Below are 57,492 nucleotides of genomic sequence, written 5' to 3'. Positions count from 1 at the left end.
GTCACGCAACAGCGGCGCCAGTTTGAAAGCACCCGCACTGCAACCCGCGAACAGCTCGGGATGGAGTACGGAAATGCCACTGAAGGTCAGGTTATCGGCACCAGGAGCGGCATCATGAAGTGCACCGTCCTTTATGTAGAAGTCACCGCCGGACGGGTGATGGGGCGGGTTGTCGACCATTACCAGGTGGGCCAGGCCATTCAACGGCTGTTTCAGGCTGGCAAAGTCGTAATCGGTCCAGATGTCGCCATTGACCACCAGGAACGGTTCGTCCCCCAGCAGCGGCAAGGCCTTGAAAATCCCGCCGCCGGTTTCCAGCGGCTCGCCTTCGGCCGAGTACTGGATACGTACGCCGTACTGCGCGCCGTCTCCCAGGTAGCCTTCGATCTGCTGGCCGAGCCACGCATGGTTGATGACGATATCGGTGAAGCCCGCTTTCGCCAGCGCCTCGAGGTGGTACTCGATCAGGCGCTTGCCACCGGCCTGGATCAGCGGCTTGGGCGTGTGCAGGGTGAGCGGGCGCATCCGCTCACCTTTGCCGGCGGCCAGGATCATGGCCTTCATACCACCGCCTCGGCGCGCAGGCTCGCCAGCAACTCACCCAGGTCGCTCAACTCTGGCCGGTCCGCGAGCACCGCCTCTATATAAGCAAAGAAGCGCGGCACGTCGGCCAGGTAGCGTGGTTTGCCATCGCGATGGCAGATGCGCGCGAAGATGCCGATCACCTTCAGGTGACGCTGCACGCCCATCAGGTCGCTGGCTCGCAGAAACGCTTCAAAGTCCGACTGCACCGGAATACCCAGCGCGCCGGCGCGCTGCCAATAACCGCGCTGCCATTCCCGCACGCGGGCTTTCGGCCAACTGAGGAACGCATCCTTGAACAGGCACGTGATGTCGTAGGTCACCGGGCCGTAGACCGCGTCCTGGAAATCCAGCACGCCGGGGTTAGGCTCGCTGATCATCAGGTTGCGCGGCATGTAGTCGCGGTGCACCAGTACCTTGGGCTGGGCCAGGGCGCTGTCGATCAGGTGTTGGCTGACGCGCTGCCACAGGGCAAGTTGCCCCGCGTCAAACTCGATGCCCAACTCCCGGCGAACGTACCATTCAGGAAACAATTCCAGCTCCCGACGTAACAGCGCGACGTCATAGCTGGGCAATGGCGCCTCCATCGGCAATTGCTGGAAAGCCAGCAACGCATCGATGGCATCGGCGAACAATTGATCGGCGTTTTGCTCGTCAATCACGTCCAGATAGGTTTTTTTCCCCAGGTCGTTAAGCAAAAGAAAGCCGCGAATCAGATCTTGCGCATAAATTTTCGGAACATTTATTCCCGATTGACCGAGAAAATGAGCGATATCGACGAAAGGTTTGCAGTTTTCCTGGGGGGGTGGAGCGTCCATTACGACAAAACTGCGACCTCCTCCTTCCCATCGGAAGTAACGCCTGAAACTCGCGTCACTGCTGGCCGCAGTCAACGTGGCCGGGGGTACGACACCCCAGCCCTGGGCGGTAAAAAGGCTGGGCAATTGCTCATCAAGCCAGACTTTCAGCTGTTGCAAACGTAGATCTTGGTCGGGCATTACAAGGGTCTCCGACGGCGCTAGCCGTCAAGCGGGTCATGCTTTATTATCACGCATCTTTTTCAGACCATCGAGAGGCGTGCGGCCCACACCGCGGGCAGATGGCACGCAGGAAGCCCGGACTAATAAGATGGCATTGAAATCCCCCGCGTTTCGTAGAAAATTTCCGTTGCTGGTAACCGGCAGTCTGCTGGCCATGCAACCTTTCGCCACCTCATTCGTGGTCGCCGCGGAACAGTATGACTGCTCAGTCTCTGCTTCGGGTGCCTGGGATTGTGCGCCGAAGACGGCCGCAGCCCCGCTGCCACCGCGCCCGGTGCATGACGGCAGTGCCGTCAGCTCCGCCAATGGCACGCCGCAAGGCGAGTCCGGCGGCAGTGCCGAGGCCGTGCCGCAGACCACATTGGTCACCGAAGCCAAGGGCCGCGGCCTGCGTTCGCGCAGCGCCGACTACAGCCATCTGGACTGGGTCCCTCGCGAGAAACTCACCGCCGCGCAACTGGCCGAAACCGGCCCGTACTGCTCCGGCGCGTACATCGAGCCGATTCGTCCTGGCATGAACGACAAGACGAACAAGAGCGACGCACCGACTTTCATCGGCGCCAAGGTCTCTCGTTACGAGCAGGAACAGCAAGTTGCCTCCCTGGCCGGTGACGTCGTCATGCGCCAGGGCAGCATGCAGGTCGAGGCCGACGAGGCCAACCTCTACCAGGCCGAGAACCGTGGCGAGCTGAACGGCAACGTCCGTCTGCGCGACAACGGCGCCCTGCTGGTGGGCGACCACGCTGAAGTCCAACTGGACACCGGCGCCGCCAAGGTCGACAACGCCGAATACGTGATGCACAAATCGCGCATCCGCGGCAACGCGCTCTACGCCAAGCGTGCCGAGAACGCGATCATCCGTCTCAAGGACGGTACGTACACCACCTGTGAGCCGAACAGCAACGCCTGGCAGCTCAAGGGCAACAACATCACGCTCAACCCGGCCACCGGTTTCGGTACGGCGACCAACGTGACGTTGCGGGTCAAGGACATTCCGATCCTTTACACCCCGTACATCTACTTCCCGATCGACAACCGTCGTCAATCCGGCTTCCTGCCGCCGAGCTTCAGCACCGGCAGCGAGACTGGCTTCACGTTGGTTACGCCGTACTACTTCAACCTGGCGCCGAACTACGATGCCACGTTGTACCCGCAATACATGACCAAGCGCGGCATGCTGATGGAAGGCGAATTCCGCTACCTCACCAAGTCCAGCGAAGGTCAGTTTGGTGGCGCGTACCTGAACGACGACAGCGACGAGCGCAAGCTGCAGACCGACTACGAAAAAACTCGTTATATGCTCAACTGGCAGCATAAGGGCGGGTTGGATTCGCGTGTAATGACTCAGGTCGATTACACCAATATCAGCGATCCTTATTACTTCCAGGATCTGAAGTCCTATCAAGAAGGGATCAAGACCCAAGACTATGTGAACCAGCAGGGTTCGGTGACCTATCGTGGTGATAGCTACCAGGCACGACTGAACCTGCAGGCTTACCAGCTGGCGACGATTTCCCAGATCACTCCGTATGACCGTCTGCCGCAGATCACCTTCAACGGTGCGCTGCCGTACCATCCGGGTGGGTTGAACTTCACTTACGAGACCGAAGCAGTACGCTTTGATCGAGATCTTGAGAACGGAACCTTCACCGATGAAAACGGCGCAGTATCGCGTCGTCTGGACACGTATGTAACAGGCCTGACCCGTGCAAACGGTACTCGCCTGAACGTCGCGCCAGCGGTCGAATACCCGATGAATACGACCTACGGTTTTATTACGCCGAAGCTGAAGTATGTCTACACCAAGTACGATCTTGACCTTGATAGCACGGGTAAGAATGACATCCTCGTTGCGCAAGCAGCTGCAACCCCTGCTAATCCTTATGCTGGCGGCACCTTTAAAAGCTCCCAAGACCGTGCAATACCGGTCGCCAGCGTAGACAGCGGCCTGTACTTTGATCGCAATACCAACTGGTTTGGCAAAGACTACCGACAGACTCTTGAGCCTCGTGCGTACTACCTGTATGTACCGAATAAAGACCAAAGTGATATCCCTGTATTCGACAGCGGTGAGTACTCGTTCAGCTACGCGTCATTGTTCCGCGACAACCGTTTCAGCGGCACTGACCGTATCGGCGACGAGAACAAGCTGTCCCTCGGCTTGACCAGCCGCTGGATCGAAGAGAACGGTTTCGAACGTCAACGCGTTGCAATCGGCCAAGCCATCTACTTCAAGGATCGTGAAGTACAACTGCCTGGCATCCTCGCCAGCCAGCGTGCTGACGCGCAATCCAACGTCTCTCCGGTTGCCCTGGACTACGAGTTCCGCTTCAACCGCGACTGGCGCGCCACTGCAGACTATAACTGGGACACTGAAACGCACAGCCCACGCTCCGGCAGTGCGATGTTCCACTATCAGCCGGAAGACAACCCGAACAAGGTCATTAACGTCGGCTACCGCTACCGTAACGACCAGGTTGTCTACAACCAGCTGACCGGCAAATACCAGTTTGGTGGCGACTACGGCAGCCCATCGGACCCGTCGACCTTCATCAAGGATTACTACAAAATCCAGCAACACGACTTCTCGATGATGTGGCCGATCATTCCTCAGTGGAACCTGATCACCCGCTGGCAGTATGACTATGCCCGCAACCGTACCCTGGAAGCCTTCGGTGGTTTCGAGTACGACAACTGCTGCTGGAAACTGCGCGTCATCAACCGTTACTGGGTTTCCAACGACGAATACAGCCAGATCGCCCCGCTGAACGAAAAGGGTGACCACGGGCTCTTCTTCCAGATCGTCCTTAAAGGACTCGGCGGCCTGACCGGCGCCAAGGTAGAGAGCTTCCTCGACAAAGGCATTGAAGGTTATCGTGAACGTGAAGACCAAGCTTTCTGATTGTCTGCGCCCGCTGATGCTGGGCGCGCTGTTCCTGGGTACTGCCGCAGCCCACGCTGCGGTTCAACCGCTGGACAAGGTAGTGGCCATCGTCGATAACGACGTGATCATGCAGAGCCAACTGGACCAACGGGTCAAGGAAGTTCAGCAAACCATCGCCAAGCGCGGTGGCGGCGTACCGCCGACCAGCGTGCTGGACCAGCAGGTGCTTGAGCGCCTGATCGTTGAAAACCTGCAATTGCAGATCGGCGATCGCTCCGGCATCCGTATCAGTGACGAAGAATTGAACCAGGCTGTCGGCACCATCGCCCAGCGCAACAACATGAGCATTGATCAGTTCCGCGCTGCCCTGGCTCACGACGGTCTGTCCTATGAGGACGCCCGTGACCAGATTCGCCGTGAAATGATCATCAGCCGTGTGCGTCAGCGCCGTGTGGCGGAGCGGATTCAGGTGTCCGAGCAGGAAGTGAAGAACTTCCTGGCCTCTGACCTTGGCAAGATGCAGCTTTCCGAAGAACTGCACCTGGCCAACATCCTGGTTCCTACCCCAGACAGTGCCAACGCTGAACAGCTCAACGCTGCCGCGGCGAAAACCCAAGCTATTTATGACCGGCTCAAGCAAGGCGCTGACTTTGCTCAGATGGCCATTGCCCAGTCCGGCAGCGACAACGCCCTCGAAGGCGGTGACATGGGCTGGCGTAAAGCCGCTCAACTGCCACCACCGTTCGACCGCGAGCTGAGCACCATGGAAGTGGGTGGCATCACCCAGCCTGCGCGCACGCCAGGCGGTTTCATCATCCTCAAGTTGCTCGGCAAGCGCGGCGGCGAAGAAGCCCAGATGAAGGACGAAGTTCACGTTCGTCACATCCTGGTCAAGCCAAGCGAGATCCGTACCGAAGCCCAAACCAAGGAACTGGCCCAGAAGATCTATGACCGCATCGAAAGCGGCGAAGACTTTGCCACCCTGGCCAAAAGCTTCTCGGAAGACCCAGGCTCAGCCCTCAACGGCGGCGATCTGAACTGGATCGATCCGAAAGCACTGGTTCCAGAGTTCCAGGACGTCATGGCCAAGACTCCGCAAGGCGTACTGTCCAAACCGTTCAAGACCCAATACGGCTGGCATGTGCTGGAAGTCCTTGGCCGTCGCGCCACTGACAACACCGCCCAGGCCCGCGAGCAACAAGCCCTGACCGTACTGCGTAACCGCAAATACGACGAAGAGCTGCAAACCTGGTTGCGTCAGATCCGTGACGAAGCCTACGTAGAGAACAAGCTTCCTGGCGCCGACCAAACAGGCACCGACCAGGCAGCCCAGTGAAACCCAAGCGTTTCGCATTGACACCCGGCGAGCCGGCCGGCATTGGTCCTGACCTGTGCCTGCTGCTCGCCTCGCACACCCAGCCACACCCCCTGATTGCCATTACCAGCCGCGACTTGCTCCTTGAGCGGGCCGCGCAGCTGGGCGTGGCCGTCGATCTGCTATCGGTGGGCCCAGGTAACTGGCCTGACCTTCCGGCACCGGCCAACAGCCTGTACGTGTGGGATACCCCGTTGGCGGCCAAGGTCGTCGCCGGGCAACTGGACAAGGCCAACGCTGCCTTCGTCCTGGAAACCCTGACCCGGGCCGGCCAAGGCTGCATCGAAGGCGATTTCGCCGGAATGATCACCGCGCCCGTGCACAAGGGCGTGATCAATGAATCGGGGATCGCCTTTTCCGGCCATACCGAATTCCTCGCTGAACTGACCCAGACCGAACAAGTGGTGATGATGCTGGCAACGGGCGACCTGCGGGTGGCCCTGGTGACCACTCACCTTCCCCTGCGGGAGATTGCCGACGCCATTACCCCCGAGCGCCTGGAGCGTGTCACACGCATCCTGCACGCCGACCTGCGACAGAAATTCGGCATCGCCCAACCACGCATCCTGGTCTGCGGGCTCAACCCCCACGCCGGTGAAGGTGGCCACCTGGGCCATGAAGAAATCGACATCATCGAACCAACCCTGGAGCGTCTGCGCCTTGAGGGCATGGACCTGCGCGGCCCATTGCCTGCCGACACTCTGTTTACCCCCAAATATCTGGAGCACTGCGACGCAGTGCTGGCGATGTACCATGACCAGGGGCTGCCCGTGCTGAAGTACAAAGGCTTCGGCGCCGCCGTCAACGTGACACTGGGCCTGCCGATCATCCGCACCTCCGTCGACCATGGCACCGCCCTGGACCTCGCCGGCAGCGGCAAGATCGATACCGGCAGCCTGCACGTGGCCCTGGAAACCGCCTATCAGATGGCCGAGACCCGTATATGACTGAGCATTACCAACACCGGGCGCGCAAGCGCTTCGGGCAAAACTTCCTGCACGACGCTGGCGTGATTGACCGCATCCTGCGCTCCATCCACGCCAAGCCCGAAGACCGCCTGCTGGAAATCGGCCCGGGCCAGGGCGCCCTGACCCAAGGCCTGCTCAAGAGCGGCGGCCAGTTGGACGTGGTTGAGTTGGACAAGGACCTGATCCCGATCCTCAACCAGCAGTTCGCCGGCATGCCCAACTTCAACCTGCACCAGGGCGACGCGCTGAAGTTCGACTTCACCAGCCTCAATGCAGCGCCCAACAGCCTGCGGGTGGTCGGCAACCTGCCATACAACATCTCCACCCCGCTGATTTTCCACCTGCTGAACAACGCCGGCATCATCCGCGACATGCACTTCATGCTGCAAAAGGAAGTGGTCGAGCGTTTGGCGGCGGGCCCTGGTGGTGGTGATTGGGGTCGTCTGTCGATCATGGTTCAGTACCATTGCCGCGTAGAGCACCTGTTCAACGTCGGCCCGGGCGCGTTCAACCCGCCACCGAAGGTCGACTCCGCCATCGTGCGCCTGGTGCCTCATGCGGTGCTGCCGCACCCGGCTAAAGACCACAAATTGCTGGAGCGCGTGGTACGCGAGGCGTTTAACCAACGCCGCAAGACCTTGCGCAATACGCTGAAGGCTTTGCTCAGCAACGCTGAAATCGAAGCCGCCGGCGTCGACGGCAGCCTGCGTCCTGAGCAGCTGGACCTGGCCGCCTTCGTGCGCCTGGCTGACCAGCTCGCCATTCAGCCTGCGCCAGCGGCTGAATAAAGTAGAGTCGGGCACGGCCAGACAGCATGTCTGGCCTAGTGCCCACCACTTGGCCTAGACTGATCGGCATCCGCTGTTCCCCCGCTTTTGCTTTTAAGGCCTCTTGCATGTCCGATCCTCGTTATCAGATCGACGTCAGCGTCGTCACCCGCTTTCTGGCGGAACAATCGCAACCCGAGCAGAACCGTTTTGCGTTCGCCTACACCATTACCGTGCAAAACAACGGCGAGCTGCCTGCCAAGCTGCTGTCGCGCCATTGGGTCATCACCGACGGTGACGGCCAGGTCGAGGAAGTCCGCGGCGCCGGCGTGGTCGGCCAACAACCGCTGATCGCCCCCGGCAAGAGCCACACCTACAGCAGCGGCACCGTCATGACCTCCCGCGTCGGCAACATGCAAGGCAGCTACCAGATGCTCGCCGACGACGGTAAACACTTCGACGCCATCATCGCCCCGTTCCGCCTCGCGGTACCTGGAGCCCTGCACTGATGGCGACGTATGCCGTCGGTGACCTGCAAGGCTGCCTGGAACCGCTCAAGTGCCTGCTCGACCGTGTGGCCTTCGATCCAGCCAAGGATCGCCTGTGGCTGGTAGGCGACTTGGTCAACCGTGGCCCGCAATCCCTGGAAACCCTGCGCTTTCTTTATGGCATGCGCGACTCCCTGGTGTGTGTGCTGGGCAACCATGACCTGCACCTGCTGGCCGCAGGCAATAACATCGAGCGCCTGAAAAAGGGCGATACCCTGCGGGAAATCCTCGAAGCGCCAGACCGCGCCCAGTTGCTTGACTGGCTGCGCCGGCAAAAGATCATGCACTACGACGAGAGTCGTGACATGGCCTTGGTGCATGCCGGCATTCCTCCGCAGTGGACGCTGAAGAAAGCCCTCAAGTGTGCAGGCGAAGTCGAAGCCGCCCTGGCCGATGACAACCTGTACACGGCTTACCTGGATGGCATGTACGGCAACGATCCCGTGAAGTGGGACAACGATCTGACCGGCGTCGCCCGCCTGCGGGTGATCACCAACTACTTCACCCGCATGCGTTTCTGCACCGCCGAAGGCAAGCTGGACCTGAAGAGCAAGGAAGGCGCCGACACCGCCCTCCCCGGCTACAAGCCCTGGTTCGCCCACAAGGAGCGCAAGACCCGTGAAACGAAGATCATCTTCGGCCACTGGGCAGCCCTGGAAGGCAAATGCGATGAACCCGGTGTATTCGCCCTCGACACCGGCTGTGTGTGGGGCGGCGCCATGACCCTGATGAATGTCGACACCGGCGAGCGCTCGAGCTGCCAGTGCGACTCGCCCATTCCCGAACAACTGCAGGCCACGGCAAAGCGCTGAGCCGCGCTTTCACACAGGCCAAAGGAGCCCGCCATGACTGAATTCAAACGTATCCCTCCCGAGCAAGCCCAGGCCCTGCGCGAGCAAGGCGCGGTGGTTGTCGACATCCGCGACCAGCCGACCTACAACGCCGCCCACATCAGTGGTGCCCAGCACCTGGACAACCACAACATCGCCGACTTCATCCGCGCCGCCGACCTCGACGCGCCGGTAATCGTGGCGTGCTACCACGGCAACTCCAGCCAAAGCGCGGCCGCCTACCTCGTGAGCCAGGGTTTCTCCGACGTCTATAGCCTCGACGGTGGCTTTGAGCTATGGCGTGCGACCTATCCTGCAGAAATTGCTGCAGGCGACGCGCAATAATTTTTTTCAAACCCCGCTACCCCGCGTGACGCTTGGCCTCGCGCCGTTTCTGACGAACGGCGCGGCCAAACTAATTTCGTATCGCGCCTTGACCTCCCTGATTCCGAACTATCCTTAAGCGCAGGCCATCCAAAACAGGGGAGAGCCGGTACACCGGCGTGCGGGTCATCGGTAGCGTTTCAGGGTGTTCTGGGGGGAAAACGGCCATTGGTGTCCACCAATGACTGCCAGCATCGACTGATTGATCCGGCGTCGGCTCCACGTATCGAGCGAGGTGACGACGTCATGAGTATTTTTAGCCACTTCCAACAACGCTTCGAGTCCACCCGCCAGGAAGAGCTCTCGCTTCAGGAGTATCTCGAACTGTGCAAAAAGGACCGAAGCGCCTACGCGTCTGCCGCTGAACGCCTGCTATTGGCGATCGGCGAGCCGGAGCTGGTGGACACCGCAGCCAATTCGCGACTGTCGCGAATTTTCTCGAACAAGGTGATCCGTCGCTACCCGGCCTTTGAAGACTTCCATGGCATGGAAGAATGCATTGACCAGATCGTCTCGTATTTCCGCCATGCCGCCCAAGGCCTGGAAGAGAAGAAACAGATCCTCTACCTGCTCGGCCCCGTCGGCGGCGGTAAGTCGTCCCTGGCCGAGAAGCTCAAACAACTGATCGAGAAGGTGCCGTTCTACGCCATCAAGGGCTCGCCGGTGTTCGAGTCGCCCCTGGGGCTGTTCAACGCCACGGAAGATGGCGCGATCCTCGAAGAAGACTTCGGTATTCCACGGCGCTACCTCAATACCATCATGTCGCCGTGGGCGACCAAGCGCCTGGCCGAATTCGGCGGCGACATCAGCCAGTTCCGGGTGGTGAAGCTCTATCCATCGATCCTCAACCAGATCGCCGTGGCCAAGACCGAACCCGGTGACGAGAACAACCAGGATATCTCGGCGCTGGTGGGTAAGGTCGATATCCGCAAACTCGAAGAATTCCCGCAGAACGACGCCGATGCCTACAGCTACTCGGGCGCACTGTGCCGGGCCAACCAGGGTCTGATGGAGTTCGTGGAGATGTTCAAGGCACCAATCAAGGTGCTGCACCCACTGCTTACCGCGACACAGGAAGGTAACTACAACAGTACCGAAGGCCTGGGGGCGATTCCGTTTACCGGGATCCTGCTGGCCCACTCCAACGAATCGGAATGGCACACCTTCCGCAACAACAAGAACAACGAGGCCTTCATCGACCGGATCTACATCGTCAAGGTGCCGTACTGCCTGCGGGTCAGCGATGAAATCAAGATCTACGACAAGCTGCTGTTCAACAGCTCCCTGGCCAAGGCCCATTGCGCGCCTGACACCCTGAAGATGCTGGCCCAGTTCACTGTGCTGTCGCGCCTCAAGGAGCCGGAAAACTCCAACATCTACTCGAAGATGCGCGTGTATGACGGCGAAAACCTCAAGGACACCGATCCGAAGGCCAAGTCAATCCAGGAGTACCGCGACACCGCAGGTGTGGACGAGGGCATGAACGGCCTGTCGACACGCTTTGCGTTCAAGATCCTGTCCAAGGTCTTCAACTTCGATCCGCACGAAATCGCCGCCAACCCGGTGCACCTGCTTTACGTGCTGGAACAGCAGATCGAACAGGAACAGTTCCAGGCTGAAACCCGCGAGCGCTATCTGCGCTTCCTCAAGGAATACCTGGCACCGCGCTACATCGAGTTCATCGGCAAGGAAATCCAGACCGCGTACCTGGAGTCCTACAGCGAATACGGCCAGAACATCTTCGACCGCTACGTGCTGTACGCAGACTTCTGGATCCAGGACCAGGAATACCGCGACCCGGAAACCGGCGAGATTCTCAACCGCGTAGCCCTCAACGAGGAACTGGAAAAGATCGAAAAACCCGCCGGCATCAGCAATCCGAAGGATTTCCGCAACGAAATCGTCAACTTCGTGCTGCGCGCCCGGGCCAACAACAATGGCAAGAACCCTACCTGGCTCAGCTACGAGAAGCTGCGGGTGGTCATCGAGAAGAAAATGTTCTCCAACACCGAGGATCTGCTGCCGGTCATCAGCTTCAACGCCAAGGCCAGCAAGGAGGATCAGCAAAAACACAACGACTTCGTCACTCGAATGGTCGAGCGTGGCTACACCGACAAACAGGTACGACTGCTCTCCGAGTGGTACTTGCGGGTCCGCAAATCGCAGTAAGGCAGCGACAAGCGCGCAATGCCAGGCTCCCGGTACGCCGGACAGCCTGGCAATCGACCGCTTGTCTTTAAGCTTCCAGCTTGCCGCTTGAAGCTTGTAACTTGAAGCTGCCCGGAGGGCTCCTACATGAGCTATGTGATCGACCGACGTCTCAATGGCAAGAACAAGAGCACGGTAAACCGCCAGCGGTTCCTGCGGCGTTACCGTGACCACATCAAAAAGGCCGTCGAAGAGGCCGTCAGCCGCCGCTCCATCACCGACATGGAGCATGGCGAACAGATCAGCATCCCTGGACGCGACATCGATGAACCGGTGCTGCACCACGGCCGGGGCGGCAAACAGACTGTCGTGCACCCCGGCAACAAGGAATTCACCAGCGGCGAACATATCCAGCGGCCTCAAGGCGGTGCGGGCGGCAAAGGGCCGGGCAAGGCCGGCAACTCCGGCGAAGGCATGGATGAGTTCGTGTTCCAGATCACCCAGGAAGAATTCCTGGAATTCATGTTCGAAGACCTGGAACTGCCCAACCTGGTCAAACGCAACCTGACCGGTACCGACACTTTCAAGACCGTGCGCGCCGGGATCAGCAACGAAGGCAATCCGTCGCGGATCAACATCATCCGCACCCTGCGTTCAGCCCATGCGCGACGTATCGCCTTGTCGGGCAGCAGCCGCGCGAAGCTGCGGGATGCCAAGGCGGAACTGGAGCGCCTGAAACGCGAAGAGCCGGACAACTTCGGCGATATCCAGGAAATCGAAGCCGAAATCGCCAAACTCAGTGCGCGAATTCACCGCGTTCCGTTTCTCGACACCTTCGACTTGAAGTACAACCTGCTGGTCAAGCAACCCAATCCCAGTTCCAAGGCGGTGATGTTCTGCCTGATGGACGTATCCGGCTCCATGACCCAGGCGACCAAGGACATCGCCAAGCGCTTCTTCATCCTGCTGTACCTGTTCCTCAAACGTAACTACGACAAGATCGATGTGGTGTTCATCCGCCATCACACCAGCGCCCGGGAAGTCGACGAAGAAGAGTTCTTCTACTCGCGGGAAACCGGCGGCACCATTGTTTCCAGCGCCTTGAAGCTGATGCAGGAAATCATGGCTGAGCGCTATCCGGCCAACGAGTGGAACATCTACGCCGCCCAGGCCTCCGACGGCGACAACTGGAACGACGATTCGCCGATCTGCCGCGATATCCTGATCAACCAGATCATGCCGTTCGTGCAGTACTACACCTACGTCGAAATCACCCCGCGCGAGCATCAGGCGCTGTGGTTCGAATACGAGCGCATCAGCGAAGCCTTCGCTGACACCTTCGCCCAGCAACAATTGGTCTCGGCCGGCGATATCTATCCGGTCTTCCGTGAACTCTTCCAGCGCAGGTTAGTGACATGACCGCCAAAGAGCATAAGCGCCAACCCATATCCACGGGGTCCGAATGGACCTTCGAGCTGATCCAGGCCTATGACAAGGAAATCAGCCGCATCGCGGCGGGTTATGCCCTGGACACCTACCCCAACCAGATCGAAGTGATCACCGCCGAACAGATGATGGACGCCTACGCGTCCGTGGGCATGCCCTTGGGCTATCACCACTGGTCCTACGGCAAACACTTCCTCAGCACCGAAAAGTCCTACACCCGCGGCCAGATGGGCCTGGCGTACGAAATCGTCATCAACTCCGACCCGTGCATTGCCTACCTGATGGAAGAAAACACCATCTGCATGCAGGCACTGGTGGTAGCCCATGCGTGCTACGGACATAACAGCTTTTTCAAGGGCAACTACCTGTTCCGCACCTGGACCGATGCCAGCTCGATCATCGATTACCTGGTGTTCGCCAAGCAGTACATCATGCAGTGCGAGGAGCGCCACGGCATCGATGCCGTGGAAGACTTGCTCGACTCTTGCCATGCGCTGATGAACTACGGCGTCGACCGCTACAAACGCCCGTATCCGATTTCCGCCGAAGAAGAGCGGCTGCGCCAGAAGGACCGTGAAGAGCATCTGCAAAAGCAGATCAACGACCTGTGGCGCACCATTCCCAAACGCGCCGGCAAGAACAGCGACAAGGACAATGCACGCTTCCCCGCCGAACCTCAGGAAAACATCCTGTACTTCATCGAAAAGCACGCGCCGTTGCTGGAGCCCTGGCAGCGGGAAATCGTGCGGATCGTGCGCAAGATTGCCCAGTACTTCTACCCACAACGCCAGACCCAGGTGATGAACGAGGGCTGGGCCACGTTCTGGCACTACACCCTGATGAACGACCTGTACGACGAAGGCCTGGTGACCGACGGCTTCATGATGGAGTTCCTGACGTCCCATACCAGCGTGGTCTATCAACCGGGCTTCGACAGTCCGTACTACAGCGGCATCAACCCGTATGCTCTGGGTTTTGCCATGTACCGTGACATCCGGCGCATGTGTGAACACCCCACCGAAGAAGACCGCCGCTGGTTCCCGGAGATTGCCGGCAGCGATTGGCTGTCCACCATCAAGTTCGCCATGAGCAGCTTCAAGGATGAAAGCTTCATCCTGCAGTACCTGTCACCTCAGGTGATTCGTGACCTCAAGTTGTTCAGCATCATGGATGACGACCTCAAGGACGACCTGCTGGTGCCGGCGATCCACGATGAGCCGGGTTACCGCACCATCCGCGAAACCCTGGCAGCGCAGTACAACCTGGGCAACCGTGAACCCAACGTGCAGATCTACAGCATCGACGTACGCGGCGATCGCTCGTTGACCCTGCGCCATCAGCAGCACGACCGTAAACCGCTGGGAGAGTCCACTGAAGAGGTCCTCAAGCATCTGCACCGGCTGTGGGGGTTCGATATCCACCTGGAAACGCTGCAAGGCGACCAGGTGATGAAAACCCACCATGTTCCGCCCCGCAACGAACACGGCGACAACGATTACGGCCGCCTGGACCTGGCTGTCGTCCATCTGTGAAACGGCAAAGCCTCCATTGGCGGGCCGCAGGCGTTATCCTGTGCCGCTAATGGAGGCTTTTTCATGCAAATCTACAAAGTCGGCGGTGCGGTGCGTGATCGCCTGCTGGGCATCCCGGTTACCGATGTCGACCGTGTCGTAGTCGGCGCAACCACTGAAGAAATGCTCGCCCTGGGCTACAAGCCCGTGGGCTCGGACTTCCCCGTCTTTCTTGACCCGAAAAACGGCGACGAGTACGCCCTCGCCCGCACGGAGCGCAAGAGCGGCCGGGGTTATGGCGGCTTCGTGTTTCACGCGAGCCCAGAAGTTACCCTGGAAGAAGACCTGATCCGCCGCGACCTGACCATCAATGCAATGGCAGAAGATGACGACGGCAACCTGACTGATCCGTACCACGGTCAGCGTGATCTGAAAGCGCGCATTCTTCGCCACGTTTCCCCCGCATTCGCCGAAGATCCTCTCCGAGTCCTGCGCGTTGCCCGTTTTGCAGCGCGATACGCAGGCCTGGATTTTACCGTCGCGTCAGAAACCCTGGAGCTGATGCGCGAACTCAGTAATTCAGGCGAGCTGGAAGCCCTGACGCCTGAGCGCAGCTGGAAAGAAATTTCCCGCGCCCTGATGGAGAATCAGCCACAGGTATTTATCCAGGTGCTACGCGATTGCGGCGCGCTGAAAATCCTGATGCCTGAAATCGACGCGCTGTTTGGCGTGCCACAACCCGAAGCCCATCACCCCGAGATCGATACCGGCATCCACACGCTGAGCGTGCTGGAGCAGGCGGCCCTCCACGCCCAACCACTGACCGTGCGCTGGGCCTGCCTGCTGCATGACCTGGGCAAGGGCCTCACGCCTGTGGATAAGTTGCCGCAGCACATTGCTCATGAGCATCGCGGCCTGGAGTTGATCAAGGCGGTGAATGAGCGCTTCAAGGTACCAAGGGATTGCCAGGAACTGGCGCTGCTGGTGGGCGAATACCACACCCACGGCCATCGCGCACTGGAGCTGAGGCCTGCAACTTTGCTGGAGTTGCTGCAACGCTTTGACGTTTACCGTCGCCCGCAGCGCTTTGAGGAATTTGTGGTGGCGTGCGAGATGGACGCCCGCGGCCGCAAAGGCCTTGAGCAGAGAAGTTATCCACAAGCGGATTATTTGCGCGGCGCGGCGCTCGCCGCACGGGGTGTCGCGGTCGCACCGCTACTGGAGCAAGGATTCAAGGGCCCCGAGCTGGGTGAAGCGCTGAAACGCGAACGGCTCAAGGCGCTGAAAGCCTACAAGAGCGCATCCGGCGTTAACGGCTGATTACGCCACTCGAAAGCGACCGGCGCCAGTACCTGATCGATTTGTGCATCCTGCCAAAGCGCGGCAAATGTCTTGCCCGCTTCCGGGTGCACACGCTCCGGCGCCATCAGCGACAGCGGCCACAGCACAAACGCGTTCTTCAGGATTTCGGCCCGGGGCAGAATCAGGCCATCGAAATTACCGACCAGCTCGCCGTACAGCAGCACGTCGATATCCAGCGGCAGCCCCTTGCGATCCGGGGCATAGCGGCCATTGTCGGCCTCGATAAACTTCAATCGACGGTCCAGTTCCATCAGCGGCAGGTCGGTATACGCCGACACCACCAGATTGAAGAACGGCCCGCTCTTGATGCCCACCGGCTGGCTTTCAAACACCGCCGAACAGCGCAGATCCGTCAGGAAACCCGCCAGCGCATCGAGGCCAGCGCGTAAATGGGCCTCACGCTCGATATTGCTGCCAAGACCAAGGTAAACCTGAGTTAGCGACATCCGCGCTCGATCTCCACGCCCACGCCCTTGGCTGCCGGAACGGCGCCGGGCTTGGTCAGTTTGAGGTGCAGCCAGGGAATCTGGAATTCACTCATCAAGACTTCGGCCAGGCGCTCGGCAAAGGTTTCCACCAGTTGGAACTGCGCGTGCTCGGCAAAGGCCTGGATACGTGCGGACACGCTGGCATAGTCCAGTGCCAGGGTCAGGTCATCACCGGCAGCGGCCGGGCGGTTATCCCAGGCGAAGCTCAGGTCCAGACGCAGGCATTGCCGGATACCGCGCTCCCAGTCGTAGGCCCCGATCACGGTGTCAACTTCCAGGCCTTCGATAAACACTCTGTCCAAGCACTCTTCTCCGCTGCACGACAAGGGCGCGATGCCCCGTTAGAATCAGGGCGTCCTCGCCCGGAATAGTTAGCATGTTTTGGTTACTGGCGACTCTCGCCTACCTGCTCGGCTCGCTGTCCTTCGCCATTTTGCTCAGCCGCCTGACGGGAAATCCCGACCCGCGAATGAGTGGCTCAGGCAATGCCGGCGCCACCAATATGTTGCGCCTGGCCGGCAAGAAACTCGCCGTATTGACGCTGTTCGGCGACGTCTGCAAGGGCCTGTTGCCCGTGTTGATCGCCGATCTCGCCGGGCTGTCGCTGCAACAGCAAGCCTGGATCGGCGTCTGCGCGGTGCTCGGCCACCTGTTCCCGCTGTACTTCCGCTTTCGCGGCGGCAAAGGCGTCGCTACGGCGGCCGGCATGCTGCTGGGCATCTACCCACCGGCGGCGCTGCTGGCCATCCTGGCCTGGCTGCTGACGTTCTACCTGACCCGTACCAGCTCGCTGGCCGCACTGATCGCCACACCGCTGACGCTGCCATTGCTGGCCTGGCAGGAACCGGCGGCGCTGGTGCCGATGAGCGTGCTCACGCTGCTGATCGTCTGGCGCCACCGGGGCAATTTACGCGACCTGTTTGCCGGGCGCGAACGGCATTTTTAAATACGCCCGGTGAACCCGGTTCACGTTCGCCGGTTACAGCGGCGGCAGTTGCTCCATCGGCCAGCGTGCCTGCACGCTGATTGCCAGGCTTTCATGCTGGCCGGCCTGCAAACGCTGGCAACCGGCATAAGCGATCATCGCGCCGTTATCGGTACAGAATTCGGGGCGGGCGTAAAACACGTCGCCCTTCATGTCGCCGAGCATTTTCTCCAGGGAGCTGCGCAACGCCTTGTTCGCGCTGACGCCGCCCGCGATCACCAGGCGCTTCATGCCCGCCTGCTTCAGGGCCCGCTTGCACTTGATGGTCAAAGTCTCCACCACGGCCTGCTGGAACGCCAGCGAGATGTCGCAACGGGCTTGCTCACTGTCGTCTCCGGCGCTGACGCTCTGCTGCCAGGTATTCAGGGCAGAGGTTTTCAAGCCGCTGAAGCTGAACATCAGGCCGGGGCGATCGCACATCGGACGCGGGAAGGTGTAGCGCCCTTCCACGCCTTTTTCCGCCAGCCGCGCAATTTCCGGACCGCCGGGATAATTGAGGCCCATCATCTTCGCGGTCTTGTCGAACGCTTCACCGGCAGCGTCGTCCAGGCTTTCCCCCAGAAGCGTGTATTGACCGATTGCGTCGACCTGAACCAGCTGCGTATGGCCACCTGAAACCAACAAAGCGACGAACGGGAACTCTGGCGGGTTTTCTTCCAGCATCGGCGCCAGTAAATGGCCTTCCATGTGGTGCACACCGAGGGCCGGAATGCCCCAGGCAAATGCCAGCGCCTGGGCGCAAGAGGCCCCAACCAGCAGGGCTCCGACCAATCCCGGGCCTGCGGTATAGGCAATGGCGTCGATCTCGGTCGGCACGCAGCCGGCCTCGTCCAATACCTGGCGAATCAATGGCAGCATGCGTTTCACATGATCACGGCTGGCCAGCTCCGGCACCACGCCACCATAGGCGCGATGCAGGTCGATCTGACTGAACAGTGCGTCGGCCAAAAGCCCGCGTTCACTGTCGTAAAGTGCGACACCGGTTTCGTCGCACGAGGTTTCTAATCCCAGAACTAGCATGGGTTTGCGCCTTGTAGAGGCTGAATTCGAAGGCGCGCATAATAGTCGCCGCTCCCCCTCCCGACTAGCGGTTTTCGATCAGAGGCTTTGCATTCCGGGCAATGAGGGGTTAACATCCGCAACCCTTAAAAACCGACGACCTCAGCCGCGAATTTTTTGCGACGAGAACGTTGATTCCCGGTAATGAAAGAAGGTAGCTCTGGATGCCAGCCGTCAAAGTAAAAGAGAACGAACCCTTCGACGTAGCTCTGCGTCGTTTCAAGCGCTCCTGCGAAAAAGCCGGTGTTCTGGCTGAAGTTCGTAGCCGCGAATTTTACGAGAAGCCAACTTCTGAGCGTAAGCGTAAAGCAGCAGCCGCTGTTAAGCGTCACGCCAAGAAAGTTCAGCGCGAGCAGCGCCGCGCCGTTCGTCTGTACTAATACACAGACGTTCGTAGCAAGCTTCTGCCAAGCCCGGCCCTCAGCCGGGCTGTTGGCATTTGCGGATATCGCTTGATGCTTCAACGTTGACGCCGCACACGCGACTGAAACGAACTGCTTCACACGTCAGGACTGGCTCTTTTGCCAGCGGTGCACGTCTCTTCTGACGAGCCTAACAAGGCTACTGACGAGCACACTTATTTTTTAACAGGCGATCAACAGGTCGGCTGCGCCCACCGATGAGCTTCCGAGGCCCGCACATGGCCAAGACCGGACTCCCGGGCAACATTTCTACGCCGGGCACTGATCGGAACTAACGTCAGTGAATGTTCGGCAGATACACTTCCTGACAGACCAAGCAGACGACAGTTGATCGAGCCGCACAATACGCGCGCCTTGAGCACTTTGCGGGCCCTCTTTTACACGCAGTGATGACGAGAACGCCATGGCCGGGCTAATTCCCCAGAGCTTTATTGACGACCTTCTGAACCGCACCGACATCGTCGATGTTGTCAGCTCGCGCCTGCAAATGAAAAAGGCCGGCAAGAACTACACCGCCTGCTGCCCGTTCCACAAAGAAAAGACGCCGTCGTTCAGCGTCAGCCCCGACAAGCAGTTCTACTACTGCTTCGGCTGCGGCGCTGGCGGCAACGCCCTCGGCTTCATCATGGACCACGACAACCTGGACTTCCCCCAGGCCGTCGAGGAACTGGCGAAAGCCGCCGGCATGGAAATCCCCCGCGAAGAAAGTGGCCGCCCGCACAAACCGCGGCAACCCACCGATTCGCCGCTGTACCCGCTGCTCACCGCTGCTGCCGACTTTTACCGCCAGGCACTGAAAAGCCACCCGCAGCGCAAAGCCGCCGTCGATTACCTCAAGGGCCGCGGCCTGACCGGTGAAATCGCCCGCGACTTCGGCCTCGGCTTCGCCCCGCCCGGCTGGGACAATCTGTACAAGCACCTGAGCAGCGACACCCTGCAGCAAAAAGCCATGATCGACGCCGGCCTGTTGGTGGAGAACGCCGAGACCGGCAAGCGCTATGACCGCTTCCGCGATCGCGTGATGTTCCCGATCCGCGACAGTCGCGGCCGCATCATTGCGTTCGGCGGCCGGGTGCTGGGGGACGACAAGCCCAAATACCTGAACTCACCGGAAACCCCGGTGTTTCACAAAGGCCAGGAACTCTACGGCCTGTTTGAAGCGCGCAAGAACAATCGCAACCTCGATGAAATCATTGTGGTTGAAGGCTATATGGACGTGATCGCCCTCGCCCAGCAGGGCTTGCGCAATGCCGTGGCCACCCTGGGCACCGCGACCAGCGAAGAGCACTTGAAGCGACTGTTTCGCGTAGTGCCCAACGTGCTGTTCTGCTTTGACGGCGACCAGGCCGGCCGCAATGCCGCGTGGCGTGCCCTTGAATCAACCCTGTCGAGCCTGCAGGACGGACGCCGCGCACGCTTCCTGTTCCTGCCCGAAGGCGAAGACCCGGACACCCTGGTCCGCTCCGAAGGCACCGACGCGTTCCGCGCGCGCATCAATCAGCACGCACAACCGCTGGCCGATTATTTCTTCCAGCAACTGACCGAAGAGTCCGACCCGCGCTCCCTCGAAGGCAAGGCCCATATGGTCACCCTCGCCGCACCGCTGATCGACAAGGTTCCGGGCGCCAACCTGCGGACCCTGATGCGCCAGCGACTGCTGGAAATCACCGGATTGAGTGGCGAGGCCGTCAGCCAGCTGGCGCGCAGCGCGCCGCAAGAGGCGCCGCCCGCCTACGACCCGGGCATGGATTACGACGCCATGCCGGACTATTCCGACTTCCACCAACCGCAGGAGGCCTACACGCCCCAGCAGGAGTGGACACCGAAGAAATCCGGTGCCGGCGGCAAGAAATGGGACAAGAAACCCTGGGACAAAAACGGCAAACGTGGCGGTGACCGTGACGAACCGCGCGGCCCGCGCGTCCCAGCAGCAGTAGAGCCGCCCACCATGGCAGCCCTGCGCACGCTTTTGCATCACCCGCAACTGGCACAAAAAGTCGAAGACGCGGGGCACTTTGCGGCCGAAGACCACACCAATACACAACTGTTGGTGGCCCTGCTCGAGGCCGTACAGAAGAATCCTAAGCTAAACTCATTCCAGCTGATTGCACGCTGGCACGGCACTGAACAGGGCCGCTTGCTGAAGGCATTGGCAGAAAAGGAATGGCTGATTGATGGCGATAACCTTGAACAACAGTTTTTCGACACCATTACTAGCTTGGTAGCTCGTCAACGCGAGCGAAACCTGGAACAACTTCTTCGAAAAGCGCGTCAGAGTGAATTGACCGCCGAAGAGAAAAATCAACTGCGCGACCTTTTAAGTCGCAATGTTTCCGCATCAAACCCGACCTCAGCTGGCGTGTGAGGTCATAGCTCGGGTATAATCCTCGGCTTGTTTTTTGCCCGCCAAGACCTTCAGTGGATAGGGTGTTATGTCCGGAAAAGCGCAACAGCAGTCTCGTATCAAAGAGTTGATCACCCTTGGTCGTGAGCAGAAGTATCTGACTTACGCAGAGGTCAACGACCACCTGCCTGAGGATATTTCAGATCCAGAGCAGGTGGAAGACATCATCCGCATGATTAATGACATGGGGATCCCCGTACACGAGAGTGCTCCGGATGCGGACGCCCTTATGTTGGCCGACGCCGATACCGACGAGGCAGCCGCTGAAGAAGCAGCCGCCGCGTTGGCAGCGGTCGAGACCGACATCGGTCGCACGACTGACCCAGTGCGCATGTATATGCGCGAAATGGGTACGGTAGAGCTGCTGACACGTGAAGGCGAAATCGAAATCGCCAAGCGTATCGAAGAGGGCATCCGTGAAGTGATGGGCGCAATCGCGCACTTCCCAGGCACGGTTGACCACATTCTCTCCGAGTACACTCGCGTCACCACCGAAGGTGGCCGCCTGTCCGACGTCCTGAGCGGTTATATCGACCCGGACGACGGCATTGCGCCACCTGCGGCTGAAGTTCCTCCGCCGATCGATGCCAAGGCTGCCAAAGCAGACGACGACACCGACGATGAAGAAGCTGAAGCCGCCACCGATGACGAAGAAGAAGTCGAAAGCGGTCCGGATCCGATCATCGCAGCCCAGCGCTTTGGCGCGGTCTCCGATCAGATGGAACTGGCTCGCAAGGCCCTGAAGAAGCACGGTCGCGGCAGCAAGCAGGCAACTGCTGAATTGCTGGCCCTGGCTGAACTCTTCATGCCGATCAAACTGGTACCGAAGCAATTCGAAGGCCTGGTTGAGCGGGTTCGTAGCGCCCTTGAGCGTCTGCGTGCACAAGAGCGCGCGATCATGCAGCTCTGTGTCCGTGATGCGCGCATGCCGCGTGCAGACTTCCTGCGCCAGTTCCCGGGCAACGAAGTTGACGAAAGCTGGACCGACGCACTGGCCAAAGGCAAAAGCAAATACGCTGAAGCCATTGGTCGCTTCCAGGCCGACATCGTTCGTTGCCAGCAGAAGCTGACTGCATTGCAGACCGAAACCGGTCTGACGATTGCCGAGATCAAGGACATCAACCGTCGCATGTCGATCGGTGAGGCCAAGGCCCGCCGCGCGAAGAAAGAGATGGTTGAAGCGAACTTGCGTCTGGTGATCTCCATCGCCAAGAAGTACACCAACCGTGGCCTGCAATTCCTCGATCTGATCCAGGAAGGCAACATCGGCTTGATGAAGGCTGTGGACAAGTTCGAATACCGTCGCGGCTACAAGTTCTCGACTTATGCCACCTGGTGGATCCGTCAGGCGATCACTCGCTCGATCGCCGACCAGGCCCGCACCATCCGTATTCCGGTGCACATGATCGAGACGATCAACAAGCTCAACCGTATTTCCCGGCAGATGTTGCAGGAAATGGGTCGCGAACCGACCCCGGAAGAGCTGGGCGAACGCATGGAAATGCCTGAGGATAAAATCCGCAAGGTATTGAAGATCGCTAAAGAGCCGATCTCCATGGAAACCCCGATCGGTGATGACGAAGACTCCCACTTGGGTGACTTCATCGAAGACTCGACCATGCAGTCGCCAATCGATGTTGCCACCGTTGAGAGCCTGAAAGAAGCGACTCGCGACGTACTGTCCGGCCTCACTGCCCGTGAAGCCAAGGTACTGCGCATGCGCTTCGGCATCGACATGAATACCGACCACACCCTTGAGGAAGTCGGTAAGCAGTTCGACGTTACCCGTGAGCGGATTCGTCAGATCGAAGCCAAGGCGCTGCGCAAGCTGCGCCACCCGACGAGAAGCGAGCATTTGCGCTCCTTCCTCGACGAGTGATCACAAAAACCCCGGCCCAGGCCGGGGTTTTTGCTTCTACAGATTAAATCCTCGCTGCCTCCCCTCCCCCGCAATGCCCGTCTACACTCGAAACATTCCCCGTGCCATAACGAGACCGTTATGCCCAGATTGCCGACCGTGTTACTGCTGTCGCTGCTGACCTGGACCGCAACGGCTGGCGCGTTGACTCTCACCGATGAAGAGCGTGGCTGGCTGGCGGACCACCAAGAGTTGCGCCTGGGCGTCGACGCCTCTTGGCCCCCCTTTGAATACCGCGACGAAGACGGTCGCTACCAGGGCCTGGCCGCCGATTACGTGCGGCTGATGCAGGATCGCCTTGGGGTCCGGATAAAGCTGATCGAGCCGGTAAACTGGAATGCGGTGCTGGAGCAGGCTCGCAACAACCAGCTCGACCTGCTGCCGGGCATCATGTCCACCCCGGAACGCCAAGGCTTCCTGTCGTTCACCCGACCCTATCTCGACTTCCCCATCGTCATCCTCGCCCATGAAGGCGGTCCGCAACCGCGCAACCTCAAGGACCTTTATGGGCTGAAGATCGCCGTGGTGGAGAACTATGCCCCTCACGAACTGCTACGCACTCACCATCCCGACCTCAACCTGGTGGCCATGCCCAACGTCAGCTCGGCGTTGCAGGCACTGGCCACCGACAAGGTTGATGCCGTGGTCGGCGATCTGGCGTCCAGCGTGTGGAGCCTGCGCCAACTGAAACTGGAAGGCCTGTACGTCAGTGGCGAAACGCCCTATCGCTATCAATTGGCCATGGCCGTACCCAGCGACGACAAGATGCTGGTGGGCATCCTCGACAAGGTCCTGGCGGATATCAGTCCGGCTGAAACCGAGGCCATCCAGCAACGCTGGGTCGGCAATGTCATCGACCACCGCACCCTCTGGACGGATGTACTGCTCTACGGACTACCGGCCGTATTGTTATTGAGCATCGTGCTGGCGGTGGTTATCCGGATCAATCGCCGGCTCAGTTCGGAGATTTCCCGCCGCGTCGCCCTCGAACAGGAACTGCGCAGCAGCGAATACCACTATCGCGGCCTGGTGGAGAGCCTTTCCGCGATTGCCTGGGAAGCCAGCATCAGCGATTTCACCTACAGCTACGTGTCGCCCCATGCCGAGGAGCTGCTCGGCTACCCCCGCGCCCACTGGCTGATCCCGGGCTTCTGGCGCAACATCATCCACCCCGCTGACCTGACCCGCACCGAATCCTATTGCTACGCCGAAACCCGGGCCAACCGCGACCACAGTGTCGACTACCGCGTAATCACCGCCGATGGCCGCTGCCTGTGGGTACGAGACATCGTCAGCCTGATCGAGCACGGCCACAAGCCAGTGCTGCGCGGCCTGATGATCGACATCAGCGAAGCCAAGCGCACCGAGGAAGCGTTGCAGCTTTCGGAACAGAAGTTTGCCTCGGTGTTCCAGCAATGCCCCGACATCCTGGTGATCGCCCGCCTGTCCGACGGCTGCCTGATGGAGGTCAATAAGGCATTCGAAGACCAGATCGGGCTAAACGCCGAAGACGTCGTGGGAAAAACCGCCACCGAACTGAATATCTGGGGCATTCAGGGCGTAGGCCCCGGCCTGCTGCAACGGGTACAGACCACCAGCATCCGCAACCTGGAAATGCCCTTCCGGCGCAATAACGGCCAGGCCTTCACCGGGCTGATCTCCGCCGAACCCTTTCAACTCGATACCACCGAAGCCTTGGTGGTCGTGGTGCGTGACATCACCCAACTGAAAGAAACCCAGCAGCGCCTGCAAACCTCCGAAGAGAAATTCGCCAAGGCCTTTCACGCGTCTCCCGACGGCCTGCTGCTGTCACGCCAAAGCGACGGTTTGCTGATTGAGGTCAACGAAGGATTCAGCCACATCACCGGCTTCAACAGCGCCATGTCACTGGACCAGTCAACCCTGGACCTCGGCATCTGGGTCGACCTGAACGAACGCAAGCACATGTTGGAGCTGCTGCAACGGGACGGATTTGTCCGCGACTTTGTCTGCCACATCCGCCGCAACGACGGCGAGGTTCGCCTGTGTGAAGTCTCCAGCCGCCCGCTGCCCATCGGCGACGACGACTGCATGCTGACCATCGCCCGGGACATCACCGAACGCCAACTGATGCAGGAAAAACTGCAACAGGCCGCCACCGTCTTCGAGAGCACGGCCGAAGGCGTACTGATCACCGACACCCGGCAAAATATCAGCGCCGTGAACCGCGCCTTCAGCGAGATCACCGGCTACAGCGAAGCCGAGGCCCTTGGCCAAACCCCGCGCCTGCTCGCCTCCGGCCTGCACGACAGCGCCTTCTACGCGGCCATGTGGCACCAACTGACGGCCAACGGCCACTGGCAAGGCGAGATCTCCAACCGGCGCAAGAACGGCGAGCTGTACCCCAGCTGGCTGACCATCAGCGCGGTGCGCAACCGCGAGGAGTCGATCACTCACTTCGTCGCCGTGTTTGCCGACATCTCCAGCCTCAAGCACGCCCAGGCGCGCCTCGATTACCAGGCCCACCACGACCCGCTGACCGGCCTGCCCAACCGCACCCTGTTCGAAAGCCGCCTGCAGGCCGCCCTCAACAGTCAACAGGAAAACGGCGGCCAGGGCGCCGTGCTGTTCCTCGACCTCGACCGCTTCAAACACATCAACGACAGCCTCGGCCACCCGATTGGCGACCTGCTGCTTAAAGACATCGCCGTGCGCCTCAAGGACCAACTGCGAGACGTCGACACCGTCGCCCGCCTAGGCGGCGACGAATTCATCATCCTGCTGCCCGGCCTGCAGCAAGCCAGCGACGCCGAACACTTGGCCAATAAACTGCTGGCCTGCTTCACCCCACCGTTCCAGGCGGGCGAGCATGAGTTCTTTATCAGCGCCAGCATCGGCACCAGCCTGTATCCACGGGACGGAGATGATGTCGCCACCCTGGTGAAAAACGCCGACGCCGCCATGTACCGCTCCAAGGCCAAAGGCCGCAACCGCGTCGAAAGCTACACCCAGGACCTCACCGCCCAGGCCAACGAGCGCGTGGCGCTGGAACACGAACTGCGCCGGGCGATCGAACGCGACGAATTTTCTCTCTATTACCAGCCGAAACTGAGCCTCGACACCCAACAACTGATCGGCGCCGAAGCGCTGATTCGCTGGCGCCACCCCACCTTCGGCGAAGTGCCGCCCGAGCACTTCATCGCCCTGGCTGAAGAGAACGGCATGATCCTGCAGATTGGTGACTGGGTACTGGAACAGGCCTGCCGGCAGATGCACCACTGGAGAGAAGCCTTTGATGACTTTGGCCCGCTGTCCGTCAACCTCGCCGGCGCGCAACTGCGCCACCCCAACCTGCTGACGCGCATCGAACAATTGCTGCGGGACAACCGCCTGGAGCCCGGCTGCCTGCAACTGGAGATCACCGAAAATTTCATCATGAGCCAGGCCGAAGAAGCGCTGGAGGTGCTGCACCAGCTCAAGCATCTGGGCGTGCAACTGGCCATTGATGACTTCGGCACCGGCTATTCGTCCCTCAGCTATTTGAAGCGCCTGCCGCTGGACTTCCTGAAGATCGACCAATCCTTCGTGCGCGGCCTGCCCGATGACCCACACGATGCGGCGATCGTACGCGCCATTATTGCCCTGGGGCACAGCATGCAATTCACCATCATTGCTGAAGGTGTGGAAACGCCGGCCCAGCAAGCGTTTCTGGCGGCGGAAGGGTGTGAGCAGATGCAAGGCTACATCGTCAGCCTGCCGCTGCCGCCGGACCTTTTCGCCGCGACTTTCCTTCGTATGAGCGTTTCGGACTTTTCGGATGGCACAGCGAAGAAACCATCGCTATAATCCGCGGCCTACTGAGGGCCTATAGCTCAGTTGGTTAGAGCAGGGGACTCATAATCCCTTGGTCGTAGGTTCGAGTCCTACTGGGCCCACCATCTTGAAAGCCGCGCATTGCGCGGCTTTGTCGTTTCTGGCGTGCAGCAATGAAAGATTAGTTAGTTGTCCCGAACGGCTACGGCGAAGACCATGACTCCAAGTCAACGCCACTCCAGCACGAGGGAAACTTGTTCCATGCCTCAGAAGAAACGTTCACCGCACAACTCTATCCACCGCCTGGGCATGCGTGCCGCAGGCGCCGTCGCAATCACCCTCGCCACCTTGAGCGGCGCACAAGCTGCCCCCGCTGCCACTGACACCATCAAGGCTTTCAAGCTGTGCACGGGCGCCGACAACAACTCCCATGTACTGGAAGGCACCATCGATCAGAGCATGCGCAATGACGTGACCGCCATTCACTTCAAGCAAACGGCGGCGCATTCCTCGTATAGCTGGCATAACGACCCGGAGCCACAGTACGTGATGACGCTTTCCGGCACGCTGGCGTTCGTGACTCGCGGCGGTGAGAAGTTCACGTTGCATCCGGGTGAAGTGCTGGTCGCCGAAGACAATACCGGCACCGGGCACCGCTGGAATCTGGTGGACGATCAACCTTGGCGGCGTGGGTATGTGGTGCTGAAGCCGGGCGCGCCGGATTCGTTTATCCCGAATGATCCGGCCGCTTCGAAGGTGTGCAAGGGGGCATAGTCTCGCTGATCACACCGTCTCGGATAAAATAAAGGCTTACGCTTTGTGGCGTAAGCCTTTTTTGTACTGTGTACTCTCTCAGCCCGTTATCAAACGGAAAGTTCGCGCAAAGCCGCCGTCGCCAGGAACCCAGAGCGCGAGGCATAGCGATGGTCTTTTTGCACTCGCTCATCAATACGATTCAACAGTTGCTCAGGCAGTGAGGCGTTGAACCTAACTGACTTGCCCAGGTAAGGAGTGAGATCAAAATCGATGACCGCCCACACTCCACCAGCAAAGTCGCGATTCTCTAAATGGAAGTCGACCTCTCTTGCCTGTGGGAGCCGCTCGTCATCGGCAACCAATCCCTCCAGATGCAGCGCCAAGGCTTCGCGCACGTTATCCAGAGCTTCCGAAAACGTAGTGCCGGCCGAAAAGCAACCTGGCACGTCCGGGACTGTCACGCTGTAATCTGAGTCAGCGTCTTTATGCATCACCACAGGGAATTTCATTTTTCATCCTCTGAATGAGCCGCCTGGGCTCACTCAACAGATCAGAGACGTGTTCCCCCATAGTGCCTTTCAGCTCACCAACGCATCAACAATGACCTGCGCCGCGCTCAGCAACGGCGCATCCCCTCTGAACGCCCCAATCACCTGCAACCCCACCGGCAGCTCCCTTTCCCCACGCGCCACCGGCACATTCACCTGCGGCAACCCAAACGCGCCCCAGAACTTGATGAAGTCCGACGGCCCCGTGGTCTCCAACCCCATCGGCGCCAACATCCCGCAGGAAACACTCAACATCGCATCAAACGGCTGGCAGATTTGCGCAAGCTGCGGGGCCAGTTGTACCAAGCGGGCCTTGGCTGCCGACTCCTGCTCCCAACTCGTCGCCTGGGCACGCTCGATCATGGCCAACGTCGAGTCGCTGAGTAGTTCGGGATGAGACTGAAACTCCTTGGCCAACGAACGGGCACCTTCGCAATCGTTGATCAACTGGTGATCGTCGAATACTCCGTCGAACGCCTCGGGCAACACGACTTCACTGACAAGAAGCCCCAACCTGGCTATCGCTAGCTCAATCGCCTGGGCCACCACCGGCTGCACATCCGACCAGCGAGAGGTACGGCAGAAACCAAGCCGCAAAGGCCGGCGCCCTGCCTCAACAGCCGGAAACCCCGGTATCAAAACCCGCGCCACCCGCTCAAGATCGCGCACCGAGCGCCCATACCAACCCACCGTATCGAAGCTCGGGGCCAGGGGTTTCACGCCTTCCAGCGAGACCAGTCCAAACGATGGCTTGAAGGCATACAACCCGCAATAAGCAGCTGGCTTGAGCAGCGACCCAGCCGTCTGGGTCGCCAACGCCAACGGGAAAAACCCGGCCGCCATCCCCGCCGCGGAACCCGCACTGGAGCTACCCGGCGTGCGGGAAAGATCGAGCGGATTACGCGTCGGCCCCGTGTGCATGTAGGCAAATTCAGTGGTGTGGGTCTTGCCCATGATGATCGCGCCCGCCTGGCGCAACAGTGTCACCACATGAGCATCCCGCGATGGACGATTGCCTTGGTAAATCGGCGAATAGAACTCCGTTGGATGGTCGGCGGTATCGAAGATGTCCTTGACCCCAACGGGCACGCCGGCGAGCAGACCGGCGCAGAACCCAAGGGCTTGATTTCTCACGGCCTCAGCATCGAAGGATGCAAACGCCTGGATATCTGGCTCGTCGATACCGATCCGCCCAATAAAGTGTTCAGCAACCAAAGCGGGCGTAATTGCACCAGAGCCCACCGCCTCGGCGATGCCCGTTGCATCTAGGCCATTCATCAGCACCCTCATTTGGCAAACAACTGCCCAATGTCCTTGAACGCCTTGAACTCCAACGCATTGCCGCACGGATCAAACAGGAACAACGTCGCCTGCTCACCCACCTGACCTTTGAAACGAATGTGAGGCTCCAGCACAAATCGGGTATTGCGCGCCTGCAAACGCTCCGCCAGCGCATGCCAATCATCCCAACTCAGCACCACGCCAAAATGCGGTACAGGCACATCTAGGCCGTCTACCGCATTGGTGTGCGCCGCTTCTTGAGAAGCGGTTTTCGGATGCTCATGGATGACCAGTTGATGCCCGAAGAAGTCGAAGTCGACCCAGTGATCACTGGCCCGCCCCTCCTCCAACCCAAACACTTCACCGTAAAACTGCCGCGCAGCCGCCAAGTCGAATACCGGAATTGCCAAGTGAAAAGGAGCCAGTGCCATCAGGTCTAACCTCTATGGGTATTAAGTCCTTCCGAGTCTAGCCTTGCCGTCATCGATGGAAAGACGATAGTTTTCGCATCGAGCTCAAATTATTTCGATCAATCGAGACGCCCATGCTGCGGGAACTGAAAACTTTTATCGCCGTTACCCGCCATGGCACGTTCGCCGCGGCGGGCATGCATATCGGGCTGACGCAGTCGGCGGTCAGCTCGCAGATCCGCCAGTTGGAGCAGGTGCTCGGCGTGCAGCTGTTCGACCGCACCGGGCGCCAGGCCACATTGAATGCGGCGGGCATCCGCGCGCTGCCGCTGGCCAGGGAGATTCTCGAGACGTTCAACCGCATGGCCGTGCCGGTGGATGCCAACGAATACCGTGGCGAATTGAAAGTCGGCGCCATCACCACCGCCCAGACCGGCCTGCTGCCCCAAGCCCTGGTGCGCCTGCGACAGGCTGCGCCGACGGTCGAATGCAAATTAGTGCCAGGGGTTTCCCTGGAGTTGCTCAGCCAGGTGGACGCAGGCGAGCTGGATTCGGCGATCATCATTCGCCCGCCCTTTGATTTGCCCAAGGAACTGCACGTGCAGGTGCTGCGCAAGGAGCCGTTTGTGTTGATCGTGCCGCACACGGTCAAGGGTGATGACCCGCTGCAACTGCTCGAAGCTCATCCCCACGTGCGCTACGACCGCGCTTCGTTTGGCGGGCGGCTGGTCAGCCGTTTTCTGCGGGAGCAGCGGCTGGATGTGCAAGTGGCGCTGGAACTGGACGAGATCGAGGCGCTGGTCAAAATGGTCGAATGCGGCCTGGGGGTGTCACTGGTTCCCCATGCCGGGCTATGGCTGGATCGCACGCCACAGGTGCGCGTCATCCCGCTGGGCGAACTGACCTTTCACCGGGAAATCATCCTGCTCAGCCGCTACAGCCAGCGCAACCTCCCGGTGCCACAACTCTTTGCCCGATGCCTGCTGGCTGACGTGATCTGAGACGCAAAAAAAAGCCGCACATCCGTGCGGCTTTTTCAGGCCCTACTTCTTGGGCAACGCGTAGGCAATCACATAGTCCCCACGGTCCGGCGACTGTCGCGCGCCGCCGGCGGTTAGCACAATGTACTGGGTGCCAGTCTTGGGCGACACATAGGTCATCGGCCCCGATTGGCTACCCACAGGCAGGCGGGATTTCCAGATCTCATTGCCGTTGCCGGTATCGAAGGCGCGCAGGTAAAAGTCCTGGGTGCCAGCGAAAAACAGCAAGCCCGACTGGGTCGCCAGGGACGCGCCAAGAGTCGGCATGCCAATCGGAATCGGCATGTGCATGCGGATACCCAGCGGGCCGGTGTCTTCAACCGTGCCCACCGGCACTTGCCACATCAGCTTGTGGGTTTTCAGATCGATGGCCGACATAGTGCCAAACGGCGGTTTCTGACACGGAATGCCCGCCGCCGAGAGGAAGCGCTCGCGCATCGCGCCGAACGGCGTACCGTCTTGCGGCACTACGCCCATTTCGATGCCACTGGCACCGGCGGCGATCTTGTCGCGCGGGATCATGTAGTTCGCCAAACCCAGGCGCATGTCGTTAACGAACATGTAGTGGGTGTTCGGGTCCACCGACACGCTGCCCCAGTTCATCCCGCCCAGGGAGCCCGGGAATTGCAGCGCACGGTCCAGGCCTGGCGGCGTATAGACGCCCTGGTGACGCATGCCCTTGAACTGGATGCGGCACATCAGTTGGTCAAACGGCGTGGCGCCCCACATGTCGGATTCGCTCAGCTGCTGATTGCCGATGGAAGGCATGTCCACCGAGAACGGCTGAGTCGGCGAATAACGCTCGCCGGGCACGTTGCCCTGGGGCACCGGGCGCTCCTCAACCCGGGCGATGGGCACGCCGGTTTCGCGGTTGAGCAGGAAGATTTCGCCTTGCTTGGTGACTTGAGCCAGTGCTGGCTGTACGCCGCCGTTGCCGTCCGGGATGTCGTAGAGCAGCGGTTGCGCCGGCAGGTCAAAGTCCCACAGGTCATGGTGAGTGGTCTGGAAGTGCCAGCGCACCTGGCCGGTCTTCACGTCGAGGGCGACGATGGAGGAACTCCACTTGTCGTCGTAGGCGGTGCGTTCACCGGCGAAGAAATCCGGAGTGGCGTTGCCGGTAGGCAGGTAGACCAGGCCGAGCTTGGCGTCGTAGGACATGGCCGACCACACGTTCGGCGTGCCACGGGTATAGGTCTCGCCCGCAGGCGGGCGTTTGGTGGTGTTCGGGTTGCCAGGATCCCAGGCCCACACCAGTTCGCCGCTGTGCACGTCGAAGGCGCGCACCACGCCTGGCGGTTCGCCGGTGGAGAAGTTATCCGCCACGCGTCCGCCAACGATCACCACATTGCCCGCCACCAGTGGCGTCGAGGTTTGCTGGTAATAACCGGGCTTCACTTCGCCCATGTCGGTCTTCAGGTCGACGGTGCCGTGGTCGCCGAAGTCGTCGCAGGGCGCGCCGGTTTCAGCATTGAGCGCAATCAGTCGGGCATCGCCGGTCGGCAGAAACAGACGTTTCACACAGGCTTTGGCGCTGGCAGGTTGCTCGCTGGCGCTGCTGTCGAAATAACCCAGGCCACGGCAGCGCTGCCAGTTGGGGCCGCTGCCCTGGGGGTCGAATTTCCAGCGTTGGGCGCCGGTGTCGGCGTCCAGGGAGAAGACTTTGCCGTAGGCGGTGCACACGTAAACGCTGTCACCGATCTGCAGCGGGGTGTTCTGGTCTTCGGCGCCGGCGCCATTGCTCTCGGGGATGTCGCCGGTGTGGAAGGTCCACGCCACCTGCAACTTGTCGATGTTGCCTTTGTTGATCTGGTCCAGCGCGGCAAAACGATTGCCGGCGGTGGTGTTGCCCCAGTGAGCCCAGTCTTTTTGCTCGGTGCCCGGCGTTACTGGCGTCACCGCAGGCTCGCTGCTGGCCTTGACCACGTGGGTCGGCACAAACATGTACGCCAGGGTGGCGACTATGCCAAGGCCCAGCAGCCCGGCGACGCCAAAGGCGCCGCGCCCGGGTGTCGATCCCGAGGCGCGGGCGAGCTTTGGATAAATCAGCGCGACCACCAGGCCGATGACGGCAAAGGTCAATACTCGTGAAACAAGCGGCCAGTATTCCAGCCCGGTGTCCCACACCGCCCAGATCGCGGTCAGCACCAACGCCACGGCGTACAGCCAGGCGCCCTGAGGCTTGCGCTTGGCGATCAATACGCCGGAGACCAGCATCGCCAAGCCCATCAGCAGGAAATACCAGCTGCCGCCCAGCGCTACGAGGTAACCGCCACCGCCTGCCAAACCTAGGCCGATCAAGGCGATCAGCAGGCCCAGCCCAACCAGCAACCATCTGCTGCCGGTGGCAGCCCCAAAGTTATTGATTGCGCAAACGTCCTTCCTGTATACCCAACTGGAAATAATGTACCAAACAGTTACTTTTAACAATCTGGCACAAATTAATGTGTTCGATCATCGGCGAAAATAAATTCCGAGGCTTACTTGAAGTGGAATTTTATTTCCAATAGTGTCTACTTCAGAATCTTTTTCGCGCCAAAAACAATAAGAAGGAATCTCCCCATGAAGCGCCTGCTTGGCTGTGCCTGTGCCCTGCTGTTGTCCACCGCCGCCCACGCTGAATTGCGCATCGGGGTATCCGTCGGACAATTCGATAACTACGTTTCCTACCTGGTGCAAGCCATGCAGGACCGCGCCAAGGCCTCGCCTGATGGCGTCAAGTTGCAGGTGGAAGAGTCCGCCAGCGACGTGGTCCGCCAGTTGAACCAGGTGGAAAGCTTTATCAGCCAGAAAGTCGACGCGATCATCGTCAACCCGGCCGACACCGCGGCTACCCGCAAGATCACCGAGAAAGCCAACGCCGCCGGTATCCCGTTGGTGTACATGAACAGCCGTCCCGAGGTCGAAACCTTCCCGCCGGGCGTGGTCTTCGTCGGCACCGACGAGCGCGCCATCGGCCGGATGCAGATGGAATACCTGGCCGAGAAGATGGGCGGCAAAGGTAACCTGGCGATCATCCTCGGCCGTCTCGCCCACAGTGATACCGGCAAGCGCACCAATGGGGTAAAGGATGTGCTGGCCAAATACCCCGGAATCAAAGTCGTCGAAGAACAGTCCGGCGACTGGCAGCGGGAAAAAGGCATGGACCTGATGAATGATTGGCTGACCAAGGGCCAGACCATCAATGCCGTGGCTTCCAACAATGACGAGATGGGCATCGGCGCCGCCATGGCCCTGCGCCAGACCGGTCGCCAGGACATCCTGGTGGGCGGCATCGACGGTACGCCGGACGGCTTGCAGGCGCTGAAAAAGGGCCAACTGGCAGTGACTGTGTTCCGCGACCCGGTGGCCATCGGCGCCGGCTCGGTGGACGCCGCGCTGATGCTGATCAAGCATGCCGCCCTGCAAGGCGATGTATGGATTCCTACGCAACTGGTCACCCCGGAAAACTACCAGCAGTTCCTGCGCAACTGAGCCAGACGCCGCCGCGAGCATCAAGGGGACCGAGCCTGTAACATGCTCGCCCATTGATGCCCGCGCCGGAGAACACCTTGCCCGCCTCTCACCCTCCCGTCCTCGATGAAATCGATCGCCAGCTGATCGCCGCGTTGCAGATCAACGCCCGCGAAAGCGTGGCCATGCTCGCCCGGCAGTTGGGCATCGCCCGCACCACCGTCACCTCGCGCCTGGCGCGCCTGGAAAAAACCCAAGTGATTACCGGCTACGGCGTGCGTCTGAGCCAGCGCGTGGTAAATGGCGGCTTGCAGGCCTATGTGGGGATTACCGTACAACCGCGCTCCGGCAAGGAAGTGCTGCGCCGGATCAGCGCCATGGCGCAGGTTCAGCAACTGTGTGCGGTCAGCGGCGAGTTCGATTACGTGGCCTGGCTGCGTACTGATTCGCCGGAACAGCTGGATCAACTGCTGGACCAGATCGGCAGCGTCGACGGTGTAGAGAAGACCACCACCTCGATCATCCTCAGTAACAAATTGGATCGCGGCCAACCAATCTGACCAGAAGATTCGTCACTCTGACTAAAAACAATTCATTCCGACGACACATTGCGTCTTATTAACGAACGCTACGCTCCCTAGAATGGCTGCCATCTTTTCCTATACTCAGCGGGTCGCGCCCCGCCGAGTCGCCAGCAAGGTCAGCCATGAGCATTCCTTCCAGCACCATCAGTAAGCCCAACCGCCACCCCGCCACCGGTAAAAAGCCGATCACTATCTTTGGCCCGGACTTCCCATTCGCCTTTGATGACTGGATCGAACACCCAGCGGGCCTTGGCAGCATTCCGGCCGCCAACCACGGTGCCGAAGTGGCGATCGTCGGCGCCGGGATTGCCGGGCTGGTGGCCGCCTATGAGCTGATGAAGCTCGGCCTGAAACCCGTGGTGTATGAAGCCTCGAAAATGGGCGGCCGCCTGCGTTCTCAGGCGTTTGAAGGCGCCGAAGGCATCATCGCGGAACTGGGCGGCATGCGTTTCCCGGTGTCCTCCACTGCGTTCTACCACTATGTGGACAAGCTCGGGCTTGAGACCAAACCCTTCCCCAACCCACTGACTCCAGCCTCCGGCAGCACGGTCATCGACCTCGAAGGCCAGACGCATTACGCACAGAAACTCGCCGACCTTCCTGCACTGTTCCAGGAAGTGGCTGACGCCTGGGCCGACGCCCTGGAAGCCGGCTCGCAGTTCAGCGATATCCAGCAAGCCATCCGCGACCGTGACGTACCGCGTCTGAAAGAGCTGTGGAATACGCTGGTTCCGTTGTGGGACGACCGCACCTTCTATGACTTCGTCGCCACTTCCAAAGCGTTCGCCAAGTTGTCCTTCCATCACCGTGAAGTGTTCGGCCAGGTTGGCTTTGGCACCGGTGGCTGGGACTCGGACTTCCCCAACTCGATGCTGGAAATCTTCCGCGTGGTGATGACCAACTGCGACGATCACCAGCACCTGGTAGTCGGCGGCGTCGCCCAAGTGCCCATGGGTATCTGGCGCCATGTGCCGGAGCGTTGCGCCCACTGGCCGGAAGGCACCAGCCTCAGCTCCCTGCACAACGGCGCGCCACGGGCCGGGGTCAAGCGCATTGCCCACGCGCCGGACGGCCGTTTCGCGGTCACCGACAACTACGGTGACACCCGCGAATACGCCGCCGTGCTGACCACCTGCCAGAGCTGGCTGCTGACCACCCAGATCGAGTGCGACGAAACCCTGTTCTCGCAAAAGATGTGGATGGCCCTCGACCGCACCCGCTATATGCAGTCGTCGAAAACCTTCGTGATGGTCGATCGGCCATTCTGGAAGGACAAGGATCCAGAGACCGGCCGTGACTTGATGAGCATGACGCTGACGGATCGCCTGACCCGTGGCACCTACCTGTTCGACAACGGCGACGATAAGCCAGGGGTGATTTGCCTGTCTTATTCCTGGATGAGCGACGCCCTGAAAATGCTCCCGCAGCCCATCGAGAAGCGCGTGAAGCTGGCCCTCGACGCGTTGAAAAAGATCTACCCGAAAGTCGACATCGCCGCGCGGATCATCGGCGATCCGATCACCGTATCGTGGGAAGCCGACCCGCATTTCCTCGGGGCTTTCAAGGGTGCACTGCCGGGCCACTATCGCTACAACCAACGGATGTACGCGCACTTCATGCAGAAAGACATGCCGGCGGAGCAACGCGGTATTTTCATCGCCGGCGACGACGTATCGTGGACACCGGCGTGGGTTGAAGGCGCCGTGCAAACCTCGCTGAATGCGGTGTGGGGCATCATGACTCACTTCGGTGGCAGCACTCACCCGCAGAACCCGGGCCCGGGCGATGTGTTCGACGAGATCGGGCCAATCGCTCTGCCCGAATAAGGAGTTGCCCATGCGTGTCGCCCTGTATCAATGCCCGCCTTTGCCGCTGGACGTGGCCGGCAATCTCAAGCGCCTGCATCAGTTGGCGCAAGAGGCCACCGACGCCGACCTGCTGGTACTGCCGGAGATGTTTCTCACCGGCTATAACATCGGCGTGGAAGCGGTCGGCGCCTTGGCTGAAACCCAGGACGGTCCCGCTGCCCAGTCCATCGCCGCGCTGGCGAAAAACTCGGGCGTGGCGATTCTGTATGGCTATCCGGAACGCGGTGCAGACGGGCAGATCTACAACGCCGTGCAGTTGATCGACGCCAACGGCCAACGCCTGTGCAACTACCGCAAGACGCACCTGTTTGGCGATCTCGACAACTCGATGTTCAGCGCCGGCGACGATGATTTCCCGCTGGTGGAATTGAACGGGTGGAAGCTGGGTTTCCTGATTTGCTATGACCTGGAGTTTCCGGAGAACACCCGTCGCCTGGCGCTGGCCGGGGCGGAGTTGATCCTGGTACCGACGGCCAATATGGTGCCCTTCGATTTCGTCGCCGATGTGACGGTGCGGGCGCGGGCGTTTGAAAACCAGTGTTATGTGGCCTACGCCAATTACTGTGGGCAGGAAGGCGAGATCCAGTATTGCGGGCAAAGCAGCATCGCCGCGCCGGATGGCCAGCGGATTGCCCAGGCGGGGCTCGATGAGGCGTTGATTGTCGGCACTCTGGATCGGCAGTTGATGGTCGACTCACGCGCGGCCAATCGCTACCTGCTGGACCGGCGTCCCGAGCTTTATGGTGCTTTGCACAAGCACTGATCCGGCAGGTTTGCGCTAGCATAGGCACTTCCTACGTTTCGGAAGTGCCCATGCCCGCGCCGGCCCACCCTCATCACCTTCAATTGACCCTCGCCAACGGCCTGCGGGTTTCCTTGCGTCATGCACCGCGTTTGAAGCGCTGCGCGGCGGCCTTGCGCGTTGCGGCGGGCAGTCACGATGTGCCCTTGGCCTGGCCGGGACTGGCGCATTTTCTTGAGCATTTGCTGTTCCTGGGCACCGTGCGTTTTCCTGCAAATGAAGGGCCGATGGCCTACGTGCAGCGTCAGGGCGGGCAGGTCAATGCCAGCACTCGCGAACGCACTACCGACTTTTTCTTTGAGGTGCCTGTTTCGGCATTTGAAGCAGCGTTGGAGCGCTTGGGGGATATGCTCGGCCATCCGCGCCTGGCCATCGAAGACCAGCTGCGCGAGCGAGAAGTGCTGCACGCGGAGTTTATCGCCTGGTCGCAAGATGCCACGGCGCAACAGCAACAGGCGTTGCTGGAAGGTATTGCGGCGGATCATCCGTTGCGGGCGTTTCATGCGGGCAATCGGGATAGCTTGCCGGTAGAGCGTGAGGATTTTCAGCAGGCGTTGCGGGACTTTTATGAGGGCTTTTATCAGACCGGGCAGATGACCTTGAGCCTTGCGGGCCCTCAGTCGCTGGCGGAGTTAGAGGCATTGGCGCAACAGTTTGGCGCTGCACTGAAGACTGCACCGCTGCTGCCACAGAAGCCTGCGCCCGCGTTGCTGGCCGGCAATCAACGTAGTTATCGACATACCGATGAGCATCACTGGCATCAGGTCGTGGTGAGCGAGGCATCCGCTGACGCGCTGGACTTCCTCTGTCTGTGGCTGAACGCTTCGGCGCCGGGCGGATTGCTCGCCGACCTGCAGTCGCGGCAATGGGTGAGTGCCATCGACGCGACAGTGCTGTATCAGTTTGCTGGCCAGGCGCTGTTGGATATCAAGTTCACTCTGGACACTCATGGTGCCCCGCAGACGACGCTGATCGAAGAACTGCTGCACGACTGGCTGAGCTTTTTCGCCCACAGTGACTGGACCCTGCTGCGGGAAGAGTACGCGCTGCTGCTCGCTCGCAAGCTACAGGTCAGCGGTGCCCTAGCCTTGGTCCGACAGAATCACGAACCCGCCCTCTCAGAACCTGGCGCCGCGTCCCTTAAAGTCCTGTTGGACTCGCTGCAATTGCCGCCGTCCCGGCACGCCTGGCAACTGCCGCCCCCCAATCCGTTCCTGCGCCCGACCGTCAAAGAAGAGCGCCCGGGACTGATTCGCGGCCAGACCAGCGCCCATCGCGGTTTGCGCACGTTCGCCCAGGATCGCTCCCGTGGCCGAAAGGATCTCTCGGCGTTGACCTTCAGCCAGGCGCTACCAGGCGACACAGATGAAGGCGCGCTTTACCTGCGCTGGCATCTGGATTCGCCGCTGCATGAAGAGCTTTTCCCACGGTTGCGTGAGAACGCCAGCCAGGCCGGCGTCCAGCTGTCTTTCGAGACAATTGGCGGTTACTGGCAGTTGAAGATGGTCGGGCTGCACGAACCCATGCCCGCGATATTGGAGGAAGTGGCACGCGCGCTTCCCCAGTTGGATGAAAGGGCTATGACGCAGCCCGCCACTGCACAGACCATGGCGATCCGGCAGTTGCTCAAGGCATTGCCCGACTATTGCGCCGGCATCACACCTGCAGGCCAGATGACCGGGCAAGATCGATGGTTGACCGCTCGCTGGCAAGGGCTTGCCGTCGGACTGCCAGCCGCCTGCGAGATGGCGATAAAAAGCGCAGCAGGGAAACTGCCGGGGCAACCGGACGCGGCTATCAGTAAGCTTCCATCAATCAATGGCCAGCAGGTGTGGCATGAAGTGAGCACCGACTCCAGCGACAGCGCGCTGCTGCTGTTCTGTCCTACACCGACCCAGTCCCTGGCCGACGAGGCATGCTGGCGTTTACTCGCGCATCTGGTGCAAGCACCGTTCTACCAACGCCTGCGGGTCGAACTGCAACTGGGCTACGCGGTATTCAGCGGGATCCGACAATTCAACGGACAAACCGGCCTGCTGTTCGGAGTGCAATCCCCGAACGCTTCCGTCGCGCAAATCCTCGATCACCTGCACGCGTTCCTGAAACAGTTGCCCACGCTGATCAACGCCAGCGAACTGCCAAACGATCTGGCCCGGCAATTTTCACTCGACGCCCTACCCACCGCCCAAGCCGCCGAACTGCTCTGGCACGCGCACTTGGCAGGTCACCCGTCGGATTACATCCAGCAGCTGCAAGATTTCATCCAGACCCGCACCCGCCAGGATTTAATGCACGCGGCACAGCGTCTCAATGTTGCTGCAGGCGGCTGGCGCTGCGTGACTAACAGCGAGTGCCTGCCGGCTCCCTGGCAGTTATCTGGCTGATCATTGCCGCTTCGGTAAAAGGCTTTTTCCCACAGGACAGCGCTATCTTCACAAGAAGTACGTAACATTCACATGCACACCTCTGAACATCTCCGCTTGGAGGTGGACTATATGTATTGGTAGTAAATGTCCCATCCATCCGTAGGAGTAAGAACATGACCTGGTCCAAACCTGCTTACACTGATCTGCGTATCGGCTTTGAAGTCACCATGTACTTTGCCAGCCGCTGATTGGCTTTGTATCGCAATGCAACGCCTCGGCCCGTCCGGGGCGTTTTTATTTTTGAGTTATGTGTAGTGGAGCGGCCATGTTTGTCCAGATTCTAGGTTCCGCCGCGGGCGGTGGTTTCCCGCAATGGAACTGCAACTGCGTGAACTGCGCAGGTTTTCGCGACGGTAGCCTGCGGGCCAAGGCGCGTACCCAGTCGTCCATCGCGATTTCCGATGACGGCGTGAACTGGGTGCTTTGCAACGCTTCGCCAGACATCCGCGCCCAGCTTCAAGGGTTCGCCCCGATGCAACCCGGTCGCGCCCTGCGGGACACCGGCATCAGCGCGATCATCCTGATGGACAGCCAGATCGACCACACCACCGGCCTGCTCAGCCTGCGCGAAGGCTGCCCGCACCAGGTGTGGTGCACCGACATGGTCCATGAGGACCTGAGCACCGGCTTCCCGCTGTTCACCATGCTGACCCACTGGAATGGCGGCCTGGCCTGGAACCGCATCGAGCTGGACGCCAGCTTCACCATTCCGGCCTGCCCCAACCTGCGCTTTACGCCATTGCCCCTGCGCAGCGCGGCGCCACCCTACTCGCCTCACCGATTCGACCCACACCCGGGCGATAACATCGGCCTGATCGTCGAAGACCTGCGCACCGGCGGCAAGCTGTTCTATGCGCCGGGCCTGGGCAAGGTCGACGGGCGGTTGCTGGAGATCATGGCCGGCAGCGATTGCCTGCTGGTGGACGGCACGATGTGGGATGACGACGAAATGCAGCGCCGTGGCGTCGGCACCCGTACCGGTCGCGAAATGGGCCACCTTGCGCAAAACGGCCCCGGCGGCATGCTGGAGGTGCTGGAGCAGTTGCCCAAGCAGCGCAAGGTGCTTATCCACATCAACAACACCAACCCGATCCTGGATGAGGACTCGCCCGAGCGAGCCGAGCTGCTGCGACGCAATGTGGAAGTGGCGTACGACGGCATGAGCATTGAATTGTAGGAGCGAGCCAAATGACTGACACACCGCTGACCACCGCCGAGTTTGAACAGGCCCTGCGGGCCAAGGGCGCCTTTTACCATATTCATCACCCGTATCACGTGGCGATGTATGAAGGCCGCGCCACCCGCGAGCAGATCCAGGGTTGGGTCGCCAACCGGTTTTATTATCAGGTGAACATTCCCCTCAAGGACGCCGCGATCCTGGCCAACTGCCCGGACCGGGAGGTTCGTCGTGAGTGGATTCAGCGCCTGCTGGATCACGACGGCGCCCCCGGCGAAGACGGCGGCATTGAAGCCTGGCTGCGCCTGGGCCAGGCCGTCGGCCTGGACCCGGATCAACTGCGCTCCCAGGAATTGGTACTGCCCGGCGTACGATTTGCGGTAGACGCCTACGTCAACTTCGCCCGTCGCGCCAGCTGGCAAGAAGCCGCCAGCAGTTCCCTGACCGAATTGTTCGCCCCGCAGATCCACCAGTCGCGCCTCGACAGCTGGCCCCAGCATTACCCGTGGATCGACCCGGCCGGCTACGAGTATTTCCGTACCCGCCTGGGCCAGGCTCGCCGGGATGTGGAGCACGGCTTGGCGATTACCTTGCAGCACTACACCACCCGCGAAGGCCAGGAGCGCATGCTGGAAATTCTCCAGTTCAAACTGGACATTCTCTGGAGCATGCTTGATGCCATGAGCATGGCTTATGAACTGAAACGCCCGCCGTATCACAGCGTGACTGATCAGCGTGTGTGGCATAAGGGGATCACGCTATGAGCTTTGATCGCAGCAAAAAACCGACCTGGCGCCAGGGCTATCGCTTCCAGTACGAACCGGCGCAAAAAGGCCATGTGTTGTTGTACCCGGAAGGCATGATCAAGCTCAACGACAGCGCCGCGCTGATCGGCGGCTTGATCGATGGCGAGCGCGATGTAAGCGCGATCATTGCCGAGCTGGACAAGCAATTCCCTGGCGTGCCCGAGCTCGGTGAAGACATCGAGCAATTCATGGAGGTTGCCCGTGCTCAGCACTGGATCGAACTTGCCTGACCTGCCACCCAAACCGGAGATCGGCCTGCCACTCTGGTTGCTGGCCGAGCTGACCTACCGCTGCCCGCTGCAATGCCCGTATTGCTCCAATCCGCTGGATTTCGCCGAGCAGGGCAAGGAGCTGAGCACCGAACAGTGGATCAAGGTATTTCGCGAAGCCCGGGAAATGGGCGCCGCGCAACTGGGTTTTTCCGGTGGTGAACCGTTGGTGCGCCAGGACCTCGCCGAACTGATCGCCGAGGCGCGCAAGTTGGGTTTCTACACCAACCTGATCACCTCCGGCATCGGCCTCACCGAGCAGAAAATCAGCGACTTCAAGAAGGCGGGCCTGGACCATATCCAGATCAGCTTCCAGGCCAGCGACGAGCAAGTGAACAACCTGCTGGCCGGCTCGAAAAAAGCCTTCGCGCAAAAACTCGAAATGGCCCGGGCAGTAAAAGCCCACGGCTACCCGATGGTGCTGAACTTCGTCACCCATCGGCACAATATCGACAAGATCGACCGCATCATTGAGCTGTGCATTGCCCTGGAAGCGGACTTTGTCGAGCTTGCCACCTGCCAGTTCTACGGCTGGGCCCAGCTCAATCGGGTCGGCCTGTTGCCGACCCAGGAACAGCTGGTGCGCGCCGAACGCATCACCAACGAATACCGCGCCAAGCTCGAAGCCGAAGGCCACCCGTGCAAGCTGATATTCGTGACACCGGATTACTACGAGGAACGCCCGAAAGCCTGCATGAATGGCTGGGGCAGCATCTTTCTGACGGTAACGCCGGACGGTACTGCCCTACCGTGCCACGGAGCCCGACAGATGCCGGTGCAATTTCCCAACGTGCGCGACCACAGCATGCAACACATCTGGTACGACTCGTTCGGCTTCAACCGCTTTCGCGGCTACGACTGGATGCCCGAGCCGTGCCGTTCATGCGATGAGAAGGAAAAGGACTTCGGCGGCTGCCGCTGCCAGGCGTTCATGCTGACCGGAGATGCCAGCAATGCCGACCCGGTGTGCAGCAAATCGGAGCATCACGGGATGATCCTCCAGGCCCGCGAAGAAGCGGAGCACGCCACCCAGACCATCGAGCAACTGGCCTTTCGCAACGAGCGCAATTCACGGCTGATCGCGAAAGGCTGAGGCCCGTTAACGTTTGGCGATGATATACACCGCGTGCACGATGCCCGGAATGTAACCGCACAAGGTCAACAGGATGTTCAGCCAGAACGCGCCGGCGAAACCTACTTGCAGGAACACACCCAGTGGCGGCAGCAGAATGGCGATGATGATGCGAATAATATCCATGGGTTCAGCTCCAGAAAATCGGCTCGTGTGAGCCGTACAAGCTAATCGACCTTGGCCGCTGGTAAGGGTTCAGTGGGATCTGGCACGGGGCCATCCTCAGGCCAGAATTTCCAAACCATGCTTCTGCACGATGCTCAAAAGCTTGAGCGCCATGCCGCTGGGCCGCTTCTCACCAGACTCCCATTGCTTCACCGTGGAGGCGCTGGTGTTCAAGTAACGGGCAAATACAGGTTGGCTGACGTGACTGCGCTCGCGTAGTTGTTTGATTTGCTCGGCCGGGATTTGCGCCGGAATATCCGCAAGGCATGCCTCGTCGAACTCACGAAGGGTGGTTTTGTTAATAGCGCCAATTGCATAAAGCGCTTCGGCGGATTGATGAATGGACTCAAACGCCTCACTTTTATATTTCTTGGTCATGATGTATCTCCACAAACTCCTTGAGATCCAGCATCTGCTGAATCTGTGCTTCGCTGAAACCTTCATAGGTCTTAGCCAGCGACCGAAACCAAACCAGTTCGCTTTGACTGATATTGCTTTGGTTCTGCTTGGCGTATAGCAATTGATATACCCAGTAATGCCTGCCCTTGGCCAAGACAATTGAACGATGTCGGTTCTGATTCAGACGTTTCTTCCAAACACCACCGCCCAAATTGTCGGCTTGGCCGCCAAGCATCTCGCTGAATGCTTCCCTCAATTCCGAATCACATATCCAAGCCTTGCTGGCTGCGTTGGCAAAATTCCGCGTTTTGAACAGCCTGAGCCTCATAGGCATCCCTTCCCAAAAACATACCACTCAGTGGTATAGATTAGAAATAGGGCATAAAAAACTTCACACCCTATCGGCAGTCCTTGCCGACGCCCGCTAAAAGGCCATTTTTCCCAATGATGCTCAAGCACCCTTTTCAATCCAAAAATTACGCGGACAAAAAAACGCCCCCAGCCAAAAAAATCAGGCTGGAGGCGCCGCGTATACCGCGAGACGGTTCAGGAAATAAGGGAGTTAAACGGCAATGCCCTTGCGGCATTGCAGCTGTGCGGTGTGCACCCGGGAGAACGCTCGCGCCAGGCGCAGGAGCATTTCGTCGACGTTGCTTTTGCTCAATGTGAGCGCCGGAGTGAAGCGCAGGCAGTCGGGTTGCGGCGCGCTCAGGATCAGTCCTTCGCTCAGCGCGGCCTTTACCACCGCATCTGCCGAATCTTCCGACAGGGTAAGTCCCCACAGCAGACCCTGGCCACGCAGTTCGCCCTGGCCATAACGATGAGTCAGGCGGGCAAGCCCTTCGCCCAGATAAGCGCCAACTTCGCAAACGTGTTCCAGAAATACGTGGTTGAGTACGGTATCGAGCACCGCTAAACCAGCAGAAGCCATCAGCGCATTGCCGTGGTGGGTACCTTCCAGCTCACCGATTTCAAAACAACACGCCTTGCCCCGCGCAAGCAACGCCGCCAGCGGCACACCTCCACCCAAGCCCTTGCCCAGGCAGATAATGTCGGCGCGTACGCCGTAGTGCTGTTCGGCGAGCAAGGTGCCACAGCGGCCAGTGCCGGTTTGCACTTCGTCGAGGATCAACAGGATGCCCAGCTCGCGGCACAGGCGTTCGACGCCCTTGAGGTAGTGCTCGGTCGCAGGGATGACACCGGCATCGTTCTGGATCGGTTCCAGCATGATTGCCACGGTCTGCGCGTCGACGGCTGCATGTAATGCAGGCAGGTCATTGAACGGTACGTGACTGAAGCCCGGCAATTGCGGCTCAAAACGGTTTTCACTGGCAGCGGCCGATGCCGACATCGCGGCAAAGCTGCGGCCATGGCAACCGTTGCTGGCGGTGATGATGCGATAGGCGCCACCGCGGTGCAGCTGGCCCCATTTACGCGCCAGCTTGATCGCCGCTTCGCAGGCTTCGGCGCCGCTGTTGAGCAGGTAGGCCTGGTCGCTGCCGGTGCGGCGGCACAGGCGATCGGCGAGGTTCAGTTGAGCGCGGTTGTGCAGGCCGTTGCCGGGGTTGATCAGCGATTGGGCCTGATCGGCCAACGCCTGGGTCAGTACCTGCGGGCTATGGCCCAAGCTGTTGGCGCCGCCACCCTGGCTGAAGTCGAGATAGGCGCGGTCTTCGCTGTCCCATAGCCAGGAACCCTGACCGCGTACAAACACCTGAGGCGGACGCGTCACGCTGGGCATCAGGCAGTCGCTGGAAAGGTCGTCTCGCAGTGTCGGAGTTTTCGCATCGAGGATCAGATCATCCAGACTGGGAACCGGGCGACGCAGGTTGAACAGGTTCATGGATAAATCCCGCTGGCAATCGCACCTTGGTCGGTATCACCGACCAGCCCATGGCTGAGGTTTTTTGCCCTGCCTATGCAAACACCGTCAACATAAACACTACTCATCGCACTTTCCGGCCCTGTAAGCCCTGTGAATAGGCGCTAGACTAGGCGTCTCGGGAGCACTCGGCCATTTCGAATTTCCAGCATTTTCGATAAGTATTACTTATGGATTTCAAGCAACTGCGTTATTTCGTCGCGGTGTATGAAGAAGGCCACGTGGGCCGGGCTGCAGAGCGCCTGTCGATCTCCCAGCCCGCCTTGTCGCAGCAGATTCGTCAGCTCGAACAGAACCTCGATGTGAGCCTGTTCGAACGCAGCAGCAAGCGCCTGCTGCCGACCCTCGCCGCCCACACCTTGTACAACCACGCCCTGCCCTTGCTCGACGGGATGCAGCAAGCTGTGGAAGCCCTGCGCAACTTCAAGGGCCAGGCGTTGCGTACCCTGGCGATCGGCGTGCTGCAAACCGTGCACACCAGTCTGGTACCGCAGATGCTCGAACGGGTGCGCAAGGCCCAGCCGCACTTGGTGATACAGATCTACGAACTGACCGGTATGGAAATCGAACGCCGGCTGCTCAACGGCTCGCTCGACATCGGCATCAGCTACCTGCCGCCGCGCCAGCCGGGCCTGCACGGTGTGCTGCTGTATGAAGATGAACTCAAGGTGGTCATCCCGTCTGACCACCCGCTGCGGGAATTCAAGAAAGTCTCCTTGAAGCAAGCCGCCGAGCTACCGATGTTGCTGCTGGGGGAAGAGTTTCAGGTACGGCAGATCTGGCAGGGTCAATTGGCCAACCTGGGCCGTCGTCCGCAAGTGCAGGCAGAGTTGAATACGATGGTGGGGATTCTCGACAGCCTGCCCTACACCAAGCTGGCGACTGTACTGCCCGGACGCTCCCAGGACGAACACAACAGCAAGGCGTTGCTGTGGAAACCCCTGAGCGAACCACGGGTGCCGCTGAAAGTAGGATTGGTGTGCCGGGATGTGCAGCGTCAGCAAGCAACGTTGGAGTTGTTGCGCACGCTGCTGGAAGACGTGATGAACGCGCCTGTCTGACTTTTTCGCAGGCAAAAGAAAACCCCGCCGAAGCGGGGCTTTGCAGACTGTTTCCCTGACATCCATTTCACTCCGCCTTCCTGGCAGAATCCTACGTGTCCGTGTTGTTGCTTTGCGCTTCCTGCGCGACGTCCATGTGAAGTAGATTATCCGTGGATCCAATGTGGCGATAGAGGACGAATAGCAGCACGTCATGTAAGAGAATGCTTACACGCCCTCCAAGCCCTTAGAACAGTGCTTCATCCAGCAAAAACAGCGATTCGCTACCGGCTTTTACCGAGGCGCTGAGGGACGCGATCCTCGGCAGCAAGCGGGCAAAGTAGAAACGCGCGGTGCCCAGTTTGCTGGCGTAGAAATCTTCCTGAGCCTCTTTGCCCAAGGCCGCCTTGGCCATCAGGGCCCACATGTAGGCATAAGCCATGTAGCCGAACGCGTGCAGGTATTCCACCGACGCCGCACCGATTTCATTCGGGTTGGACTTGGCGCGATCCAGCAGCCAGGCGGTCAGCTCATCCAGATCATCCACCGCCGCGTTCAGCGGTTTGGTGAACTCGGCCAGTTCGGCGCCAGCGGTAGCGGTGAAATGGCGGATCTCGTCGGCGAACAACTTATAGAACGCCCCGCCGCTGCCGACGATCTTGCGTCCCACCAGGTCCAGGGCCTGAATGCCGTTGGTGCCTTCGTAGATCTGGGTGATGCGCACATCACGCACCAGTTGCTCCTGGCCCCATTCCCGGATGTAGCCGTGGCCGCCGAAAATCTGCTGGCCATGCACGGTGGTTTCCAGGCCCAGGTCAGTCAGGAATGCCTTGGCAACCGGGGTCAACAGGGCAACCAGGTCGTCTGCACGTTTACGGGTGGTGGCGTCTTCGCTGAACTTGGCGGTGTCCAGCTGCATTGCCACGTAGGTGGAGAATGCGCGGCCACCTTCGTTCGAGGCTTTCATGGTCAGCAGCATGCGCCGCACGTCCGGGTGGACGATGATCGGGTCGGCAACCTTGTCCTTGGCTTTCGGACCGGTTGGCGAACGGCTTTGCAGGCGGTCGCGGGCGTATTCGATAGCGTTCTGATAAGAGCGCTCACCGGAGGCCAGGCCCTGAATACCGACGCCCAGGCGCTCGTAGTTCATCATGGTGAACATCGCCGCCAGGCCACGGTTCGGCTCGCCCACCAGGTAACCCACGGCCTCGTCGAAGTTCATCACGCAGGTCGCGGAAGCCTGGATGCCCATCTTGTGTTCGATGGAGCCACAGGTCACTGGGTTGCGCGCGCCCAGGCTGCCGTCGGCATTGACCATGAACTTGGGCACCAGGAACAGCGAGATGCCCTTGGGACCCGCCGGTGCGTCCGGGAGCTTGGCCAGCACCAGGTGGATGATGTTTTCGGTGAGGTCGTGCTCGCCACCGGTGATGAAGATCTTGGTGCCGCTGACCTTGTAGGAACCGTCTGCCTGAGGCTCGGCCTTGGTCCGAATAATCCCCAGGTCGGTGCCCGCATGAGGCTCGGTCAAGCACATGGAACCGGCCCACACGCCCGAGTACATATTCGGCAGGTAAGTGGCTTTGAGTTCTTCACTGGCGTGAGTATTGATCGACACGCAGGCGCCGGACGTCAGCATCGGGTACAGGCCGAAGGCCAGGCCCGAGGAGTTGATCATCTCTTCAACCTGGGCCGACACCGCTTTGGGCATGCCCATGCCACCGTAGGTCGGATCGCCACCAACACCGACCCAACCGCCTTCGGCGTATGTCTTGTAGGCGTCTTTGAAGCCGGCCGGGGTGAAGACCGCGCCATTCTCCCAGCGGCACCCTTCTTCGTCGCCGCCACGGCTGAGCGGGGCGACGGTCTTGGAAGTGACTTTGCCGGCTTCTTCGAGGATTGCCTCAACGGTCTCGGCGTCTACGGTCTCCGCCAGCGCAGGCAGTTGGGCCCAGAGTTTGGCGACCTCGAAAACTTCGTTGAGGACGAAGCGCATATCGCGCAGCGGCGCTTTGTAGTCAGCCATGGCAAACCTCGTGAGAACTATAACGTTATTCGGGTGGGGTCAGTTTTACAGACCCCGAGTGTAACCGAACAACTTTTGTGACACATAGGGTCTGATCATGACCAACAAGTATTTTACGGTCACTAAAGCGCAAACAGCTCCGCGGGCAGACTCATCAGGCATTCGCTACCCGCCTCCACTGCCGCCCGATGGGCTGCCGTGCGCGGTAGCAGGCGCTTGAAGTAGAACTCGCATGTCGCCAGCTTGCCTCGAGCGTAATCGGCATCACCGCTGCCGCTGTCCAACTGCTCCTGCGCCACCAGCGCCATGCGCAGCCACAGATAGGCGAGGATGATGTAGCCGCTGTACATCAAGTAATCCAGAGCTGCAGCACCCACTTCATCCGGGTTCTTCATGGCGGCCATGCCGACCTTGACGGTCAACTCGCCCCATTGCTGATTCAACTCGTTGAGCTGCGCCACATGACCCTTGAGTTGCGGATGCTCGGCGTTTGCAGCGCAGAACTTGTGGACGATCTTTGTAAAACCACGCAGCAGCTTGCCCTGGCTGCCGAGCACCTTGCGCCCGAGCAAATCCAGCGCCTGGATGCCATTGGTCCCTTCATAAATAGGCGCAATCCGGCAATCCCGCACCAACTGCTCCATGCCCCACTCACGAATGAAGCCATGGCCGCCGAACACTTGCATGCCGTGGTTCGTCACCTCCAGCCCGGTTTCGGTCATGAAGGCTTTGCAGATCGGCGTAAGGAAGGCCAACAGGTCTTCAGCTTCCTCGCGCTGACTTTCGTCGCCGCTCAAGTGCGCGGTATCGAGCAACTGCGCGGAGAAGTAGGTCAACGCCCGGTTGCCCTCGTTGAAGGCTTTCATGGTCAGCAACATGCGCCGCACATCCGGGTGGACGATGATCGGGTCGGCGGCTTTTTCCGGGGCCTTGGCGCCGGTCAGCGAGCGCATCTGCAAGCGGTCGTTGGCGTACTTGATCGCGCCCTGGAAGCTCGCTTCACCCAGGCAAAGGCCCTGCATGCCGGTGCCCAGGCGCGCATGGTTCATCATGGTGAACATGCAGTTCAGGCCCTTGTTCGCTTCACCGATCAGGAAGCCCCGGGCGCCATCGAAGTTCAGCACACAGGTGGCCGAAGCCTTGATGCCCATCTTGTGTTCGATCGAGCCGCAAGCCATCGCATTGCGTTCACCCGAGTCGGCGTGGAACTTAGGCACGATAAACAGCGAAATGCCCTTGGTCCCGGCCGGCGCATCCGGCAGCTTGGCCAGCACCAGGTGGATGATATTTTCACTCATGTCGTGCTCACCGGCCGAGATGAAAATCTTGCTGCCGGTGATCGCGTAGCTGCCGTCTGCCTGAGGCACGGCGCGGGTCTTGATCAGCCCCAGGTCGGTGCCGCAATGGGCTTCGGTCAGGCACATGGTGCCCGTCCACTGGCCAGCGGTGAGTTTGCTCAGGTAGGTGTTTTTCTGTTCTTCAGTGCCATGGGCACGGATCGCCGACATCGCACCGTGGGTCAGGCCCGGGTACATGCCCCAGGACGTGTTGCTGGAGGAGATCATCTCCGCGAGCACCAGCCCGAGGGACATTGGCAAGCCCTGCCCGCCGTAGGCCGGGTCTGCCGCCAAACCGTGCCAGCCGCCTTCCACGTACTGGGCGAAGGCCTCCTTGAAGCCCTTTGGCGTGGTCACCACGCCGTTGTCGAAATGGCAGCCTTCTTCATCGCCGGAGCGGTTCAACGGCGAGAGGACGTTTTCACAGAACTTGGCGCCTTCTTCGAGGATCGCGCCGACCATGTCCGGGCTGGCATCGGTCGCACCCAGCGCCGCGTAGTGGCCGTGGAAGTCGAAAACGTGATCGATCAGAAAGCGCATGTCGCGCAGGGGAGCTTTATAGTCAGGCATGGCGATGTCTCCGGCAGCAGATGCCTTCAACCTACTGCCCCACAGCCCACCGGACAATCACTGTAGGGCCGCTGAATACACCACCATCACTCAACCGGCAGCGCTGTCCATGCGCACCGCGCCCCGGCGGGTCTGCCCCGAAGCGACCACGCAGTTACGCCCCGCGCCCTTGGCGTTGTAAAGCGCCTGGTCGGCGGATTTGAGCACTTCTTCAGGGCTGCGCTGCTCGGCCTGGCGCTCGGCGACGCCGATGCTGACGGTCACCGAAACGCTTGACGCACCACTGCCTGCGCGACGTTGTCGGCCCTGTTGGTCATCATTGGGGCGATCGGGGTTACGCAGTTTGATGTCGTAGTTGGCGATGATTTCGCGGATTTCTTCGAGGTGCGGCAGGCATTCATCCAGGGTCTTGCCGGCGAACACCACGGCGAACTCTTCCCCGCCATACCGATAAGCCCGGCCGCCGCCGTTGACCTTGGACAGCTTGCTGGCCACCAGGCGCAGTACCTGGTCGCCTACATCGTGGCCATGGGTGTCGTTGAAGCGCTTGAAGTGATCAACGTCGCCCATGGCCAGCACATAGTTGCGCCCCAGGCGCTGCATGCGTTCGTTGAGTGCGCGGCGGCCCGGCAGCCCGGTCAGCTCGTCACGGAAGGCCATTTGATAAGCCTCGTGGGCCACACCGGCGGCAATCATCAGCATCACCTGGCTGCACATGATGTTGAGGGTGAACGGCAGGATGAAGGTCTGCGGCAACATCCAGAACAACCCCAGCAAGCCCACCAGTTGTGCGGCGTGCAGCGGTCTTGGCTGGTACCAGTACTGCGCGGCAAGGGTGACAAAGCCAATCAGGAACATCGGGTACGACAACTGGATCAGGCTCATCCAGCGGCCATGCAAGGCGGGCCAGCGAATCTCGGCCAACCAGTTCAACAGCGCCTGGGGGAAACTTTGCTCAAGGGCCAGCGCCACGCTGCCGACCGCAAACAGCACCGCGCACCGTGCGACGAAGTCGCGAAACAGGTGGGTTTTTTCCTGCCAGACCGCATAGATGCCGAACAGCAGCGGCAACAACAGGCAGCACAGATGGAAGACCACGGCCGCGTCTTCCCGAACACTGCCGTGGTCGCGGTAGTAATCGGTCTGGGTGTCCAGCAGGAAATAGACCACGTACACCGTGAGCATCAGGAACAGTTCGCGCTGTCGACGGTAGACCGCGCAGTACGAACCGCCCAGCAGCAACACCAGAGTCGGCAGCACATTGAACAGTGAGGTGAAGAACACATTGAGGTCCTTCACGTACGCAGCCGAGAGCCCCGCCAACAGCAACAGCAGTGAAGGTAAAAAATGACTGAAACGTAAAGCAGACACGCGTGGCAAGGGTAAAGCTCCGACCCGCTAAAAAGATGGCACAGTGCCTTCACTGATCACAGTTAAGCACATTCGATGTGATGCGTATCACATTGCCATCACTTTAACGGCCGAGCGGCGCAATCCCTGAGTGCTGCGCTGTGGTTTTTTATTGAGTGGCGTGGCGCGGGACGCAGAGCATCCCAGGCTGCATGCCCACGCGGAGCATGGGAGCGATAAAAAAAGCCGCCGCTCCCGAAGGAGCGGCGGCTTTTGAAATGAACCCGTCGAGGCTTAGTAGCCCAGGTCGAAGTTCTCTTCTTTCATGTCCATCAGGTTGTTGGCGCCCGACAGCATGGTTGCAACGTGGGTGCGGGTACGCGGCAGGATGCGCTGGAAGTAGAAGCGCGCAGTCTGCAGCTTGGCGGTGTAGAAACCTTCTTCGGTGGTGCCGGCAGCCAGTTTCTCGGCGGCCAGGCGGGCCATATCGGCCCAGAAGTAGGCCAGGCAGGCGTAGCCGGAGTACATCAGGTAATCCACCGAAGCGGCGCCGACTTCTTCACGGTCCTTCATGGCTGCCATGCCGACCTTCATGGTCAACTCGCCCCACTCTTTGTTCAGTGCCGCCAGCGGTGCAACGAATTCTTGTACCGCTTCGTTGCCTTCGTTGGCCTGGCAGAACTTGTGGACGATCTTGGTGAAGCCCTTCAGCGCTTCGCCTTGGGTCATCAGCACTTTACGGCCCAGCAGGTCGAGGGCCTGGATGCCGGTGGTGCCTTCGTACAGCATCGAAATGCGGCTGTCGCGAACGTTCTGCTCCATGCCCCACTCGGCGATGAAGCCGTGGCCGCCGTAGATTTGCACGCCGTGGTTGGCGGCTTCAAAACCGACTTCGGTCATGAACGCCTTGGCAATCGGGGTCATGAACGCCAGCAGTGCGTCAGCCTGTTTCTTGGCTTCGTCGTCGGTGCCGTACTTGACCACGTCAACCTGCTTGGCGGTGAAGTACACCATCGCGCGGTTGCCTTCGGCGAAGGCTTTCATGGTCAACAGCATGCGGCGCACGTCAGGGTGCACGATGATCGGGTCGGCAGCCTTGTCCGGCGCTTTCGGGCCAGTCAGGGAGCGCATTTGCAGGCGGTCACGAGCGTATTTCAGGCCGCCCTGGAAGCCGATTTCAGCGTGGGACAGACCTTGCAGCGCGGTACCCAAACGAGCGGTGTTCATAAAGGTGAACATGCAGTTCAGGCCTTTGTTCGCCGGGCCGATCAGGAAACCGGTGGCCGCGTCGAAGTTCATCACGCAGGTAGCGTTGCCGTGGATGCCCATCTTGTGTTCCAGGGAACCACAGGACACGGCATTGCGCTCGCCAATCGAACCGTCGGCGTTCGGTACGAACTTGGGAACGATGAACAGCGAAATGCCTTTGGTGCCAGCCGGTGCGTCCGGCAGGCGGGCCAGCACGATGTGGACGATGTTGTCGGCCATGTCGTGTTCACCGGCCGAGATGAAGATCTTGGTGCCGGAAACCTTGTAGGAACCGTCGGCCTGAGGCTCGGCCTTGGTGCGCAGCATACCGAGGTCGGTGCCGCAGTGCGGCTCGGTCAGGCACATGGTGCCAGTCCACTCACCCGACACCAGCTTGGTCAGGTAAGCCTCTTGCTGCTCGGGGGTGCCGTGCTCGGAGATGGTGTTCATCGCGCCGTGCGACAGGCCCGGGTACATGCCCCACGACCAGTTAGCTTCGCCGACCATTTCGCTGACTGCCAGGCCCAGGGACTCCGGCAGGCCTTGGCCACCGTGCGCCACGTCGTGGGCCAGGCTTGGCCAGCCGCCTTCGACGAATTGTTTGTAGGCTTCTTTGAAACCGGTAGGGGTCTTAACGCCTGACTCGCTCCAGGTGCAACCTTCGATGTCACCCACGCGGTTCAGCGGTGCCAGTACCTGCTCACAGAACTTGGCGCCTTCTTCGAGAATGGCGTCAACCATGTCCGGGGTAGCGTCCTGGCAAGCCGGCAGGCTCTGATAGTGCGCTTCATAGCCGAGCAGTTCGTCACGAACGAAGCGAATATCACGCAAGGGGGCCTTGTAGTCAGGCATAGCGATAAACCTCTGCTGATGTATCTGGGATGAACAACCGCGTGGATTGTTGTAGCGGTCAAACAGTTGTTTGAAACATACGTTTACGACCTATCCTTGTCAAGCGTCGTGCAAACGCCGTTTGTCATGACGCAGGTCAACGTCAGGCACGGCAAGGCCTGCAGCGAAATGCCGCATGACGATTCAGGGGGAAAAAGATTATTGAGCGGTGAAGATCAATGTGGGAGCTGGCTTGCCTGCGATGCGGGCGCCGCGGTGTATCAGGAGTATCGAGGTGACGCTATCGCAGGCAAGCCAGCTCCCACAGAGAAGCCAGCTCGCGCGATATAAGAGGGGGGTTATGCGTAGGTGTCGATCAACGTGCCGAGCATTTCGTCGGAAGCCTTGGCCACTTTGGCGCCCAGTTCTACCTGGAACTTGCCTTGGGCCATCTCGACCATATTGCTTGCCGAGTTGCTGGCCTGATTGGCATCTACCGAACGCAAACGATCATTTTGCGCGTCCGAAGGCTGGGTCGTGGCGGCGCTGGCGATCTTGCCGGCGGCCTGGTCGACACGGTTCTGCCCGGTCTGAATGGCGCTCAGTCCCGAGTAAAACGCACTGCTACCAGAGATTTCCATGGCTTGAACCTGCCTGAAAGAGAATCGTGAAACCTTATTGAAGCAGACATACCGGCAAAAGGCCCGTTAAAAACACTAATGGCATAATGCCTTATTGATAGGCAAAACTAGTCAAGCAGGTCCAGTTGCAAGTAATCGGCGACCGCTTCGGCGCTGGGATGCTTGAGCTTGGGCACCCTCCCCAGGCATGGCGCGGGAAGTCGTTCAGCCAGGGTCGCGAGGTTTTCTTCCAGACGAGAGGTCTTCGGATCGATGATATTGGCCACCCAACCCGCCAGCGGCAAACCGTCCCGGGCGATGGCTTCGGCGGTCAGCAACGCGTGACTGATACAACCCAGTCGTACCCCCACCACCAGGATCACCGGCAGCTTCAGCGCCTGGGCCAGGTCCGACAGATTGTCCTGATCCGCCAAGGGCACACGCCAACCGCCGGCGCCTTCAATCAAGGTGAAGTCTGCCTGCTTGGCCAGAATATGCTGCATGGGCTTCAACAACGACTGCACCGTCAGTGCCACACCGGCTTCGCGGGCTGCCAGATGCGGCGCAATGGCCGGCTCGAACGCCACCGGGTTGACCTCGGCATAGGTCAAGGGCAGTGAACATTCCGCCAGCAACGCCAGGGCATCCGAATTGCGCAGTCCCTTGGGTGTCAGTTGGCACCCCGAGGCTACCGGTTTGCCCGCCGCCGTGCTTTTGCCCGCTTGCCGCGCGGCATGCAGCAGGCCGGCGGCGATGGTGGTCTTGCCGACATCAGTGTCGGTGCCGGTGATGAAGTAAGCGGCATTCATAGAGGTTTCTCCAGGACGGCGTACACCACTTGATAAGTCGCCGGCAGGCCCTGAGCCTGGCGGAACTGCTCGTAGGCTTGCACCAGTGCAACAATCCGCGCCCGGCCCGTCAAGCCTCCGGGGCGTCCCGGGTTCAGATTGTGCGCACCCAATGCTTTCAGTTCGTGGGTCAGGCTGCGCACGTCGGGGTAATGCAACACGTGGGGACACTGCTCCAGGCTACGCACCCGCAAGCCACTTGCCGCGCATAGCTGTTGATAAGTACTGAATGGCCGGAAGCGGTTCACGTGAACCATGCCATCCGCCGCGCGCCAACTTTCGCGCAACTCATCCAGCGTACCCACGCACAGGCTGGCAAACGCCAGCACACCGCCGGGCTGCAACACACGACGCGCTTCGCTGAGCACTGCTGCAAAATCCGAGCACCACTGCACCGCCAAACTGGAGTAGATCAGCCCGCAACTGGCATCCTGCAATGGCAAGCGCTCGGCATCCCCGGCGATAAAATGTTGCGCACCACCCAAGGGCCGGGCGTGGTTGAGCATGCCTTCGGCAATGTCAGGGCCACGCCTTGGCTATCCGGAAATGACTGGCCCAGCACACGACTGAAATAACCCGTGCCGCAGCCCAGGTCCAACCAGCGTTGTGGAGAAAGCCCCTCGGGCAAACGCCGCAACAGCTCGCTGCCCACCGCACGCTGCAACTCGGCAACGCTGTCGTAACTGGCGGCTGCGCGGGAAAAGGAGGCCGCTACCTGGCGCTTGTCTGGCAAGCCGCCGGGCAACACATGGGACAAATCAGTCATCACCGCACTCATGCAAAAAAGCCTGGATGGCCCCCGCCACACCGTGGGGGTCCTCCAGTAGAAAAGCGTGACCGGCCTGTTCAATCAGGCCGATTTCAACGTCAGGCAACAAGGCGAACAACTCACTGGCCACTTCAGCCGGAACCAGCCCGTCCAGCCCGGCAAACAGATGCAACTGCGGCCCTTGAAAGTCGACCAACGCCTGACGGGTGTCCAATCGGCCCAACAGCTCCAGACCACTGAGCAAGGTCTGCGCGGAGGTTTTAGGGGCACCCGCCAGCAATAGCCGAGCAAGTGATCGGGGATCGCTGGAACCCCGGGCGCAAAGCAGACTGAAGCGTTTTAACGTCGCAACCGGATCAAGGCGGCAACCGTCAAGAAACGCAATAAAATCCTCTTCGTGCATGCCATGGTCCCAGCGGGACCAGGCCACGAAGCTTGCGTTGCTGGCAAAGGTGAGCAAACCGCAACAATGATCACCGCGCCGGGCGGCCAACTCGGCAGCAAGCATGCCGCCGAGGGACCAACCACCCAGCCAGACGTCTTGGGGCAAGGTCGAATCCAGCTCATCGAGCCACTCTTGAAGATCGTCCGACTCCACGTCCGGCAACGGTTCGATCTGCACCTGCAAGTGTTCATCCAGCCCCTGCAACGCCGCCGCCAACGGTTCCAGCGGCGAAACGCCGAGGCCCCAGCCAGGCAGCAATATCAGTCGATCACGCATGGTCGGGCTCCTGGCCTAACAAGCGGAAACACTCTTCCAATGCGCTTAACAATAGCTGCACCTGGGCGTTGCTGTGGGCCGCCGTCAGGGTCACCCGCAGGCGAGCGCTACCGGCAGGCACGGTCGGTGGCCGGATCGCGGTCACCATCAGCCCGCGCTCGCGCAGCATCTGCGACAAACGCACCGCGCGGGCACTGTCGCCAATCATGATCGGCTGGATCGGC

The 57,492-nt window shown here is 60.2% G+C and carries 50 protein-coding genes, 1 tRNA gene and 1 pseudogene (2 of these 52 running past the window's edge); 30 read left to right on the top strand and 22 right to left on the bottom strand.

Annotated features, from left to right (window positions below):
• Together murU and ACUN0G_RS16120 are read right to left on the bottom strand one after the other, a co-directional pair.
• Positions 1-564, bottom strand: partial view of an N-acetylmuramate alpha-1-phosphate uridylyltransferase MurU gene (gene murU, locus ACUN0G_RS16125; RefSeq protein ID WP_093204454.1) — the 5' portion only. 111 nt of this gene lie to the left of the window's left edge; 564 of the gene's 675 nt are visible here — the first part of the coding sequence; its start codon is at positions 562-564; the stop codon falls past the left edge of the window.
• A complete protein-coding gene (locus ACUN0G_RS16120) occupies positions 561-1,580 on the bottom strand; it encodes an aminoglycoside phosphotransferase family protein (protein ID WP_445573822.1) in 1,020 nt (339 codons plus the stop codon). The genes murU and ACUN0G_RS16120 overlap by 4 nt, the downstream gene beginning before the upstream one ends.
• 130 nt (positions 1,581-1,710) lie before the next feature.
• On the opposite strand from ACUN0G_RS16120, the gene ACUN0G_RS16115 reads away from it, so the two are divergent.
• The 11 genes from ACUN0G_RS16115 (at position 1,711) to ACUN0G_RS16065 (ending at position 15,803) form a co-directional block, all read left to right on the top strand.
• Positions 1,711-4,524 (top strand): LPS-assembly protein LptD, encoded by a 2,814-nt coding sequence (locus ACUN0G_RS16115; RefSeq protein ID WP_445573821.1) that lies wholly within the window; start codon positions 1,711-1,713, stop codon positions 4,522-4,524.
• The gene (locus tag ACUN0G_RS16110) at positions 4,505-5,842 is read left to right on the top strand and encodes a peptidylprolyl isomerase (RefSeq protein ID WP_445573820.1); all 1,338 of its coding nucleotides are present in this window, start codon (positions 4,505-4,507) and stop codon (positions 5,840-5,842) included. Before ACUN0G_RS16115 ends, ACUN0G_RS16110 begins: the two co-directional genes overlap by 20 nt.
• Entirely contained in the window at positions 5,839-6,828 is a 990-nt protein-coding gene (gene pdxA / locus ACUN0G_RS16105) for a 4-hydroxythreonine-4-phosphate dehydrogenase PdxA (protein WP_445573819.1), read from the top strand. The genes ACUN0G_RS16110 and pdxA overlap by 4 nt, the downstream gene beginning before the upstream one ends.
• Positions 6,825-7,637, top strand: a complete 813-nt coding sequence (rsmA, locus tag ACUN0G_RS16100; RefSeq protein WP_076017896.1) for a 16S rRNA (adenine(1518)-N(6)/adenine(1519)-N(6))-dimethyltransferase RsmA — start codon at positions 6,825-6,827, stop codon at positions 7,635-7,637. The genes pdxA and rsmA overlap by 4 nt, the downstream gene beginning before the upstream one ends.
• 107 nt (positions 7,638-7,744) lie before the next feature.
• Positions 7,745-8,125, top strand: coding sequence for a Co2+/Mg2+ efflux protein ApaG (apaG, locus tag ACUN0G_RS16095; protein WP_003210996.1), 381 nt, complete (start codon positions 7,745-7,747; stop codon positions 8,123-8,125).
• Positions 8,125-8,976 carry a symmetrical bis(5'-nucleosyl)-tetraphosphatase gene (locus tag ACUN0G_RS16090; protein ID WP_445573818.1) on the top strand — a complete coding sequence of 284 codons (852 nt, stop codon included), beginning with the start codon at positions 8,125-8,127 and terminating at the stop codon, positions 8,974-8,976. Before apaG ends, ACUN0G_RS16090 begins: the two co-directional genes overlap by 1 nt.
• A gap of 33 nt (positions 8,977-9,009) precedes the next feature.
• Positions 9,010-9,339, top strand: a complete 330-nt coding sequence (gene glpE, locus ACUN0G_RS16085) for a thiosulfate sulfurtransferase GlpE (RefSeq protein WP_008434417.1) — start codon at positions 9,010-9,012, stop codon at positions 9,337-9,339.
• A 285-nt stretch (positions 9,340-9,624) separates the two neighbouring features.
• The gene (locus tag ACUN0G_RS16080) at positions 9,625-11,547 is read left to right on the top strand and encodes a PrkA family serine protein kinase (RefSeq protein WP_003210999.1); all 1,923 of its coding nucleotides are present in this window, start codon (positions 9,625-9,627) and stop codon (positions 11,545-11,547) included.
• A gap of 126 nt (positions 11,548-11,673) precedes the next feature.
• Positions 11,674-12,945, top strand: coding sequence for a YeaH/YhbH family protein (locus ACUN0G_RS16075; RefSeq protein WP_003211000.1), 1,272 nt, complete (start codon positions 11,674-11,676; stop codon positions 12,943-12,945).
• Positions 12,942-14,504 (top strand): SpoVR family protein, encoded by a 1,563-nt coding sequence (locus ACUN0G_RS16070; protein WP_258342462.1) that lies wholly within the window; start codon positions 12,942-12,944, stop codon positions 14,502-14,504. Before ACUN0G_RS16075 ends, ACUN0G_RS16070 begins: the two co-directional genes overlap by 4 nt.
• A 63-nt stretch (positions 14,505-14,567) precedes the next feature.
• On the top strand, positions 14,568-15,803 hold the full coding sequence (locus ACUN0G_RS16065) for a multifunctional CCA addition/repair protein (protein WP_445573817.1): 1,236 nt from the start codon (positions 14,568-14,570) through the stop codon (positions 15,801-15,803).
• Here ACUN0G_RS16065 and folK read toward each other — a convergent pair.
• Both folK and folB read right to left on the bottom strand, forming a co-directional pair.
• Positions 15,773-16,291: a 2-amino-4-hydroxy-6-hydroxymethyldihydropteridine diphosphokinase gene (folK, locus tag ACUN0G_RS16060; protein ID WP_258342464.1), complete on the bottom strand. Its 519-nt coding sequence runs from the start codon at positions 16,289-16,291 to the stop codon at positions 15,773-15,775. The genes ACUN0G_RS16065 and folK overlap by 31 nt on opposite strands.
• Positions 16,282-16,635, bottom strand: a complete 354-nt coding sequence (folB, locus tag ACUN0G_RS16055; protein ID WP_048722079.1) for a dihydroneopterin aldolase — start codon at positions 16,633-16,635, stop codon at positions 16,282-16,284. The genes folK and folB overlap by 10 nt, the downstream gene beginning before the upstream one ends.
• 74 nt (positions 16,636-16,709) lie before the next feature.
• Here folB and plsY point away from each other — a divergent pair, with 74 nt between their 5' ends.
• On the top strand, positions 16,710-17,279 hold the full coding sequence (plsY, locus tag ACUN0G_RS16050) for a glycerol-3-phosphate 1-O-acyltransferase PlsY (protein WP_088423353.1): 570 nt from the start codon (positions 16,710-16,712) through the stop codon (positions 17,277-17,279).
• A gap of 33 nt (positions 17,280-17,312) precedes the next feature.
• On the opposite strand, the gene tsaD is transcribed toward plsY, so the two are convergent.
• Positions 17,313-18,338: a tRNA (adenosine(37)-N6)-threonylcarbamoyltransferase complex transferase subunit TsaD gene (gene tsaD, locus ACUN0G_RS16045; protein ID WP_445573816.1), complete on the bottom strand. Its 1,026-nt coding sequence runs from the start codon at positions 18,336-18,338 to the stop codon at positions 17,313-17,315.
• Positions 18,339-18,541: 203 nt separating this feature from the next.
• Between tsaD and rpsU the strand changes: the two genes are divergently transcribed.
• The 6 genes from rpsU (at position 18,542) to ACUN0G_RS16015 (ending at position 27,687) form a co-directional block, all read left to right on the top strand.
• Positions 18,542-18,757, top strand: coding sequence for a 30S ribosomal protein S21 (rpsU, locus tag ACUN0G_RS16040; protein ID WP_002551877.1), 216 nt, complete (start codon positions 18,542-18,544; stop codon positions 18,755-18,757).
• A gap of 445 nt (positions 18,758-19,202) precedes the next feature.
• The gene (gene dnaG, locus ACUN0G_RS16035) at positions 19,203-21,164 is read left to right on the top strand and encodes a DNA primase (RefSeq protein ID WP_445573815.1); all 1,962 of its coding nucleotides are present in this window, start codon (positions 19,203-19,205) and stop codon (positions 21,162-21,164) included.
• Between the two features lie 67 nt (positions 21,165-21,231).
• Complete coding sequence (gene rpoD, locus ACUN0G_RS16030) at positions 21,232-23,082, top strand: RNA polymerase sigma factor RpoD (RefSeq protein WP_258342468.1); 1,851 nt, start codon at positions 21,232-21,234, stop codon at positions 23,080-23,082.
• A 120-nt stretch (positions 23,083-23,202) separates the two neighbouring features.
• Positions 23,203-26,946: an EAL domain-containing protein gene (locus ACUN0G_RS16025; RefSeq protein WP_445573814.1), complete on the top strand. Its 3,744-nt coding sequence runs from the start codon at positions 23,203-23,205 to the stop codon at positions 26,944-26,946.
• Positions 26,947-26,961: 15 nt separating this feature from the next.
• Positions 26,962-27,038, top strand: a tRNA-Ile gene (locus ACUN0G_RS16020).
• Positions 27,039-27,174: 136 nt separating this feature from the next.
• Positions 27,175-27,687 carry a hypothetical protein gene (locus tag ACUN0G_RS16015; RefSeq protein WP_445573813.1) on the top strand — a complete coding sequence of 171 codons (513 nt, stop codon included), beginning with the start codon at positions 27,175-27,177 and terminating at the stop codon, positions 27,685-27,687.
• A gap of 89 nt (positions 27,688-27,776) precedes the next feature.
• Here ACUN0G_RS16015 and ACUN0G_RS16010 read toward each other — a convergent pair whose 3' ends face one another.
• The 3 genes from ACUN0G_RS16010 to ACUN0G_RS16000 all read right to left on the bottom strand — a co-directional run bounded on the left by ACUN0G_RS16010 (position 27,777) and on the right by ACUN0G_RS16000 (position 29,929).
• Positions 27,777-28,178 (bottom strand): type II toxin-antitoxin system HicB family antitoxin, encoded by a 402-nt coding sequence (locus ACUN0G_RS16010; protein ID WP_318304043.1) that lies wholly within the window; start codon positions 28,176-28,178, stop codon positions 27,777-27,779.
• Between the two features lie 69 nt (positions 28,179-28,247).
• Positions 28,248-29,495 (bottom strand): amidase, encoded by a 1,248-nt coding sequence (locus tag ACUN0G_RS16005; protein WP_445573812.1) that lies wholly within the window; start codon positions 29,493-29,495, stop codon positions 28,248-28,250.
• 8 nt (positions 29,496-29,503) lie between these two features.
• Positions 29,504-29,929, bottom strand: coding sequence for a VOC family protein (locus ACUN0G_RS16000; RefSeq protein WP_445573811.1), 426 nt, complete (start codon positions 29,927-29,929; stop codon positions 29,504-29,506).
• Positions 29,930-30,042: 113 nt separating this feature from the next.
• On the opposite strand from ACUN0G_RS16000, the gene ACUN0G_RS15995 reads away from it, so the two are divergent.
• On the top strand, positions 30,043-30,909 hold the full coding sequence (locus ACUN0G_RS15995) for a LysR substrate-binding domain-containing protein (protein WP_445573810.1): 867 nt from the start codon (positions 30,043-30,045) through the stop codon (positions 30,907-30,909).
• Between the two features lie 42 nt (positions 30,910-30,951).
• On the opposite strand, the gene ACUN0G_RS15990 is transcribed toward ACUN0G_RS15995, so the two are convergent.
• Positions 30,952-33,312: a glucose/quinate/shikimate family membrane-bound PQQ-dependent dehydrogenase gene (locus ACUN0G_RS15990; protein WP_445575559.1), complete on the bottom strand. Its 2,361-nt coding sequence runs from the start codon at positions 33,310-33,312 to the stop codon at positions 30,952-30,954.
• A gap of 195 nt (positions 33,313-33,507) precedes the next feature.
• On the opposite strand from ACUN0G_RS15990, the gene ACUN0G_RS15985 reads away from it, so the two are divergent.
• The 10 genes from ACUN0G_RS15985 (at position 33,508) to pqqE (ending at position 43,423) form a co-directional block, all read left to right on the top strand.
• The gene (locus ACUN0G_RS15985) at positions 33,508-34,419 is read left to right on the top strand and encodes a sugar ABC transporter substrate-binding protein (RefSeq protein ID WP_421551440.1); all 912 of its coding nucleotides are present in this window, start codon (positions 33,508-33,510) and stop codon (positions 34,417-34,419) included.
• 56 nt (positions 34,420-34,475) lie between these two features.
• The gene (locus ACUN0G_RS15980) at positions 34,476-34,958 is read left to right on the top strand and encodes an Lrp/AsnC family transcriptional regulator (RefSeq protein ID WP_063026735.1); all 483 of its coding nucleotides are present in this window, start codon (positions 34,476-34,478) and stop codon (positions 34,956-34,958) included.
• A 167-nt stretch (positions 34,959-35,125) separates the two neighbouring features.
• Complete coding sequence (locus ACUN0G_RS15975; RefSeq protein ID WP_063033888.1) at positions 35,126-36,808, top strand: flavin monoamine oxidase family protein; 1,683 nt, start codon at positions 35,126-35,128, stop codon at positions 36,806-36,808.
• A 10-nt stretch (positions 36,809-36,818) separates the two neighbouring features.
• Entirely contained in the window at positions 36,819-37,613 is a 795-nt protein-coding gene (locus ACUN0G_RS15970) for a carbon-nitrogen hydrolase family protein (protein WP_087694733.1), read from the top strand.
• A 50-nt stretch (positions 37,614-37,663) separates the two neighbouring features.
• Positions 37,664-40,036 carry a pyrroloquinoline quinone biosynthesis protein PqqF gene (pqqF, locus tag ACUN0G_RS15965; RefSeq protein WP_445573809.1) on the top strand — a complete coding sequence of 791 codons (2,373 nt, stop codon included), beginning with the start codon at positions 37,664-37,666 and terminating at the stop codon, positions 40,034-40,036.
• Positions 40,037-40,191: 155 nt separating this feature from the next.
• Entirely contained in the window at positions 40,192-40,266 is a 75-nt protein-coding gene (pqqA, locus tag ACUN0G_RS15960) for a pyrroloquinoline quinone precursor peptide PqqA (RefSeq protein WP_003194766.1), read from the top strand.
• A 77-nt stretch (positions 40,267-40,343) separates the two neighbouring features.
• Complete coding sequence (gene pqqB, locus ACUN0G_RS15955) at positions 40,344-41,255, top strand: pyrroloquinoline quinone biosynthesis protein PqqB (protein ID WP_258342479.1); 912 nt, start codon at positions 40,344-40,346, stop codon at positions 41,253-41,255.
• Between the two features lie 11 nt (positions 41,256-41,266).
• Positions 41,267-42,019, top strand: a complete 753-nt coding sequence (gene pqqC, locus ACUN0G_RS15950; RefSeq protein WP_093204382.1) for a pyrroloquinoline-quinone synthase PqqC — start codon at positions 41,267-41,269, stop codon at positions 42,017-42,019.
• On the top strand, positions 42,016-42,291 hold the full coding sequence (gene pqqD, locus ACUN0G_RS15945) for a pyrroloquinoline quinone biosynthesis peptide chaperone PqqD (RefSeq protein WP_003211043.1): 276 nt from the start codon (positions 42,016-42,018) through the stop codon (positions 42,289-42,291). Before pqqC ends, pqqD begins: the two co-directional genes overlap by 4 nt.
• Positions 42,284-43,423: a pyrroloquinoline quinone biosynthesis protein PqqE gene (pqqE, locus tag ACUN0G_RS15940; RefSeq protein ID WP_008434380.1), complete on the top strand. Its 1,140-nt coding sequence runs from the start codon at positions 42,284-42,286 to the stop codon at positions 43,421-43,423. Before pqqD ends, pqqE begins: the two co-directional genes overlap by 8 nt.
• A gap of 6 nt (positions 43,424-43,429) precedes the next feature.
• Here pqqE and ACUN0G_RS15935 read toward each other — a convergent pair whose 3' ends face one another.
• The 4 genes from ACUN0G_RS15935 to ACUN0G_RS15920 all read right to left on the bottom strand — a co-directional run bounded on the left by ACUN0G_RS15935 (position 43,430) and on the right by ACUN0G_RS15920 (position 45,869).
• Positions 43,430-43,588 carry a YqaE/Pmp3 family membrane protein gene (locus tag ACUN0G_RS15935; protein ID WP_003211049.1) on the bottom strand — a complete coding sequence of 53 codons (159 nt, stop codon included), beginning with the start codon at positions 43,586-43,588 and terminating at the stop codon, positions 43,430-43,432.
• 96 nt (positions 43,589-43,684) lie between these two features.
• A complete protein-coding gene (locus ACUN0G_RS15930) occupies positions 43,685-44,005 on the bottom strand; it encodes a helix-turn-helix domain-containing protein (protein WP_063026725.1) in 321 nt (106 codons plus the stop codon).
• Entirely contained in the window at positions 43,989-44,354 is a 366-nt protein-coding gene (locus ACUN0G_RS15925) for a type II toxin-antitoxin system RelE/ParE family toxin (RefSeq protein WP_445573808.1), read from the bottom strand. Before ACUN0G_RS15925 ends, ACUN0G_RS15930 begins: the two co-directional genes overlap by 17 nt.
• Before the next feature lie 234 nt (positions 44,355-44,588).
• Entirely contained in the window at positions 44,589-45,869 is a 1,281-nt protein-coding gene (locus ACUN0G_RS15920; protein WP_445573807.1) for an aspartate aminotransferase family protein, read from the bottom strand.
• Between the two features lie 209 nt (positions 45,870-46,078).
• On the opposite strand from ACUN0G_RS15920, the gene ACUN0G_RS15915 reads away from it, so the two are divergent.
• Complete coding sequence (locus tag ACUN0G_RS15915; RefSeq protein ID WP_258342484.1) at positions 46,079-46,969, top strand: LysR family transcriptional regulator; 891 nt, start codon at positions 46,079-46,081, stop codon at positions 46,967-46,969.
• Positions 46,970-47,195: 226 nt separating this feature from the next.
• Here ACUN0G_RS15915 and ACUN0G_RS15910 read toward each other — a convergent pair whose 3' ends face one another.
• From ACUN0G_RS15910 to bioF, 9 genes and pseudogenes are all read right to left on the bottom strand, one after another.
• Positions 47,196-48,974 carry an acyl-CoA dehydrogenase C-terminal domain-containing protein gene (locus ACUN0G_RS15910; protein ID WP_063026717.1) on the bottom strand — a complete coding sequence of 593 codons (1,779 nt, stop codon included), beginning with the start codon at positions 48,972-48,974 and terminating at the stop codon, positions 47,196-47,198.
• 122 nt (positions 48,975-49,096) lie between these two features.
• Entirely contained in the window at positions 49,097-50,881 is a 1,785-nt protein-coding gene (locus tag ACUN0G_RS15905) for an acyl-CoA dehydrogenase C-terminal domain-containing protein (protein WP_445573806.1), read from the bottom strand.
• Positions 50,882-50,971: 90 nt separating this feature from the next.
• Positions 50,972-52,261 carry a GGDEF domain-containing protein gene (locus tag ACUN0G_RS15900; protein WP_258342489.1) on the bottom strand — a complete coding sequence of 430 codons (1,290 nt, stop codon included), beginning with the start codon at positions 52,259-52,261 and terminating at the stop codon, positions 50,972-50,974.
• Between the two features lie 264 nt (positions 52,262-52,525).
• Positions 52,526-54,331: a phenylacyl-CoA dehydrogenase gene (locus tag ACUN0G_RS15895; protein WP_008434376.1), complete on the bottom strand. Its 1,806-nt coding sequence runs from the start codon at positions 54,329-54,331 to the stop codon at positions 52,526-52,528.
• Between the two features lie 338 nt (positions 54,332-54,669).
• A complete protein-coding gene (locus ACUN0G_RS15890; protein ID WP_010167428.1) occupies positions 54,670-54,951 on the bottom strand; it encodes a hypothetical protein in 282 nt (93 codons plus the stop codon).
• Positions 54,952-55,058: 107 nt separating this feature from the next.
• The gene (gene bioD, locus ACUN0G_RS15885) at positions 55,059-55,739 is read right to left on the bottom strand and encodes a dethiobiotin synthase (protein WP_445573805.1); all 681 of its coding nucleotides are present in this window, start codon (positions 55,737-55,739) and stop codon (positions 55,059-55,061) included.
• A pseudogene (gene bioC / locus ACUN0G_RS15880) lies at positions 55,736-56,544 on the bottom strand (malonyl-ACP O-methyltransferase BioC). Before bioC ends, bioD begins: the two are co-directional and overlap by 4 nt.
• A complete protein-coding gene (locus tag ACUN0G_RS15875; protein ID WP_177066808.1) occupies positions 56,537-57,268 on the bottom strand; it encodes an alpha/beta fold hydrolase in 732 nt (243 codons plus the stop codon). Before ACUN0G_RS15875 ends, bioC begins: the two are co-directional and overlap by 8 nt.
• Positions 57,261-57,492, bottom strand: partial view of an 8-amino-7-oxononanoate synthase gene (bioF, locus tag ACUN0G_RS15870; RefSeq protein ID WP_445573804.1) — the end only. The gene runs 947 nt beyond the window's last position; only the last 232 of its 1,179 coding nucleotides appear in the window; its start codon lies beyond the right edge, outside the window; its stop codon occupies positions 57,261-57,263. Before bioF ends, ACUN0G_RS15875 begins: the two co-directional genes overlap by 8 nt.

Source organism: Pseudomonas sp. 32A, from assembly GCF_052682255.1.
Note: the sequence above shows the minus strand (reverse complement) of the source record. Positions and strands in the feature narration are given on the sequence as shown.

Coding starts and splice junctions, on each gene's coding strand:
- ACUN0G_RS16120 (WP_445573822.1), bottom strand. CDS start 1,580: ATGCCCGACCAAGATCTACGTTTGCAACAGCTGAAAGTCTGGCTTGAT.
- ACUN0G_RS16115 (WP_445573821.1), top strand. CDS start 1,711: ATGGCATTGAAATCCCCCGCGTTTCGTAGAAAATTTCCGTTGCTGGTA.
- rsmA (WP_076017896.1), top strand. CDS start 6,825: ATGACTGAGCATTACCAACACCGGGCGCGCAAGCGCTTCGGGCAAAAC.
- apaG (WP_003210996.1), top strand. CDS start 7,745: ATGTCCGATCCTCGTTATCAGATCGACGTCAGCGTCGTCACCCGCTTT.
- ACUN0G_RS16090 (WP_445573818.1), top strand. CDS start 8,125: ATGGCGACGTATGCCGTCGGTGACCTGCAAGGCTGCCTGGAACCGCTC.
- glpE (WP_008434417.1), top strand. CDS start 9,010: ATGACTGAATTCAAACGTATCCCTCCCGAGCAAGCCCAGGCCCTGCGC.
- ACUN0G_RS16080 (WP_003210999.1), top strand. CDS start 9,625: ATGAGTATTTTTAGCCACTTCCAACAACGCTTCGAGTCCACCCGCCAG.
- ACUN0G_RS16075 (WP_003211000.1), top strand. CDS start 11,674: ATGAGCTATGTGATCGACCGACGTCTCAATGGCAAGAACAAGAGCACG.
- ACUN0G_RS16070 (WP_258342462.1), top strand. CDS start 12,942: ATGACCGCCAAAGAGCATAAGCGCCAACCCATATCCACGGGGTCCGAA.
- ACUN0G_RS16065 (WP_445573817.1), top strand. CDS start 14,568: ATGCAAATCTACAAAGTCGGCGGTGCGGTGCGTGATCGCCTGCTGGGC.
- folK (WP_258342464.1), bottom strand. CDS start 16,291: ATGTCGCTAACTCAGGTTTACCTTGGTCTTGGCAGCAATATCGAGCGT.
- plsY (WP_088423353.1), top strand. CDS start 16,710: ATGTTTTGGTTACTGGCGACTCTCGCCTACCTGCTCGGCTCGCTGTCC.
- tsaD (WP_445573816.1), bottom strand. CDS start 18,338: ATGCTAGTTCTGGGATTAGAAACCTCGTGCGACGAAACCGGTGTCGCA.
- rpsU (WP_002551877.1), top strand. CDS start 18,542: ATGCCAGCCGTCAAAGTAAAAGAGAACGAACCCTTCGACGTAGCTCTG.
- dnaG (WP_445573815.1), top strand. CDS start 19,203: ATGGCCGGGCTAATTCCCCAGAGCTTTATTGACGACCTTCTGAACCGC.
- rpoD (WP_258342468.1), top strand. CDS start 21,232: ATGTCCGGAAAAGCGCAACAGCAGTCTCGTATCAAAGAGTTGATCACC.
- ACUN0G_RS16025 (WP_445573814.1), top strand. CDS start 23,203: ATGCCCAGATTGCCGACCGTGTTACTGCTGTCGCTGCTGACCTGGACC.
- ACUN0G_RS16015 (WP_445573813.1), top strand. CDS start 27,175: ATGCCTCAGAAGAAACGTTCACCGCACAACTCTATCCACCGCCTGGGC.
- ACUN0G_RS16010 (WP_318304043.1), bottom strand. CDS start 28,178: ATGAAATTCCCTGTGGTGATGCATAAAGACGCTGACTCAGATTACAGC.
- ACUN0G_RS16005 (WP_445573812.1), bottom strand. CDS start 29,495: ATGAATGGCCTAGATGCAACGGGCATCGCCGAGGCGGTGGGCTCTGGT.
- ACUN0G_RS16000 (WP_445573811.1), bottom strand. CDS start 29,929: ATGGCACTGGCTCCTTTTCACTTGGCAATTCCGGTATTCGACTTGGCG.
- ACUN0G_RS15995 (WP_445573810.1), top strand. CDS start 30,043: ATGCTGCGGGAACTGAAAACTTTTATCGCCGTTACCCGCCATGGCACG.
- ACUN0G_RS15985 (WP_421551440.1), top strand. CDS start 33,508: ATGAAGCGCCTGCTTGGCTGTGCCTGTGCCCTGCTGTTGTCCACCGCC.
- ACUN0G_RS15980 (WP_063026735.1), top strand. CDS start 34,476: ATGCCCGCGCCGGAGAACACCTTGCCCGCCTCTCACCCTCCCGTCCTC.
- ACUN0G_RS15970 (WP_087694733.1), top strand. CDS start 36,819: ATGCGTGTCGCCCTGTATCAATGCCCGCCTTTGCCGCTGGACGTGGCC.
- pqqF (WP_445573809.1), top strand. CDS start 37,664: ATGCCCGCGCCGGCCCACCCTCATCACCTTCAATTGACCCTCGCCAAC.
- pqqB (WP_258342479.1), top strand. CDS start 40,344: ATGTTTGTCCAGATTCTAGGTTCCGCCGCGGGCGGTGGTTTCCCGCAA.
- pqqC (WP_093204382.1), top strand. CDS start 41,267: ATGACTGACACACCGCTGACCACCGCCGAGTTTGAACAGGCCCTGCGG.
- pqqD (WP_003211043.1), top strand. CDS start 42,016: ATGAGCTTTGATCGCAGCAAAAAACCGACCTGGCGCCAGGGCTATCGC.
- ACUN0G_RS15935 (WP_003211049.1), bottom strand. CDS start 43,588: ATGGATATTATTCGCATCATCATCGCCATTCTGCTGCCGCCACTGGGT.
- ACUN0G_RS15930 (WP_063026725.1), bottom strand. CDS start 44,005: ATGACCAAGAAATATAAAAGTGAGGCGTTTGAGTCCATTCATCAATCC.
- ACUN0G_RS15925 (WP_445573808.1), bottom strand. CDS start 44,354: ATGAGGCTCAGGCTGTTCAAAACGCGGAATTTTGCCAACGCAGCCAGC.
- ACUN0G_RS15920 (WP_445573807.1), bottom strand. CDS start 45,869: ATGAACCTGTTCAACCTGCGTCGCCCGGTTCCCAGTCTGGATGATCTG.
- ACUN0G_RS15915 (WP_258342484.1), top strand. CDS start 46,079: ATGGATTTCAAGCAACTGCGTTATTTCGTCGCGGTGTATGAAGAAGGC.
- ACUN0G_RS15910 (WP_063026717.1), bottom strand. CDS start 48,974: ATGGCTGACTACAAAGCGCCGCTGCGCGATATGCGCTTCGTCCTCAAC.
- ACUN0G_RS15905 (WP_445573806.1), bottom strand. CDS start 50,881: ATGCCTGACTATAAAGCTCCCCTGCGCGACATGCGCTTTCTGATCGAT.
- ACUN0G_RS15895 (WP_008434376.1), bottom strand. CDS start 54,331: ATGCCTGACTACAAGGCCCCCTTGCGTGATATTCGCTTCGTTCGTGAC.
- ACUN0G_RS15890 (WP_010167428.1), bottom strand. CDS start 54,951: ATGGAAATCTCTGGTAGCAGTGCGTTTTACTCGGGACTGAGCGCCATT.
- bioD (WP_445573805.1), bottom strand. CDS start 55,739: ATGAATGCCGCTTACTTCATCACCGGCACCGACACTGATGTCGGCAAG.
- ACUN0G_RS15875 (WP_177066808.1), bottom strand. CDS start 57,268: ATGCGTGATCGACTGATATTGCTGCCTGGCTGGGGCCTCGGCGTTTCG.